This window comes from Paenibacillus tyrphae, from assembly GCF_024158745.1.
GTDB lineage: Bacteria > Bacillota > Bacilli > Paenibacillales > NBRC-103111 > Paenibacillus_G > Paenibacillus_G tyrfis_A.
In genome coordinates, this window is sequence record NZ_JAMZAW010000013.1 from 1 (window position 1) to 57,671 (window position 57,671).

The 57,671-nt window shown below is 49.6% G+C and carries 46 protein-coding genes and 2 CRISPR repeat arrays (1 of these 48 running past the window's edge); of the genes, 19 read left to right on the forward strand and 27 right to left on the reverse strand.

The annotated features are described in order from the left end of the window. Positions 1–183 precede the first annotated feature (183 nt). A complete protein-coding gene (locus tag NI000_RS19800) occupies positions 184–1,203 on the forward strand; it encodes a hypothetical protein (protein ID WP_253413175.1) in 1,020 nt (339 codons plus the stop codon). 421 nt (positions 1,204–1,624) lie between these two features. Continuing rightward, a CRISPR array of direct repeats spans positions 1,625–1,921; the repeat unit is 30 nt; unit sequence GTTTCAATTCCTCATAGGTACGTTCAAAAC. 277 nt (positions 1,922–2,198) lie between these two features. On the opposite strand, the gene csm4 is transcribed toward NI000_RS19800, so the two are convergent. From csm4 to cas6, 6 genes are all read right to left on the reverse strand, one after another. Then, on the reverse strand, positions 2,199–3,143 hold the full coding sequence (csm4, locus tag NI000_RS19805) for a type III-A CRISPR-associated RAMP protein Csm4 (protein WP_253413176.1): 945 nt from the start codon (positions 3,141–3,143) through the stop codon (positions 2,199–2,201). Beyond that, positions 3,140–3,805: a type III-A CRISPR-associated RAMP protein Csm3 gene (gene csm3 / locus NI000_RS19810; protein ID WP_253413177.1), complete on the reverse strand. Its 666-nt coding sequence runs from the start codon at positions 3,803–3,805 to the stop codon at positions 3,140–3,142. Before csm3 ends, csm4 begins: the two co-directional genes overlap by 4 nt. Before the next feature lie 28 nt (positions 3,806–3,833). After that, the gene (gene csm2 / locus NI000_RS19815) at positions 3,834–4,322 is read right to left on the reverse strand and encodes a type III-A CRISPR-associated protein Csm2 (protein WP_253413178.1); all 489 of its coding nucleotides are present in this window, start codon (positions 4,320–4,322) and stop codon (positions 3,834–3,836) included. Further along, positions 4,323–6,605 (reverse strand): type III-A CRISPR-associated protein Cas10/Csm1, encoded by a 2,283-nt coding sequence (gene cas10 / locus NI000_RS19820; protein ID WP_253413179.1) that lies wholly within the window; start codon positions 6,603–6,605, stop codon positions 4,323–4,325. Beyond that, complete coding sequence (locus NI000_RS19825; protein ID WP_253413180.1) at positions 6,602–8,125, reverse strand: hypothetical protein; 1,524 nt, start codon at positions 8,123–8,125, stop codon at positions 6,602–6,604. The genes cas10 and NI000_RS19825 overlap by 4 nt, the downstream gene beginning before the upstream one ends. A 174-nt stretch (positions 8,126–8,299) precedes the next feature. After that, a complete protein-coding gene (gene cas6 / locus NI000_RS19830) occupies positions 8,300–8,968 on the reverse strand; it encodes a CRISPR-associated endoribonuclease Cas6 (protein ID WP_301292600.1) in 669 nt (222 codons plus the stop codon). A gap of 301 nt (positions 8,969–9,269) precedes the next feature. Next, a CRISPR array of direct repeats spans positions 9,270–9,569; the repeat unit is 28 nt; unit sequence TTTCAATTCCTCATAGGTACGTTCAAAA. Between the two features lie 560 nt (positions 9,570–10,129). Here cas6 and NI000_RS19835 point away from each other — a divergent pair. The 4 genes from NI000_RS19835 (at position 10,130) to NI000_RS19850 (ending at position 13,739) form a co-directional block, all read left to right on the forward strand. Next, positions 10,130–10,657 carry a TetR/AcrR family transcriptional regulator gene (locus NI000_RS19835; RefSeq protein ID WP_253413181.1) on the forward strand — a complete coding sequence of 176 codons (528 nt, stop codon included), beginning with the start codon at positions 10,130–10,132 and terminating at the stop codon, positions 10,655–10,657. Between the two features lie 68 nt (positions 10,658–10,725). Continuing rightward, positions 10,726–11,598 (forward strand): NAD(P)-dependent oxidoreductase, encoded by an 873-nt coding sequence (locus NI000_RS19840; protein WP_253413182.1) that lies wholly within the window; start codon positions 10,726–10,728, stop codon positions 11,596–11,598. A gap of 66 nt (positions 11,599–11,664) precedes the next feature. Then, positions 11,665–12,717: an LLM class flavin-dependent oxidoreductase gene (locus tag NI000_RS19845; RefSeq protein ID WP_253413183.1), complete on the forward strand. Its 1,053-nt coding sequence runs from the start codon at positions 11,665–11,667 to the stop codon at positions 12,715–12,717. 83 nt (positions 12,718–12,800) lie between these two features. Continuing rightward, positions 12,801–13,739, forward strand: a complete 939-nt coding sequence (locus tag NI000_RS19850; RefSeq protein WP_253413184.1) for an alpha/beta hydrolase — start codon at positions 12,801–12,803, stop codon at positions 13,737–13,739. Between the two features lie 2,936 nt (positions 13,740–16,675). On the opposite strand, the gene NI000_RS19855 is transcribed toward NI000_RS19850, so the two are convergent. Then, positions 16,676–18,412 (reverse strand): ABC transporter ATP-binding protein, encoded by a 1,737-nt coding sequence (locus NI000_RS19855; RefSeq protein ID WP_253413185.1) that lies wholly within the window; start codon positions 18,410–18,412, stop codon positions 16,676–16,678. Between the two features lie 158 nt (positions 18,413–18,570). Between NI000_RS19855 and NI000_RS19860 the strand changes: the two genes are divergently transcribed. The 4 genes from NI000_RS19860 to NI000_RS19875 all read left to right on the forward strand — a co-directional run bounded on the left by NI000_RS19860 (position 18,571) and on the right by NI000_RS19875 (position 24,056). Then, positions 18,571–20,013, forward strand: coding sequence for an ABC transporter permease subunit (locus NI000_RS19860; RefSeq protein ID WP_375540985.1), 1,443 nt, complete (start codon positions 18,571–18,573; stop codon positions 20,011–20,013). A 12-nt stretch (positions 20,014–20,025) separates the two neighbouring features. Beyond that, complete coding sequence (locus NI000_RS19865; protein ID WP_253413186.1) at positions 20,026–21,534, forward strand: ABC transporter permease; 1,509 nt, start codon at positions 20,026–20,028, stop codon at positions 21,532–21,534. Positions 21,535–21,729: 195 nt separating this feature from the next. Further along, complete coding sequence (locus NI000_RS19870) at positions 21,730–23,508, forward strand: ABC transporter substrate-binding protein (RefSeq protein ID WP_375540989.1); 1,779 nt, start codon at positions 21,730–21,732, stop codon at positions 23,506–23,508. A gap of 92 nt (positions 23,509–23,600) precedes the next feature. After that, on the forward strand, positions 23,601–24,056 hold the full coding sequence (locus tag NI000_RS19875; protein WP_253413188.1) for a hypothetical protein: 456 nt from the start codon (positions 23,601–23,603) through the stop codon (positions 24,054–24,056). Between the two features lie 88 nt (positions 24,057–24,144). Here the strand turns inward: NI000_RS19875 and NI000_RS19880 are convergent, their stop codons facing one another. From NI000_RS19880 to NI000_RS19900, 5 genes are all read right to left on the reverse strand, one after another. After that, positions 24,145–25,158, reverse strand: a complete 1,014-nt coding sequence (locus tag NI000_RS19880) for a fibronectin type III domain-containing protein (protein ID WP_253413189.1) — start codon at positions 25,156–25,158, stop codon at positions 24,145–24,147. A 186-nt stretch (positions 25,159–25,344) separates the two neighbouring features. Continuing rightward, on the reverse strand, positions 25,345–27,084 hold the full coding sequence (locus NI000_RS19885; protein ID WP_253413190.1) for a hypothetical protein: 1,740 nt from the start codon (positions 27,082–27,084) through the stop codon (positions 25,345–25,347). Continuing rightward, the gene (locus NI000_RS19890; protein ID WP_253413191.1) at positions 27,081–30,188 is read right to left on the reverse strand and encodes an efflux RND transporter permease subunit; all 3,108 of its coding nucleotides are present in this window, start codon (positions 30,186–30,188) and stop codon (positions 27,081–27,083) included. The genes NI000_RS19885 and NI000_RS19890 overlap by 4 nt, the downstream gene beginning before the upstream one ends. 43 nt (positions 30,189–30,231) lie before the next feature. Continuing rightward, on the reverse strand, positions 30,232–31,509 hold the full coding sequence (locus NI000_RS19895) for an efflux RND transporter periplasmic adaptor subunit (protein ID WP_253413192.1): 1,278 nt from the start codon (positions 31,507–31,509) through the stop codon (positions 30,232–30,234). A gap of 220 nt (positions 31,510–31,729) precedes the next feature. After that, a complete protein-coding gene (locus NI000_RS19900) occupies positions 31,730–32,287 on the reverse strand; it encodes a TetR/AcrR family transcriptional regulator (protein ID WP_253413193.1) in 558 nt (185 codons plus the stop codon). A gap of 354 nt (positions 32,288–32,641) precedes the next feature. On the opposite strand from NI000_RS19900, the gene NI000_RS19905 reads away from it, so the two are divergent. Further along, positions 32,642–33,298: a hypothetical protein gene (locus tag NI000_RS19905; RefSeq protein ID WP_253413194.1), complete on the forward strand. Its 657-nt coding sequence runs from the start codon at positions 32,642–32,644 to the stop codon at positions 33,296–33,298. Between the two features lie 67 nt (positions 33,299–33,365). Here NI000_RS19905 and NI000_RS19910 read toward each other — a convergent pair whose 3' ends face one another. Next, entirely contained in the window at positions 33,366–34,007 is a 642-nt protein-coding gene (locus NI000_RS19910; protein WP_253413195.1) for an NAD(P)H-dependent oxidoreductase, read from the reverse strand. Positions 34,008–34,367: 360 nt separating this feature from the next. Between NI000_RS19910 and NI000_RS19915 the strand changes: the two genes are divergently transcribed. Beyond that, complete coding sequence (locus tag NI000_RS19915) at positions 34,368–35,237, forward strand: sigma-70 family RNA polymerase sigma factor (protein WP_253413196.1); 870 nt, start codon at positions 34,368–34,370, stop codon at positions 35,235–35,237. A gap of 70 nt (positions 35,238–35,307) precedes the next feature. Here the strand turns inward: NI000_RS19915 and NI000_RS19920 are convergent, their stop codons facing one another. Beyond that, the gene (locus NI000_RS19920) at positions 35,308–35,856 is read right to left on the reverse strand and encodes a MarR family transcriptional regulator (protein WP_253413197.1); all 549 of its coding nucleotides are present in this window, start codon (positions 35,854–35,856) and stop codon (positions 35,308–35,310) included. 557 nt (positions 35,857–36,413) lie between these two features. Between NI000_RS19920 and NI000_RS19925 the strand changes: the two genes are divergently transcribed. The 4 genes from NI000_RS19925 (at position 36,414) to NI000_RS19940 (ending at position 39,976) form a co-directional block, all read left to right on the forward strand. Next, positions 36,414–37,442 carry a pyridoxamine 5'-phosphate oxidase family protein gene (locus tag NI000_RS19925; protein WP_253413198.1) on the forward strand — a complete coding sequence of 343 codons (1,029 nt, stop codon included), beginning with the start codon at positions 36,414–36,416 and terminating at the stop codon, positions 37,440–37,442. Positions 37,443–37,557: 115 nt separating this feature from the next. Beyond that, positions 37,558–38,301, forward strand: coding sequence for an NRDE family protein (locus NI000_RS19930; RefSeq protein WP_309247918.1), 744 nt, complete (start codon positions 37,558–37,560; stop codon positions 38,299–38,301). A gap of 647 nt (positions 38,302–38,948) precedes the next feature. Continuing rightward, the gene (locus NI000_RS19935; protein WP_253413199.1) at positions 38,949–39,554 is read left to right on the forward strand and encodes a TetR/AcrR family transcriptional regulator; all 606 of its coding nucleotides are present in this window, start codon (positions 38,949–38,951) and stop codon (positions 39,552–39,554) included. After that, complete coding sequence (locus tag NI000_RS19940; RefSeq protein ID WP_253413200.1) at positions 39,551–39,976, forward strand: DUF3995 domain-containing protein; 426 nt, start codon at positions 39,551–39,553, stop codon at positions 39,974–39,976. The genes NI000_RS19935 and NI000_RS19940 overlap by 4 nt, the downstream gene beginning before the upstream one ends. 56 nt (positions 39,977–40,032) lie before the next feature. On the opposite strand, the gene NI000_RS19945 is transcribed toward NI000_RS19940, so the two are convergent. From NI000_RS19945 to NI000_RS19970, 6 genes are all read right to left on the reverse strand, one after another. Beyond that, positions 40,033–40,629: an AAA family ATPase gene (locus tag NI000_RS19945; RefSeq protein ID WP_253413201.1), complete on the reverse strand. Its 597-nt coding sequence runs from the start codon at positions 40,627–40,629 to the stop codon at positions 40,033–40,035. Between the two features lie 24 nt (positions 40,630–40,653). Further along, positions 40,654–41,079, reverse strand: a complete 426-nt coding sequence (locus NI000_RS19950; protein ID WP_253413202.1) for a GNAT family N-acetyltransferase — start codon at positions 41,077–41,079, stop codon at positions 40,654–40,656. 102 nt (positions 41,080–41,181) lie between these two features. Continuing rightward, positions 41,182–42,567, reverse strand: coding sequence for an amino acid permease (locus NI000_RS19955; protein WP_253413203.1), 1,386 nt, complete (start codon positions 42,565–42,567; stop codon positions 41,182–41,184). A 128-nt stretch (positions 42,568–42,695) separates the two neighbouring features. Next, on the reverse strand, positions 42,696–44,126 hold the full coding sequence (locus NI000_RS19960) for a tryptophanase (RefSeq protein ID WP_253413204.1): 1,431 nt from the start codon (positions 44,124–44,126) through the stop codon (positions 42,696–42,698). 277 nt (positions 44,127–44,403) lie between these two features. Further along, positions 44,404–45,792, reverse strand: coding sequence for a sigma-54 interaction domain-containing protein (locus tag NI000_RS19965; RefSeq protein ID WP_253413205.1), 1,389 nt, complete (start codon positions 45,790–45,792; stop codon positions 44,404–44,406). Between the two features lie 549 nt (positions 45,793–46,341). Beyond that, positions 46,342–46,566, reverse strand: a complete 225-nt coding sequence (locus NI000_RS19970) for a hypothetical protein (protein ID WP_253413206.1) — start codon at positions 46,564–46,566, stop codon at positions 46,342–46,344. Positions 46,567–46,856: 290 nt separating this feature from the next. Between NI000_RS19970 and NI000_RS19975 the strand changes: the two genes are divergently transcribed. Then, complete coding sequence (locus tag NI000_RS19975) at positions 46,857–47,084, forward strand: helix-turn-helix domain-containing protein (RefSeq protein WP_253413207.1); 228 nt, start codon at positions 46,857–46,859, stop codon at positions 47,082–47,084. Between the two features lie 329 nt (positions 47,085–47,413). Here the strand turns inward: NI000_RS19975 and NI000_RS19980 are convergent, their stop codons facing one another. From NI000_RS19980 to NI000_RS19990, 3 genes are all read right to left on the reverse strand, one after another. Beyond that, entirely contained in the window at positions 47,414–48,529 is a 1,116-nt protein-coding gene (locus NI000_RS19980; protein ID WP_253413208.1) for an amidase domain-containing protein, read from the reverse strand. 217 nt (positions 48,530–48,746) lie between these two features. Next, complete coding sequence (locus NI000_RS19985; RefSeq protein WP_253413209.1) at positions 48,747–49,679, reverse strand: manganese-dependent inorganic pyrophosphatase; 933 nt, start codon at positions 49,677–49,679, stop codon at positions 48,747–48,749. Between the two features lie 462 nt (positions 49,680–50,141). After that, positions 50,142–50,501 (reverse strand): YmaF family protein, encoded by a 360-nt coding sequence (locus NI000_RS19990; protein ID WP_253413210.1) that lies wholly within the window; start codon positions 50,499–50,501, stop codon positions 50,142–50,144. Between the two features lie 185 nt (positions 50,502–50,686). Here NI000_RS19990 and NI000_RS19995 point away from each other — a divergent pair, with 185 nt between their 5' ends. From NI000_RS19995 to NI000_RS20005, 3 genes are read left to right on the forward strand one after another with little or no spacing between them, the layout of a single operon-like run. Continuing rightward, a complete protein-coding gene (locus NI000_RS19995) occupies positions 50,687–51,763 on the forward strand; it encodes an endospore germination permease (protein WP_301292594.1) in 1,077 nt (358 codons plus the stop codon). Next, a complete protein-coding gene (locus tag NI000_RS20000; protein WP_253413212.1) occupies positions 51,760–53,229 on the forward strand; it encodes a spore germination protein in 1,470 nt (489 codons plus the stop codon). The genes NI000_RS19995 and NI000_RS20000 overlap by 4 nt, the downstream gene beginning before the upstream one ends. Positions 53,230–53,232: 3 nt before the next feature. Then, positions 53,233–54,402: a Ger(x)C family spore germination protein gene (locus NI000_RS20005; RefSeq protein WP_253413213.1), complete on the forward strand. Its 1,170-nt coding sequence runs from the start codon at positions 53,233–53,235 to the stop codon at positions 54,400–54,402. A gap of 10 nt (positions 54,403–54,412) precedes the next feature. Here the strand turns inward: NI000_RS20005 and NI000_RS20010 are convergent, their stop codons facing one another. From NI000_RS20010 to NI000_RS20025, 4 genes are all read right to left on the reverse strand, one after another. After that, the gene (locus tag NI000_RS20010) at positions 54,413–55,315 is read right to left on the reverse strand and encodes an ADP-ribosylglycohydrolase family protein (RefSeq protein ID WP_253413214.1); all 903 of its coding nucleotides are present in this window, start codon (positions 55,313–55,315) and stop codon (positions 54,413–54,415) included. Positions 55,316–55,330: 15 nt separating this feature from the next. Further along, the gene (locus tag NI000_RS20015; RefSeq protein WP_253413215.1) at positions 55,331–56,359 is read right to left on the reverse strand and encodes an AAA family ATPase; all 1,029 of its coding nucleotides are present in this window, start codon (positions 56,357–56,359) and stop codon (positions 55,331–55,333) included. Continuing rightward, positions 56,356–57,012, reverse strand: a complete 657-nt coding sequence (pnuC, locus tag NI000_RS20020) for a nicotinamide riboside transporter PnuC (RefSeq protein ID WP_253413216.1) — start codon at positions 57,010–57,012, stop codon at positions 56,356–56,358. Before pnuC ends, NI000_RS20015 begins: the two co-directional genes overlap by 4 nt. Positions 57,013–57,088: 76 nt before the next feature. Beyond that, on the reverse strand, positions 57,089–57,671 hold the 3' portion of the coding sequence (locus NI000_RS20025; RefSeq protein ID WP_025848336.1) for an NUDIX domain-containing protein. 188 nt of this gene lie beyond the right edge of the window; the window shows 583 of its 771 coding nt (coding positions 189–771); its start codon lies off the right edge, out of view — the gene reads right to left on this strand; its stop codon occupies positions 57,089–57,091.

Consider the following 57,671-nt stretch of genomic DNA (forward strand, 5'->3'; position numbering starts at 1 on the left):
CTTTCCATATTACCAGTGGGAAGAAATAAGATGGGAATATGTACAAAGCTTACTCATAAACAAATCGGTAAATAACCTTAAATTTGAAAATAAAACAAAAATTTGTTTTTATGTTGTGTTATCACATTTTCTAATATAATATATATCTTGTTATCATTCAACCAAATTAAGGAGGTTATTGAAATGAAAGGTAAATTATTTAGTTTTATCTTATCATCTGCTTTACTAACAAGTTCATTAATTGTGCCGACAACAGGAAATGCAGCGGATTTTGTTGAATTTTCCGGTAGGAAGACATTGGTGGGAAACAACACGTTCAACATCGGGGCTGTTTACAGAGGTGATATCCTTCTGGGATCTAATCCCGGGGGAAATTATGGAACTTATACACATGCCATGATTGCTTACAACGACACCTTCTACACATGTACCAAACCAAGTGAATGGCAGTATAGAGATCACGGCTGCGCCTCGTATGGTTTACTTATCGAATCGGGACAAAATGGAAGCGATCCTTCTATCGGCATTGTTGATGTCTGGAAAATCAAAGAGAACTACGATGAAGCAACTCAACTGGGAATTAAGAACTGGGATCATAGTCAAATGAGTTCACTTGCCGGAAAAGCAGATTATTACCGAGCCAATTATAATGGTCCTTATACAGTTGACTCATATTCATATCCGCTGACAAATCAAACCAGATGGTGGTGCTCTAAACTTATATGGCGAGTTGCTTATGACCTGGGGGTAGATTTGCGAACAGGGTTCGATCGCTATACCAACACGCTACTCTTTACCCCCCAGATGATTTACAATAGTGCTGATACGGTTATTATTCAAACAACTGCAAACAACGGTCAGGTTGGTTTAACAGGTGCTACAGATGCTACAACAATAAAAGAAACCAATGACGACATACGTCTAGGCAAAATTGAAATTATAAAGATTGGATTGTTGGAAGGCTTAAAGCAGGAATTTAAAGACAAGTTGAAAGAAAATGCCAAGCTCCAAAATGATGATCAAAAAGCAAATCTCAAAGCACTGGAAGACGATATCAAAAATCGTGTTAAACAATATAAAGAACAAATCATTCGAGTTTCCAACGATCCGGAAAGTAGAGCAAAAAACCTCAAGCTCTGGGGAGAGAAATACAATCATGATCAACTCTTGAAAGACGTTGAAGGCTTCAGTATTAGCTTATAAATATCCAAATGTCCTCATGAGGTTAATTGATATCGATACGCCAAACCATGCAACTATACAAAAAAACTAATTTACCGCCTCCCCACGAATCACACTGATCACTAAACGTCATTCTGTACCCTTACGTTTCAATTATGTAATTGCAAAAAGCGCCTGAGCGTAATGCTATCGGCGCTTTTTTAATATTTCAATTCTTATAGACGTGAATTAATACGTAGAGGGAAAAAGTTAATACTCTGGTATGCTTATTCGTTTTATTGGACGAGTATTTTTTTGTTTTCATGCGTTGTTTTACCCATTGAAGATTGATACCGCAATTGTTATAAAGTTGAGAGATCTGCTGCTACCCTACGCGCAGGTCGTCCCGGTCGACGTTGGTCATGGTCAGAAATGTACATCAACCAGCAAATCGCATTATGTAAATTTCAATCCTCATAGGTACGTTCAAAACTCTCACAAGTCATCAGCGAACACCAATACGACCGCATGTTTCAATTCCTCATAGGTACGGTCAAAACGCTGCAGTGGAATGGAATCCAAAGGAAGGTAAAGAGAAGTTTCAATTCCTCATAGGTACGTTCAAAACTGAAAAAGGCGAAAGTGGGGACTGGAGACTTATTCAGGTTTCAATTCCTCATAGGTACGTTCAAAACGTTGGCTCCAGGTTCAACTGTTCAGCCGATTTCAAGTTTCAATTCCTCATAGGTACGTTCAAAACCCATAAAAATCCCGCCACTACGCCATTTCCACATATCCCATAATTTCATCTCTCCCACAACTAACGCTACAAATCCTTCTGCCGCGCAGCTATCGTTGTCGTCGACCCCCGGGCTTTTTTGCAGCATTGAGGGTCGACGACAACATGCACAGTTAAATTATAAGGCTTTGTCCACTTTTTCCAACCCCATGACTCCTGATCCGAGTACTTCTGGGTCCGCCAGGTATAGAAAATAACCGAATCCTCATCGTTTTCGATTATTTTATTCAGCTCCACTTTAAGCTTCTTTAGGTTGGTCTCCGTCTAACTTCGGAAGCCTCACAGGAACGGTCAGACCAAAACAAAGCTGCACGATCTTTGGATTTTCTGGTGAAACATTTCTCACCACCGTACCGAAGTAAGGGGGCAAGTTTGGCGAGTAAAAACAAGATCCCGGTTGGACCATGATTAACGGACGTTTAAACGGATGCCGACCACCGGGGACGTTTTCCCCGACCTTCCCGTATTTCGTAGCAACCATGTAAAACCCTCTCGCCGAATCATACCGGGAAGGCACGCAGCAGGATAAAACCGCATAACCGTTGCTATCCTCACAGGTATCCAGATAAGCAAGGTTCTCGTCAACTCGCTCCAGCCTAAAAACTCCTTTGCCGCTGCTCTTCTTCGCACCGAAGCCGATTTGCCCGACTCCCGTCAGAAGCTCTTCGAATCGTTTCTGATACGACAAATCCAAAAATCGTACGTACAAAGAATACACTTGAGCGTATTCCACCTCGATGTCGAAGAGCCCGTTTCGCTCCAGACTCGTTCCCGTAAACCGATCAATAATAACATGCGGCTCCATACGGGAGATGGTTGGACTCCCCGCCTCCTCCCAAATAACAGAGCGACCGTTTCTCATCGCGTCAAATTCATTTATTGTCAGCCATTTGCGGTCCTTTCGCTGTTTGTTTAACTTCACTTCGCGAATCATGTCTTGTTTGCTATTCGTCCCAAATGTAGCAACAGGCGAAGGCAAAATTAATTTCGGCAGCAGATCTCCGGGAAAGCCGTTGGAAATAACAAAAGGCGGCTGCTCTTCACACTGTTGTATCCACCGGTTCAGTTCGCCCTCCCCGTAATGCTGCAGTATTGCCCACGCTAATGTTCCCATCAGCGTATCGCTGTGCAGCGGAGTTACTAATCCCGAACGAAAGTGCAGGCGGTAACGTATCAGTTTCATTTGTCGTTCCCGCCAGCATCGTGCCTAAAGGAATCCACAAGTTGACCGTCTATTGTGACATTCCGGAATTCAATTTGCCCATACCCCCGCCCCCCCGAGCTTCCGAGGTAATCCTGCTGCAGCAATTTCATTCCCTCAAGCACGAAATCAACCAACGCTTGCTCGTCATCAAAATCGAATTTACGCAGACTAATCTCGAAATTAAATTCAGTTCCGGCTGGGACTCGCTCAATCGGGCGCGGTGATCTGGCCCTTCCTGTATTTCGTTCGATTGCATTCTCCATCTTAATTTCTGCAAAGTGAATACCCGATTCGAATAATGCTTCTTGAAGAATCTCCTGCGAATTCTTCGTCAGAGCGGCATCCCGTACTAGCACTCTTGTCGGAGCTTTAGTTAATCCAAACGAACCGAAATATTCACATACGTTACAAGATCCACAATCACAAGGATCTTTCGTGTTAGGAGAATGTTTGTACTCAAGTAATGACCTCATCTTTCCTTTCAAGGAAGATCCAGGAATGTAAGGTTGCTTAGTTAATGGATGCCGGATTATATTATTCTCTACTCCTCCAATCTCCAACTGTTCCTTAGCTCCTCCGATTCGTAAGCCACTAAGGCAATGAATCACTCCGCGAATGATTATATGCTTTTCCAACCTCATTTTGTTTTACCTCCTCGTAGATTGGTTTTTATGAAGAAGTATTTTTAGAATGCATCGACTTGTTGCCATAATGCTTTTGCGAACCATGGTTTCTGGCTCCTGAATTTCCACTTTCCCTTGAATTTCCACCCTCCATATTGGGAGAAAAAGCAACAACGCTCTGAAAATGCTGAAAAAATCCCAACAAGCCTTTTTCTGATTTATTAGCAAGCTCAACATTTTTCTGAATAAACAGCTCAAACTCCATAGGTGCAGGGTTATTTTTTCTTTTTACTGCCTGAGCTGCAAACATTTCTAACTCGTCAATTTGCGGACGCACCCTGTCAAATTCTCCTGACATTCGAAATTTATGGACTATTCCTAGCAACTTGTTATAAAACCTGCGCATTGAAGCACTCGTTAGTTTTCTCTTTGCAAGCATGTCTGCCACTTGCTTTGCATGTTCGACGATGATTTCCCTTCGCAGCTGTCCCTTCTCGTCATAATACCCGTCTACCAGATAACGTTCCGGCCACATTTACATCTCTTCCTTTCCGATGACGTCATTTAAACGATACAACCTGCTCATCTGAATTAAAGGTCTTAACGTTAATAAAGGATGATCTTCCTGTATTGTAAGAAAACGCTGGGCCCAAATTCTAACCTCTCTGTCCTTCTCTTGGGACAAATTGCGCGCAATATCATAAGCGAGCTTCGGGTAAAACCGCAGTCCCTGAGTGTCCCCGGCGGCATAAGAACGATACATCTCCGCATAATCCAATAAGCGGAAGAGAAACGCCGAGGTAATCTGTTTTTGCTCCCACATTGCAGCCAGCTGCTTCGCCTCTTCGCAAAACTCAGCAAACTGTTCCCAGTTCATGGCCTGCTGTAAGACAGACACTTGATCGCGGCCCTCCGGTCGGGTTCGGCTTGGACTTTCCTTGGCCCGATCCAATTCCTCCTCCGCAACTGTCGCCTGTCTGGCCACAGGCTGATGCGACTTGCAGAACGTAATGCCTGCGGATAACGTCAAATTCGGGTTATTTCCGACAAACTCGCGGAATTGCAGATGAATCTCCTGGGCCAAACGAACGATCTCATCCCAAGCCCCGATTAGAAGCAGATCGTCTCCGCCTGAGAATACCGTGTACACCCGGCGGTATTTTTCGGAGATGATTCTGTGCACCCAACCTGAAAAAAATAAATCCAGCATTTTGCTAAGCACCGCGATTTGTTGAAGCTGGACTGCCTGACCATCCCTATTTAAGCCGAACACGAAAACACTGCCTAAATAATCGACGTCCGCCTTCAGATAACCAAGCTGCTTGGCCCCGATTGCGGATTCTGCAATGCACTCAAACTGCAAAGGAGCGCCCGGTCTGACCGGGTCTTGAGCATCGCCTTTAGCAAGACAGTGCGGGCAACCGTTCTCGTCTGCTACAGGAATATAGTTTGCAACGTATTTCGTTACCATCGGTAGACGATCATCCGTATCCACGGCCAGACTATTCAACCGGTATACCAAATAAATACTGTCCTCGTAGGCCGGAGGAGCCTCCACAGCCTCCACGCTATATCCGTCCACAACGGGAAGCCCGCGCTGCGAAGGATAGCGATACACAAAATAACGCGCACGAACCAACCTCTGCCCCATTTCCTCATCGAACCGGCAGTGATTGCATAGCTCCCCTTCATTTACCGCGAATTTCTTGCAAACCGAACATCGACGGCCCGTCTCCTGCTGCCGAATGAGCCAGTTGTTCGTATCCCAATGTTCCCCCGCAGTCAGCCCGTGGAGAAGCGGATTCATTTTGCGTTGGCGCAGCGTAAGGTTCAATCGTTCCATAATCTTGTCCATATGGGTCAAGTCATCCGCAACAATGACCTCGCCAGCCAGATTACAAGCGATTTCTCCGTGGTATTGTTCCAAAAACCAGCAGTCCAACTCTTCCTGGACACATGTTAACTCCCTGAGCGTGGATGTCCCACCCGGAAGTAAGATATAAAACTTGCCTCCCGAAGACATCACAATATTCGAAAGCGGCAAACCGAAACGATGAACGATCCGATGGGAAATGATGTCCGATAGCGCACTGAGAAAGAACGAACGGGCCCGCAAACGTTTCGCTACACTTCCTGCCCCTGTCTGGGCAATATCGAAAATATATTTTTGTATACCGGACAGATCACCGACAACTAACGTCATCCGTCCCGAATCTTCCATTCTTTCGCTGGTTAACGCCGCGGCCAAAGCGCCAAGCATGCTGCATTGTTCCGAGACGGGTACGTATTGATGAGACGTTGTAGATCCGGATGCGATGCACCAGGCATAATGCTCTACCGTATTCTTCAATTTGGCGAAAAACGCTTCAAACGATAAGTCCTCCCGGTTCCACAGCCGGTTCAAGGAACTCACAAACCTCCGAACGTACGCGTGAGGATCGGCCGAAAGCTCCGCTTTCTCCTCCTTCGGAAAAATAGCGCGCTCGCTCAATTCCGCAAAATCATAGACAGCTTGCCTCTCGTAACGCTGCTCCAGTTCGATATAGCAAAATACGGAAGATAATCTTCTCAGCGAGTCAGCATCGTTTTCGGGCACGATGTCCAGGATGGCAAGAGCTTTACGAATGGATGATAGGCTTGTCTGATCCGCGCAACCCTCTTGTAATTGTTCGATGACCTGAAGCACTTTTTCTCCTTGGACTGCCTTTTGCTGTTGACGGATGTACTCCATATGAGCTTCGAAATCGGAAGCGGGCAGAGAATGTCTTAAAGTATGATAAAGCAGATAATAATACGAAGCGACGATGGTCTCTTTCATTGCTCTTTTTCACCTTCTTGTTCCCTATACATTCCATAAGACATTACGCGATGGTGAAGCCGGTGCCGGAGCCAATGAAGGAACCCGTCATGAATTTCAGTGAGCGGATTCTCTTTTAGCTGACAATGGAACTCCTTGTGCAGCAATCCCTTAAGCTCGGTTTGCCAGTTGGCCGGGCTGAATGTGTCCGTTATCGTTTCTTTGGTCAAGCCCCCGAAACGGTGAACCAGCTCATTACGCTCTTTATAAATGCGATTCAGCTTGCGTGCGAGCGGACTATTCTCGCCAAGCAAGCTGTCAGGCTCCAGAGCAGAAACCATTTTCTGATACGTGCTGCGGGTTGGAAAATCATGTTCGCCCTTCACAAATTTATCCGAAAGAACAGATTCAAAACCATGAATGGTCGCCCACGAACGAATGGCTTCCCTTAACTGGCCGGAATGATGTTCATTCGGCGCTGTTCCAACCCCATCCATTGCTTTGAGACGAAGCATATTCTCATATAAACTCATGAAAATTGTAACCCAGTCGTTATATTGCTCAAGAGCATAATAGTTCTCGAGCTTCCAGTATTGCTCTTCGAGCAGCCTCTTAATCTCCGGCTTGCGAAGCTTTTCCTGCACCTGCCGCCCGTTGAGCTTGATTCCGTTCATCAAATTCTGCGTATCAACAAAGCATTTCTTGAAAAATGCTTCTTCTTTAAAATTATGGTTCGTTATACGGTTCAACTTTTGTACAGCCTCATCGTACTGCAAATTTTTACGCAGGAGCAGCGCATCAAGAAAATGGACCTCGGTCGCATCCTTTTCTTGAAGCAGCTTGAAGCTTTCCAACAGCCTTTTGATTTGACCGTAGTGATGCCCTTCGAATAGTTCCCGGAAGTTATACAGAAGCTCGTCGACCGATAAATAAGCGTCTACCTCAATCTCCACCGCAGGCGGCTGCGGATCTCCTTTCCTCGCCGGGCGCGGGGAGTAGATAAATTGCTTGTTGCGGGGCAGCTCTCTCGTGGCATTCACGGCATGAAGCAGCCCGAAATTACACGCCGGCGTTCCTCCCGCCACCGAAACATAAAATGATTGGTTTAAATTTACATTATGCTCAGTCAATTGGCGCATAATTTGCTCCATCGCCTGCCGGTAATGAAAAAACATCCGATCATAGGAATAAGGCGCTTTGTGAATCGGATACCCCAAAAGCATCGGATTATGGCTTTCGAACAACTTCTGTTGGGCGATCGATAAGCGAATAATTTCAAAATCCATGCGGGTATCCGAGCTGCGGAAATCTAAGCCCTCCTGCTCTGTATAAAACAGAATAAGGCATTCCAGTTTTTCATTTTTGGACCTAAGAAATTTGTCGATTGACCACAAAATTGGAAATTTGGGCTGAAAGACGTTCGTTTGCTCCAGTAAATCTTCATGCATAAGGTTGATTGTATTAAGGCGTTCCTCTTCCGGTATTCGAGAACCGTCTTGTTGTATATCCGAAGTTCCGATATTGGCCAGAACGATCGCCATAGTTCCACCGCCCTATAAAAAAAGTGAAAATGAACCAATACTACTACATTTGACATGGATTCCCTTATTCCTTCCATTCCCCACAGAAAAACTGTCATGTTTTTCAAAGAAACGACAAAATCGCCCATCCTCATGGATGAACGATCGTTTTGTACTTGTCGTTATATTCGCTTTTCATTCGCTCAAATGACGGACCACTGAAAATAAACCCATCCCGTTCGAGCATTTAGCTCCGATTCCTGCCTGATGAACGATACGAAGCAGTTCCGGATGACCCGTTAATCGAAAATCGCCCATCCACCCTTTGATAATCGTGCCTTTGAATAAAACCGTTTTGGGCCTCAGGCTCCGAGAATCCAACGGCGTTAGCTCTATGTTCGTTTCCGGAGCCGGATTACCATGAATGGCCTCGTACTTTTTGCAGGCGTTATTGGCTATCAGTTCGGAAAATTTTTCTTCTGTCGGTGAGTAATAATATGTTTTTTTACGATTATTTTCGATCAAGGTGCTGTACATCGTTACAGGCGTTATCATTCGGATATGCATGGCGGAGCTTATTTTCTCGTCAACCACTTCGATGCCCGCCATAGTTACGCGATTCTGGCCGATATACAGTTCCTTTTTGGCAAGCAACGTGGTCGCCAACTCGCTAACCAATCGATCGTGAAAGCTCGAAAAAATAAACGATACCGGCGACGTAAAGACGATCCTGCCGTTTTCGAATTGATGGGCTCCCATTAATTTGGAGAAGCAGAACATGCGAAACTGCCTTTTTTCATATGGAAATCCGATGTTATGGAGCCGATCCCGAAATTCGTCATCCCCGATACAATGATAAATCATACCGTGCAGCAGCTCCTGATGATGAACCGGAACATTTAATTTTTCTTTGCATTGGAATTTGATTCGTATACGCACTAAGCTGCTTGCCTCCTTAAGCTTATAACAAGCTTCTTATTCCTCGTAGGTACGATAAACGTCATTCTCTCCAGATGGAAAATACATTGCAGTTGGTCAGTTTCAATTCCTGATAGGTAAGAAAAAAAATTATTCCCTCTGACATATATAATTGAAAATTTCAATTCCTTATAGGTATGGTTAATCGCCTGTAAAAAAGAAAGAGATTGTCAAGGAAGCTTGCGAGTGACAATTCCTTATAGGTACGTTAAAAATACTGACCAAGTCCTGAAGTCTGATGCACCAGTAAACGAGTTTCAATTCCTCATAGGTACGTTCAAAACGAGCTTGTCGTGATCCGTCCTCGAATGAGGACGTACATGTTTCAATTCCTCATAGGTACGTTTAAAACGATATTCATGTGAAGCCGAAGGAACGGCATGCCATGAAATTTCAATTCCTCATAGGTACGTTCAAAACGCTGCCGAGATGGCACACATAACCGTACGGAAGCAACTGTTTCAATTCCTCATAGGTACGTTCAAAAACCCGTAAAAACACCGCCGTTACGCCATTCTCACATATTTAAAAATTAATTCTCACTCATACAGCTACCAAAGCCTCAGTTACCGCGCGGCCCTCGTTGTCGTCGATCCCCCGGCTTTTTTGCAGCATTGGAGGTCGACGACACAAATATGCAGTTACATTATAACGCTTTACCCGCTTTTTTCCAATAGAATTCAACTCTGCTTTGGTTTGTTCCTATATCACTAATGCTAATTCTACCTCTTTAGTGTCCTCGACTTCCATTTTTTTCTATCGGTCCAACAAAAAGAACGGAACCGACTCCTAATTTGTAACTCCCTGCCCATTCCGGGATCGCGACCAGCAGCGACTTCATGTAGGCATGCTGCGGGTTCTCGTACAGCTCCTCGCTTTCAGCCAGCCCGCAAATTTGTAGTTCAGAGAGAATTGTTACGAAAAAATAATTCTTCTTTTCATCCTTTCTGGACTGATCGGTTCAGATATGTTATATTTCAATTACGGGAGGTGTTACTCATCGCTAGGACAAAAGAGTTTAACGAAGATCAAGCGCTACACCAAGCGATGCTGTTGTTTTGGAAAAAGGGTTATGAGGCAACAAGCATTCCGGACTTGCTGCAAGTTATGGGCATTAGCCGATCCAGTCTTTACGATACTTTTTCCGACAAGCAAGCATTGTACATTGCTGCACTGGAACATTACAAGAAGGTTAGCTTCAATAAACGGGTCATTCTTGAACGGGCATCAAGCGTTAGAGCAGGACTTCGACAATATTTTGAGCATCATATTGCGACAGCGTACGATACCAGCCTACCTGGCGGATGTTTTGTAACGAACGCAGCTACAACACTGGAGTCGCCGGATGAAAAATTAAATGAATTGATAAAGACCAGTTTTTTGAATTTAGAACAGGCTTTTTACAAACTTTTGGAAAAAGGCCAACAATCAGGCGAAATCGATAAAACTACAGATATCAAAGCTTTATCTTACTTATTGTTACATTTACATCAAAGCATAAATGTCATGGCAAAAGTAGATCCAGATCAACAACGCGCAAAGGAAATGATAAAAATTGTAATTGAAGGAATATAATTTTTTTTGACCATATTGGAACGATCGTTCCGTTATCGTTATTCATACTAAATATGGAGATGAGACTTATGAAAGTATCGTTTATTGGGCTTGGAAATATGGGCTTTCCAATGGCACAAAATTTGTTGAAAGCCGGTTATGAATTAATCATCTTTAATCGTACCCCTGAAAAAGCGGAACCCTTAATGCATCAGGGAGCACGATATGCCGAAACACCGTTGGAGGCAGCCAAAGAGAGCGATCTTGTAATAACCATGCTTTCTGATGATGCCGCTTTGGAGGAGGTCGTTATGGGGCCGAATGGAATTCTGAACGGATTGCCGGAAAAAGGGATTCACATATCTGCAAGTACGATAAGTGTAGATCTGGCTCGGAAATTATCTACCGCGCATGCAGAGAGAGAGCAATACTTTGTATCCGCCACGGTGCTGGGGCGTCCGGATGCCGCTAAAGCAGCTAAATTGCGCATCATTTTGGCAGGTCCGGAACAAGCCAGACAACGAGTAATTCCTGTTTTAGCAGCATTGGGTCAAGAAATATTCGAGATTGGGGATCATGGCGAAGAAGGGAATGTTGTAAAAATAGGCGTAAACTTTTTAATTGCTTCGATGCTGGAAGCTTTATCGGAAGCGCAGCTGATGGTGGAAAAGTACGGCGTAGAGCCGGCCCGCTTTATGGATGTCGTGAATGCTCTTTTTCAATCTCCGGTATATCAGAACTATGGAGCGATCATGACAGAACAGCGCTTTGAACCGGCCGGTTTTAAAATGAAGCTTGGGCTGAAGGATGTTGAACTGGCTATAAGGGCAGCGCAGTCCGTCCATGCTCCTCTGCCTCTGGGCCAACTTATTCATAATCATTTTTCGGTAGGAATGGCCCGAGGTTATGGTGAAATGGATTGGACGGCTTTAATCCGTTGTCTAGAGCATTCTTCTCAATAAATTAGGGTTGCCCTGAATCTCTGTTGGGCGTAGTGAAGAAGAAAATCAAAAGAGGAGCGATGAACCATGGAAATCGGTGTTACTTCGTTCGTAGAAACAAAGCCTGATATTGAGACTGGTATAGTGATAAGTCACGCGCAGCGAATACGTGAAGTCGTCGAAGAAATCGTTCTCGCAGATCGGGTGGGACTTGATGTTTTCGGCATAGGCGAGCATCATCGGGAAGATTACGCTGCCTCTTCACCGGCAGTTGTGTTATCTGCTGCTGCGCCTCTAACTAAACGGATTCGGCTGACTAGCGCTGTAACGGTCCTTTCATCAGCCGATCCTGTACGTGTGTTTCAGGATTTTGCTACGCTTGATGGCATCTCCGATGGACGTGCCGAGATCATAGCGGGCAGAGGTTCCTTTATTGAGTCTTTTCCGTTATTTGGTTATGACTTACATGATTATGAGGAGTTATTTAATGAAAATATCGAACTGCTTCTGAAATTACGGGAATCCGAGAAAGTAACATGGAGGGGAGGCCATCGGCCGGCGATTCATAATCTTGGTGTGTACCCGCGCCCCGTTCAGGACTCTTTACCCATATGGATTGGCAGCGGAGGTACCCAAGAGTCCGCCGTACGTGCAGGTCTTCTGGGCCTGCCATTGATACTGGCGATCATTGGTGGAAGTCCGACGCATTTTGCACCGCTTGTACAGCTTTACAAGAAGGCGGCAGCCCATGCTGGACATGATGTATCGCAGCTTCGGGTGGGGTCTCACTCAATCGGATTCGTTGCAGAGGATACAGAGTTGGCGGCAGATACCTTTTTCCCGTCTACCCAGGCCGGTATGAATAAACTCGGCAAAGAGCGTGGGTGGGCGTATTATGACCGGTCCAGTTTTGATGCTGCCCGACGTTTTGAAGGCGCATTGTATGTTGGCGATCCGGAAACGGTTGCCCAGAAGATCATCCACCTGCGCAAGCATGTAGGCATTACACGCTTTATGATGTATGTACCCTTAAGCACGATGCCGCATGAGCTGGTCATGCGGGCCATCGAGCTGCTCGGAACCGAGGTTGCTCCACGGGTAAGAGAGGAAATTGCCAAGTGGGAAGCTGAGACGGAATAAGGAGTATCCATTCAATCGTCATTCAGAACACGAGAATAAACGAAGATCCAGTTTCGTTTCATTATATTACCGGAGGGATTTACATGAATATGGATAAACGTATACTGCCGGAATTAAGACAGGCCTATGCACAATTTCCAGGGTTTCAATTGGAAGAGAATTTGGAGCGGAGCAGAAGTCTGGTGTCGCCTCCGCCTGTGAAGAAGTCAGAGCATGTACATACAACCAGCCGAACGATTCCGGGTGCTGCAGGTGAGATGCTGGCTAAAATTTACGAACCTGCCGGACGAAAGGGTGACAAGCTTCCAGCCATGCTGTGGATTCACGGAGGCGGATATGTGATGGGACATCCTGATATGGACGACGAGTTGTGCGAACGTTTCGTTCAGACGGCTGGATGCGTTGTCGTGTCGGTAGATTACAGACTTGCTCCCGAGAACCCTTACCCAGCGGCTATCGAAGATTGTTATGCTGGCCTGGTCTGGATGACAGAGAAGGCGGAATCGCTGGGAATTGATGTGAACCGGGTTGCGATTGCCGGCGCAAGCGGCGGCGGCGGGCTGACAGCAGCGCTCGCGCTGATGGCACGCGATAAAGGCGGACCATCCATTATCTTTCAAATGCCGTTGTACCCGATGCTCGACAACCGTAACATCACACCATCAAGCCATGAGATTACGGAAGATCGCGCAATCTGGAACCGAACGAACAACTTGGCGGCTTGGAACATGTACCTAGGCGAGGAGAACGATGCCAGCGGGATATCTTCCTATGCGGTACCGTCGAGAGCGGAGAACTTGGCAGGGCTGCCACCAACCTATACATGTGTAGGTCAGCTTGATCTGTTCCGAGATGAGACGATCGAATATGTAACGCGGCTTGCACAAGCAGGTGTAGATGTCGAATTTCACCTGTATCCCGGATGCTTTCACCTTTTCGAAAGTTTCGTTCCGGAAGCGGAAGTGAGTCAGCGCGCCGTTCAAAGCTATATGGATGCGATGGCCCGGGCCCTTCATACTTAATCTATTCAGATTGTGAGAATCGATACGGATATATGCAAAGGCCGTAAAACAGCTTCCATTGCGGTCATAATGAAACCATTGGTGTCAAGGAGCATCTTCTCCTCCAAGGGAGAGGATGCTCTTGTTGCAGCCTCTCCAACGACGGTGTACGGTATATGCAGCGCAGCAAGCGACTGACGGATTTATCACCAAGAATGCTGCTCCGGATGCAGGTGTCGACCCGTAAAGACTTTTCTTCCTTCAAACCCAGATCCTCTTTTTCGAAGCTCTAGATGTTGGGAGAACAACTTCGACTATGACGTCCGCAGTCGTCGAAGGATGTTTCAATTTCCCGTAGATACGTTCTAAACAAACTTTACTCATTACCGTTCTTTTGAAAGAATCCTGTTTCAATTCCTCATAGGTACGTTCAAAACACTAACGACGCCCGCGAAAAACATAAATCCTGCGAAGTTTCAATTCCTTTTAGGTACGTTCAAAACGACGAACATTTCTGACGCTCAGGGTGCGGCTGTTGACGGGTTTCAATTCCTCATAGGTACGTTCAAAACTACGAAAAGGGCATATACAATCATGCGGATGTAGCAAGTTTCAATTCCTCATAGGTACGTTCAAAACTTTAATTTTTGGTCCAACACTTCTCAGAATCAACCTCGTTTCAATTCCTCATAAATTGAAATGTACCTATATTGAATCCGAGTATATCTTTATAACCCTTGATAATCAAGGGTTTTTCCTGTTCGTATCCGTTCGTAATCCGTGTGAATTGTTGAGCTTCCAAGTGAATTGTGTCCCCATTTCGTCCCCAAACGACGTTAAGTCTTCTAATCTTATTATTGCCACCCCATTCCAATAGATGTATCATAATAAAGACAAAATAATACAGCAAGTACTCCAGCCGATGGAGATAAAAAAGGTGCAACGGCAAGATGAAAAAAATTCTAACTATTACTTTTTTCTTTTTTAGTAGGTTGCCAAATTGGAGCATCTCCTGTAAAAGAAGATTTTAAAACCTATGTTAATGAAATTAAAAGTGTCGGCACTGATGAAAAAGAAATATTAGATGCCTACTCTAAAGTCGTTGGCACAAATTATAAAAATGATGAGGAAACTTATCAGGTTCTAACTCAAACTGTCATACCAAAATATAATACCTTAATTGCAAAAATAGAGAAGATCAGGCCGTCCACTCCTGAAGTTAAAGCCATTCATGAAACATATGTTTCCGCTTCAAACAAGCAATTTAATGGGCTCACTCAAATTCAAGGGGCACTGGAAAACAACGATACTAAATTAGCGGCAGAAGCAAATGCTAAACTTGCGGAGGCAAGAAAGGAAATGCGGGATTACCAAGATAAAGTCAAGGAAATGGCCAACAAGTTTTCGGTCAAATTAAACTAATAATCGCTAAAAGAAAGCCCCGGCTACACAGACTGGGGCTTTTCCTCTGCTCTTCTCCATATGATAGGGAAAATAGTAGATTGCTGGGATTAATTGATGTATAATATTTCCTATGCAATAGAATGGCTTATATGGGCGGTCGGCACGTTATTTGTTTAATTCCGACCTTGACGGTATAGGCTCCGCTACCTTATTCAAAAACGAGAACGGATCCCATTATGTAACGTATTTCAGCACACGTACTGCTCCTTTTGTCATTAAGCTAACGGGAACTATAGCTTAATAAATAACTAAAATGCGGCTGCCGGCATGGATCGGCAGCCGCGTTGCGCTAACGGGCAGAATAGTTATAATATGTGGTAATGTGTTAACAAGACTTTCTTTTTGAAACTTACTCTTTTGCCAGGTAATCGCTTAAAATGGATGTTAAGTATATAAAATAATTGAAATGGAGGCGCTTTATATAAATGGAGTCTATAGAAACAGGACTAAAACTATTTGTGTTTATTATAGTTATTTCACTATTCTTTACTTTGGTAAGGTTCCTAGTCAAAAAATATCTAAGTGACTTCTTTCAAAGTTTTTCTAAAATAATAATGAAAATGTTTAGTTCGTTTAAAGAAATATTTCGAAAAACGAGCTGACTACATACAATGGCGATATATAGTAGCTAAACTAACGGGAACGTTAGTTGAAAAAACAGTAGCAAGTCTAGGACTTTATTTTCTCGTCCAAGACTGCTGCTGTTTTATTTTTCAAGATCAGTCTAATTCTATTTTTACGAAGCCTGACGGTGTAACAATATGAAAACCGCGCAGGTTCAGTATATACGATCTAATACTTTATTTTCTCAAGACAACATTTGCAGCCGATGTGTCTGTTTGTTTTACCCGATGGGAACGGCTGTATTCGACATCGCGACAGCTGCCTACTGGGTGCATAAAGCGCAATCACTGCGAATTGGGCTGGATTTAGCGGAGCATTTAGCAATTATGTACAAAGGATTCTCGTGTTAATATGATCCTCATAGTTCTGTTTCAATTCCTCATAGGTACGTTCAAAACGCTTGGTGGGACTTATAGAATTGCCGCTCAATTTCGTGTTTCAATTCCTCATAGGTACGTTCAAAACTCGATCCCAAGTCATTTATTGGACGCAGCAATTGGAGTTTCAATTCCTCATAGGTACGTTCAAAACCCACAAAAACGCCGTCGTTACGCTATTACCACATATCTAACAAACAAATCTCACTCACGCCAGTTACCAAAATCCCTGTTCCCACGCGGCCCTCGTTGTCGTCGATCCCCCGGCTTTTTTGCAGCATTGGAGGTCGACGACACAAATGCGTAGTTACATTATAAAGTTTTACCCGTTTTTTTCCAACGGAATTCAACTCTGCTTTGGTTTCCTATATCGCTTAAGCTAATTCTACCTCTTTAGTATCCTTACCTTCAATTTTTTCTAGCAGCCGAACACAAAGAACGGAAATAACCCGTAATTTGTAACTCCCCCGTCCGCTCCCCCAAACCCTCACCTTACCCCTCAGCAACAGACACCCAATGCCCCTTCTTCACTTCAACGAAGCTTGAGCGCTCCAAGCCGTACGGGTCCGCCTTCGAGGACTCCTCCTCGGCGGTGAACGTCTTCCGCGATTCCACCTTCGGGTCGGGAACCGGGATCGCGGCCAACAGCGACTTTGTGTACGCATGCTGCGGGTTCTCGTACAGCTCCTCGCTTTCAGCCAGCTCCACGATCTTGCCTTTATACATCACCGCCACGCGGTCGCTGATATGCTTGACCATCGACAGATCATGCGCAATAAACAGATAGGTAAGACCCAATCGCTGCTGCAGCTCCTCCAGAAGCTTCACGATCTGCGACTGGATCGAGACGTCCAGAGCCGACAACGGCTCATCGCACACGATAAATTCCGGCTCAATGGCAAGGGTGCGGGCGATGCCGATCCGCTGGCGTTGACCTCCCGAGAATTCATGGGGATACCGCATGGCATGCGCAGGGCTAAGCCCGACCATATCGAGCAGCTCTTCGACCCGCTTCTGCCGCTCCTTTTTCCCTCCTGCGATCTGGTGCACGTCCAGTGCTTCGCCAATAATATCAACAATGCGGAGGCGCGGATTCAACGAGGCATACGGATCTTGGAAAATCATCTGCATGTAGCGCCGCATCGTCTTCATTTCGCCACGATTGAGCCGGTTCAGCGCAATCCCCTTGAACAGCACCTCGCCCCCGGTAGGTTCGTTCAGACGAAGAATCGCTCGCCCCGTCGTCGACTTGCCGCTCCCGGATTCGCCTACGACGCCAAGCGTCTCGCCGGCCCGAATATCGAAGCTGATATCGTTGACCGCCTTGACGATCTGCCCCTTCCCGAGATCAAAATACTGCTTCAATGATCGCACCTCCAGCAGCGGACGATCCCCGGCCGATCTCGTGATGAGCGGTGCGGGCTTCGGCTTCTTCTTCTCGTCCAACCGGGGCAGCGCGTTCAGCAGCCGAATCGTATAAGGATGCTTCGGCGAGTAGAAAATCTCTTCCGTCGTGCCGGTCTCGACGATCTCGCCTTCCTTCATGACGACGACGCGGTCGCACATGCCGGCAACGACGCCCAAGTCGTGCGTAATGAGGATGATCGAGGTGCCGAGCTTTAGTTGAAGCTCCTTCATCTGGTGCAAAATCTGCGCCTGTATCGTTACATCCAGCGCAGTTGTCGGTTCGTCGGCGATCAGCAGCGACGGACGGCAAGCGAGCGCAATGGCAATCATCACCCGCTGACGCATACCGCCGGAAAATTCATGAGGATATTGCATGTAGCGCGCCTCGCTATACGGGATGCCGACCATCCGCAGCATCTCGATCGCTTCCCTGCGTGCCTCTGTTTTGGAGAGCTTTCGGTGCTTGATCAGGCTCTCCTCGATTTGCTTGCCGATCCGCATGGTCGGGTTGAGCGAGGACATAGGGTCCTGAAAAATCATTCCGATCTCCCGCCCCCGGATCTGCTCCATTTCCTGTTCGGTTTTATAGGCCAGATTCTGGCCTTGGAATAAAATCTCTCCGCCCTTCACCATCGAGGGCGGCGAAGGCAGCAGACGCATGATCGTGCGCGCCGTGACGCTCTTGCCACTGCCGGATTCTCCGACGATCCCGAGCGTCTCGCCCTTGCGTACCTCGAAGCTCACATTCCGGACGGCTTCGACTTCTTTATCGCGAGAATAAAATGAAACGGATAATTGGTTCACCTGCAATAACGTATCCATGGAGTCACCTGCGTCAAATCGTAAATTTTGAAAAAAACTTGGTATCGTCGTCGTTAGTAATTGTTGACATTTTTCGACCCTTATCTTAAAATCTACTATAACAATCGGAATAATGCAAATATTAATATGCTAATTTACTTGAAAGGGAGCGCACAAGCTTGACAGGGCAAACGGTCGTGACAGGTTCCCATCTCGTTGACCGAATCGGGAACATCTACTCCAAAATGTTGCTGCACCCGGCTTATCGTTTCCTGCTGCTGCTCGCAGGGGCGCCCGTAAACGTAATCGTCGGCATCGTCTACTTATATGGACGCAAGCGGAAGGCACATCAGGAACTGCGTCGAAGTCTGGAACGCAAGCTGCTGGAGTCCGGCTACCGGGACCGGATTTTATCGGAAACGAAGGAGCAGTTGACCCGGAAGCATCATTTTTTCAACCAACAGGTCGATCAGAAGCAGTTGGAGCATGAAGCGGAGCGCATCACCGCCGAAAAGTTCAAGGAAGCGCTGCAGCGGCAGGTCGAGGCTCATCTGGAGCAGCACCACGAGACACAGGTCACGTTTGCGGAGACGTTCCGGATGTTGATCCTGAACCCGGCGTTTTTGGCTGCGACCTTCCTGCCGGGCATCCTGATGTATGCGCTGATCGGGATTTACGGCAACGCTTATCTGAAGTACATCGTGGAACGGCTGGTTATGACGGTGCTGGTCATTTTCGGCGTCGCCCTCCTGGTCTTCACCATCCTGTACATATCACCGATGGAACCGGCCGCTAATATTCTCGGGGAAACCGCGACCGCCGAACAGATTGCCGCATTCAAAAAGCTGTATGGATTGGATCAGCCTTATCTGGTTCAGCTCTGGGATACGCTAAAAGGCATCCTGACTTTCGATCTCGGCAAGTCGTTTGCGGGTAACGAGGAAGTTACGACGGCCATCGCCAATAAATTCCCAGTGACGCTGACACTCACGGTGATATCCACGATCGTCGCGGTGCTTATCGCCCTGCCGATCGGCATTATATCGGCGACGCGGCCGAATTCGTTTTTCGATTATACGTTTATGTTCATCGCGCTGCTCGGCTTGTCGATCCCGAACTTCTGGCAAGGCTTGATCTTTATCCTGAACTTTTCGATCAAGCTGCAATGGCTTCCCGCCACCTATAACCCGGAGAACGGGCTTTCGATGATCATGCCGGTTATCGTTCTGGGCACAGGCCTAACGGCGGCGGTTGCGCGGATGACCCGCTCTTCCACGCTTGAGGTTATCCACGAGGATTACATTACGACCGCCAAAGCCAAGGGACTGTCCCGCAGGCGCGTCCTGTGGAGGCACGCGGTAGGCAACGCGCTGATCCCGATCATTACGGTCATCGGACTTCAGTTCGGCGGAATGCTCGGCGGATCGGCCGTGACCGAGAAGGTGTTCAACATTAACGGCATCGGGAGCTATATCGTGGACAAGCAGTTCATCCCGGACATTCCCGCGATTATGGGCGGCGTCGTCTATACCGCGATCGCAATCTCTATCGTCAATGTCGTGATCGATATTTTGTACGCCTTTTTCGATCCAAGAATCCGTTCAAAAATGAAACAATACTAGCAGGTGGCAGCCGTGAAAACCATTCAACCAAACAAACATGAAGTCCACTTCCGGCTGGCCTCATGCCCGGAATACAGTCAAGCCGGCTTCTCCGGCATCGTTTCGCTCGGAATCGCCCTGTTGCTGCTGCTGAACAGCTACGACGGGTCCGGCGCGGTCTGGAGGCCCGCCGTCTTGGCTGCATGCGCCGCCTATCTCGTTTTTGGGCTGCTGCAGTTAGCAGTCAGGTTCCTGATCAAAAGAGACCTGCTTCGCAGCGGCGAGCTGCGGCGGGCCACGCGTCGATTAGGCTACGTGCTGCTGCTCAGCTTGCTGACAGCCAATATTTTCGTCGGGACCGCGGCTTTCCAGCTCATCAAACGCAAGAAAAGCGCCGCCTATACGTTGGCCTTTTATACGCTGCTAACGACCTTGTTCGTCTTTGCCGTCTCGGCCTTGAACGTATTCAAGCCTTACGTCGCCAATACGTTCCTGCAAGGCATGGCATTGCTCATCGTGGCAGCCGTGCTCCAACTGGTCGCCTTGCTGCTGGTGGCGCGCTATGCAGAGGACAAGATTTTGCCCAAGTGGATGTGGATTGTCGCCATCGCGCTGTTGGCGACCGCCGTAACAGGCAATCTGTTTGCCCTGTTCCTCGGCCTCCTGCTGATCGCCAAGCTGCGCGACAAGGAACAGCTGTCGGACTCGAAGCTTCACCATGCCGTCGAGCGCCTGTCCAGAAGCTCCACCTCGATGCTCGGCCTGTTTTTTATTTGCTTCCTGCTTACCATCGCCGTGTGCAGCTACCTGACGTTCGATTACGGAATGGCGATTGAGAACAACTACGGGGCGATTTTGCAAGCTCCGAGCTTGGCTTACCCGCTCGGCACCGACAATTTCGGACGCGACCTGTTCTCCCGAATCGTATTCGGCGCGCGGATCTCGCTGTTCGTCGGCTTCTTGTCCACGCTGATCCCCGTCGTCGTCGGGGGGATATTGGGCGCGATCTCCGGCTATTTCGGCCGGCAGACAGATAACGTGATCATGCGGGCGCTCGACATCCTGTACGCCATTCCGGGCATCCTGCTCGCAATTGCGATCATCGCGGCATTCGGCGCCAACACCATGAATCTCATTCTCGCGCTGAGCGTCGGAGCGATTCCCGCTTACGCCCGGACGATGAGGGCGAACGTCATGCTCGTCTCGACGCTCGAATACGTGCAGGCGGCGCGGGCTTTCGGCTCCGGCGATCTATTGATTCTGTTCAAGCATATCATTCCCAACTCGATCTCTCCGATGATCGTCAAATCGACGCTGACCATCGGCAGCGCCGTCATCTCGACCAGCAGCTTGAGCTTTCTCGGGCTCGGCGTCGAGCCGCATATCCCGGAGTGGGGCAACATTCTCAAGGTCGGCAGCGCTTATCTGGAGTCGCATTCGTTTACAGCAATTTACCCGGGTCTGGCGATCATCGCGCTGGTCCTCTCCTTTAACTTCTTGGGAGATGGGCTCCGCGATGCGCTCGATCCGAAGCTGGAGTAAGGCTGCCGGTCATGGCAAGCAACGTATTCGGAATCCTCATCCATACTCTATCTCCTGTTCAGATGTTTGAATCTTGCAGGGGCGATAAATGAATGTGTGTGAGTTCATAATTTCAAAACTTATTTTCACCAGGAGGGACTTCCATTGAAGAAAAAGGGGAAATTGCTCATTCCGGCGATTCTTGGCGTATCGCTTATGCTGAGCGGGTGTACTTTAACAACCAAGGACGAACAGGCGCAATCCAAACCATCGTCAGAGCAGCCGGCGGGCGACAGCAGCCGAGTCGATATCGAACTGCTCGCTATGAGCTCCGGAGAGGCGGACGTCAACATCATCCGCGATCAACTGACCAAGAACGGTTTCAACGTAAAACTGAACCTTCAACCGGACTATGGCTCGTTCAAGGCACAGCAGGACGCAGGCAATTACGACATCTCCCTGTCGGGCTGGACCACGGTAACCGGCAATCCGGATTACGCCGTGCGCTCGCTGTTCAAAACGGGCGGCGACTACAGCATTGTGGCCGACAAGGAAATCGACGATTTGATCGAGAAAGCTTCGACACAGACGCAAGGAGAGTACAAAGATACGTACAAACAGCTTGAGCAAAAGCTGGTGTTCGACAAGGCGTATATCGCGCCGCTGTACATCTCCGTCAAATCGCAGGCTTTTAATCAGGAGGTTCTGAAAAAGGATTCCGTACGGCTGTCGAAATCCCGATCCCTCCCATGGGAAGAGCTGGATTTCAAAGATGAGGGGAAACGCGCGAAAGACCCGATTATCCTGCAATCGACGCTGCCGACCTTGACGTCGCTCGACCCGATCAAAGGAAACGACGGTTCGATCAACATCATCAATACCAACATGTACGTGCGTTTACTCAACCTGACGGATGACGACAAGCTGACCGCCGAAGGCTCCCTGTCGTATAACTTCGCCATCGCTGAAGGCAATACCGACTATTACTTCATCCTGCGGGACGACATCAATTTCGCTCAAATCAAGGATAAGCTGGCCGTCGATACGGGCGAGCGCGTAGGCGCAGACGATGTCATTTTCTCCCTGCTGCGCGCGAAGGACAAAAATTCGGTGCCGAACCATCGAACGTACACGCTGCATGAGCACATCAAGAACGCCGAGCTCGTGACCGACCCGGCTATTCTGGAATCGATCAAGCAATCCGGCAGCTCCGAAACAGTGAAAAGCGGTCTGGAAAAGGGCCTGGGCGCCAAAATCTCCGCGCTGGTCTCGGACAAGAAACAAGCCAACAGCAAAGAAGGCAAATATCAGGTCGTGAAGCTGACGACGACCAATCCGTTCCCGCAAGTGCTGAACTACTTGGCTCACCAATCGGCGGGCATCGTGTCCAAGAAGCAAGTCGAGAGCATCAACACGTATGATGTAACCAAATTCGACGTCAACAAAGACATCCCGTACGGCGATCAAAACACGGTAACCGAAGGCGCAAAATACAACAACACCCTGTTCACGAGCGGTCCGTACATCCTGTCTTACAAGAACGATTACGAAGCGATCTTCCTCAAAAACCCGGCTTACATGGCGGGCACGAAGCACGAACCGAAGGTAAACAACATCAAGATCCGCTTTATCAAAGAAGCCGATAGTTCGCTATCCGCGCTGCGCAGCGGCGAGATTCACCTGTTCTATAGCGTGCCGGAGACGAAGTTCGACATTGTCAAAAGCGACAGCAAGCTCTCATTGCAGACACTCCCGAGCAACGCCGTCTCGTACCTGCTGTTCAACACGAAAAACCGTGAAGTGGCGAAAAGCGCCGATTTGAGAAAAGCGGTGCTCTACTCCATCAATCAAGACGAGTTCCTTGCTTACTACAAAAACAATAAATTCAAAGCCATATCGACGGTCAGCCCGATCGTCCAAACCGGCCTTGAGCTCAAAGCCGATGCCGGCAAAGCCAAAGAGTTCTTGAACGCCTACAAAGCTGGCAAAAAATAAGGATTTCAACGATAATGAAAAGAGACTGCCTCAACCGGGCGGTCTCTTTCTTCACAAACTTTCGAACGCCTATAACTAAGGAGCGATCATCCATGTCTTCTTCCGATAAAAGTAAAGCCAAGCTGTCGCAATGGGACGCCCTCATGCTGGAATCGTTAAATGCACACGCTTGGTCCAAGGAGGAGCGGCTTCGCCGTATCCATGCAGGCGAGCTGCCTCAGGACGAGAGCAAATTCAAGTTCGACTACAAGCTGCTGACCGCGTCGGCCGCGAGCGATCCGACCGTCTTCGAAGAGGCCGTCTACAACGGCTACCAGATCAAGTTCAGCACGCTGCGGGGCATCTCCAGCTGGATTCTGCTCGCCTTGGGCGTGGAAGCCGAGCTCAGCTTGGAGCCCGGACAAGAGTCGGTCTCCGCCAAGCTGAATTTGGAGGAGCGCGACCGTCTGGCTTCGACGCTGTCGTTCGGCTGGGTCATTCACGGCGAGCATACAGGAGCAGCCGACGAGAAGTCGGCCTACCGCATCGAGCCGCTGAACCGGTTGTAACGAAATATGCACGACGATGTGCTAAAGCAGCGAGGCCGCCGATATCGTTTTCTCGGCAGCCTCGTTTTCGTGGATTTTGACCATTATCCTATTTCGAAGCAGGTGTATACTCACTCACTTCATAAGTGAGAATCTTATCGAAGATGACATAATCTTTCCTGCTTTTGAATGGTCCCTTGTTGTTGTCATGTTTATCAATCGCATAGGATGCCGAACCCGTTCCCGCGGCTTTTCCTTCATACCAACTGATGAATGCTTGTACTTCCGACATGGACAGGTCGAACTCTTTTTCAAGGCCGGTATCCAAGGTAACAACCAGAAGGGCCCGCTGACTTACTTGGGCTTGCGGGGTTACGGAAGCTTCATTCGAGTTGCCGCTTTCGCCTGCCGCATGTAAAGCTGTCACAACATAATAGTAGGTTGTGCCGTTGGTTACGGCTGTGTCCGTGTAGGATGTGCCATATACATTGCCGGCAACGGTCGTATAAGGACCGCCCGGTGTTGTGCTTCTTTTCACATTATAGCCTTTGGCATTCGGTACAGCGCCCCATGTTAATGTTACTTTTGCATGTTCCGGCTTTGCCTGCAACTGCTTCGGCTCCAAAATCATGCCCAGCAATTGCCCGGAGGCGTCGATATCTACCGCATCCAGCGTCAAATATCCTGTTGTCGGCGCAACTCTCGATATTTTAACCGTGTGCACTCCGCTGGACAAACCGGTCTTCTCGAAGACCAAGGCTTGGTAAATGAGATTGTTGGAGCTTTCCGTATAAGTATAAGAAACGCCGTCGATCGTAATTTTATCCAAAGGGTCCCGTCCAGCATACATTTGAGTGATAATTCTTATTTTCGAACCGGTAAATCTGAATTCAATCTCCGCTTTGGGATCAACGGAGTAGGATGCGGTACCGTTGTAGTTTCCGGCTTGACTGGCTCTCGGGTTGGTGTAATTGGAATAAACAATCTGCGGAGCCGTATCGTCGAATCGCTGCCACCCCTCTTCGGGTTTGGTGAGAGGTGAACCGAGCGTCGCTGCAAAAGCCGAAGAAGCCGCAAACATGGTCAAAATGAAAAACAAGAATAAACCCGCCAGCTTTTTCAAAGAAATCTCTCCCTTTTTTTCTATTTCAATCAGACAATACCATTTATTTCATTTCATCACCAAACATTAATTTACTTATTTTTCTAATTATGTAATGTTCATAGTAAATTCACTTTCTATGAAAAACACCAGTCCCCCAACCGATACAGCAATTGGGGGACCAACGTCAAATGAACCTTATGAGTATCACTTCAAAGCCGTAACCAACCGTTTCACTTCACCCGAAGGGGTCTCGATCACCTCGTATATTTTCATCGTCAGATTGGTCTCCATCTGATCCGCTCCCGGGAGCCCGTCGACCGTCAGCTTTTGCCGGCCGGAAACCAAGCGGTTCGGCCCGACGAACGAATAGTACTGATACCCGATCGTTCTCCCCAGTCCGTCTTCAAGCTCGACTTTCATTTTGGAGAAGCTGGGGTCCGCGATCATTTGCGCGTCCTTCGTTACGTCCAGATTGAGGACAAGCTTGTACGTATACGCCATCGCGTTCGTAGGCGTCTGCGTTACGTACGGGAACAACGTCCAGTCTTTGAGATGAACCGTATACGGGTAAAAAGACAGCTTGGACGAATCCGATTGGTTCGATGACTTGACGACCACGGACGCAATCGACGTTTGGTAAGGGGCGGCAGATTTGTCGTCCAGCAGCCTCAAGTTAAAAATTTCCGCCGTTTCAGACGTCGGGAACACGAAAACATAACTGACGGCGGAACCGGTTCCCGGCATCAGCTCTTTGAGCGTATAATTTTGTCTGCTGCCGGAGTATCTGCTGCCTTCTTTGCCGGACAGTTCCGCTCCGAAAGCCGGAATCGGAATGGGGCGCTCCCCTTTATTCGTTAATTTAAACTTGGCAATGGCCGTTTTATACCCGTCCCCACTGTTCTCGCCCACATACAGATCCGTGACGGACACCTCCAGATTCGGATCGATGTAGTTGTTCCACTTGTCAAAAGCAATCGGCGTATTCATCCGGTATTCGTTCGGTGTCGATTCCACTTCTCCCGCTCCCCGATTCGGGAACCGGATCGCTAATTTGCCTACGGAAAAATGAACGGCTCCGGCTGCCCCCTGCTCGCCCGGTGCAACGAATTGCTCGGAGGCTAACACGTTGAGGCTGTTGATCTCCCCGTTAAAATCCATATCCGTCGGAATCGCATAATAAATGAATCGCTTCTTGCCAGGCTCCAGAGCAATTGCTTCCTTCTCCACCCGGTTGCCGTGGTAAATCTGCTGCGCGGTTTTGGCATCCAACGACAAGGCAGGGATCGTTTCCCGCTGCTCCGAAGGATTCTCAACCAGCAGCTTAACCAACATTTCGATTCCTTGCGGTGTATGACTCTTGGTATAGCCTATGGGAGTATACAGCAATTGGGAATCGAGCGTAGGAATCCGGAACGGTTCCCCCCAGTCCTTGACCGCCGCCGGATTCATCTCGGAGTAGCTTCCGTTCCAGAGCATCGAAGCGACGGGAATCGAAGCAAGCACCTTTTCTTTCTTGGGATATACGTTCAGATCCACATCGACCAGCAGCAGCTCTGTCGGTTGAACGGCAGTTTTGCGCTCAACCACTTTCATATAGCTGAGCTCTTCTTTGGATTTGGGCTCGATGCTGCGCGGATTCGAACGGCTGGATTGCAGAATGTATTCAAGGCCGCCGGCGCTTTTCAACCGCAGCTCATGATCCGGAACGCGGACAATCGTATCGCTATCGTTATAGAGCCGGATGACCGCGCCCAATTGAACGCCGCTTGACGTTTTCTCGTTTAATACGCTTTTCACCTCGACCCGCAGCGATTTGGCGATAGCATAAGACTCTACCTGGGCCGGTACCTGCTGTACTTCAAGAGCCGAGACAAAGCCGGGCTGATAGACGAGTGCGGCCGAGACGGTGAATGCCACCAAGAGTTTTTTCCAGTTCCTAGTCATTGGCTTCCTCCCAATTCATATGTCGATACGAGTTCGGCGCGCCGCTTCTGACGACGATCCCGCCACTCGGCAAGCTTTAAGTACATCGTCGGAACAACGATTAACGTCAGCAGCGTAGAGAAGATAAGACCGGATATGATACATACGGCCATCGACCGCCACATGCTGCCTCCCATAAGGGCCATAGGCAGCATTCCCCCGATCGCCGCAGCGGACGTGAGCAGAATCGGCCGCAGCCTTGCCCGGCCTGACTCGGCGATGGCATCGTACAAGGTTGCGCCTTCCTTGCGGGCGTCTTCGATAAATTCAATCAGCACGATGCCGTTACGAACGACGATGCCGGATAAGCTGATCAGTCCCATCAGCGCCATAAATCCGATCGGTGCGCCGGTTACGAACAAACCGATCAAAGCGCCGCCGAGGGCTAAATAGACCGTCGACAAAATCAAAACCGGCGTGGACAGCGAATAGAACTGCATGGCAATGACGGTATAGATCAGAAGCATAACGATAATGGATAGTTTGCCAATCGAGATAAAAGCCGCATTGCGCTCTTGATCTTCGCCCCCGTATTCGATCTTATAGCCGTCCGGCAAGTGAATATCCTTGATCGCTTTGGTCAGATCATTCTGAATGTCCGAAGCCAGACGCCCGTCGGCATAGGATTTGACCGTGATTGTTTTGGTCAAATTGCGGTGCTGAATGGCATTGACCATCTGATTGCGTTCAAAGTTCACAAACTCCTTCACAGGGTACAGCATCCCGGTTTGCGAAGGCACAAAAACATTCTCAAGCGCTTCATAATGGGAGACGTTCTCGTCTTCGCTGTACAAGGTAACATCGATCAGCTTATTGCCGATCTGGATATCCGTCGCTTTCACGCCTTCGGTAGCTAGACGCATCGAAGCGGACAAATCTTTTTCGGTCACGCCGTAAAACTGCGCCTTGTCTTTATCCAACTGCAGATCGGCCGTTGGCATCGGCGCGCCTACATCATCCTTCACATTGACAGCGCCCGGAATGCTTCTCAGCTTATCCTGAACTTGTTGAGATAAGGAAGTCAGCTCCAACAAATCCGATCCGCTGATTCGGACGGCGATCGGAGCTCCGACCGGAACCCCTTGCTCCAATTCTCTGATCATGATCCCGGCATTGGGGAACATATGGCTGAGCTGTTTGCGCCATTGGGGAACGAGCTCCTTCGTATGGGCTTTGGATTCGTCCAGACTGACGAACAATTGTCCGAGTCTTGTGCCGTACGATACGTTTTCCGAATAATAGAACCGGGGTGCCGTACGCCCCGTATAGGCAGAGACGGCGCGAACCCCTTCCTGCTGCTCGGCCCAGGCCGACAAGTTTTTCATCGTATCGACCGTTTGCTCGTAATAGCTGTCTACGGGCATTTCCACATCGACCAAAAACTCCGTCCGCTCGGCGCTCGGAAAGTATTCTACCCCAAGAAACGGCAGCAGCCCGTAGCTGGATGTGCCGATGATCAAGGCCGTCATCCCCGTAAGCACCGGCTTCTTCAGCAAGCGGCGAATTTGCTTTTCATAAAAAACGCTTAAGCGCTCAAGAGCTCCTCCCATAAGCCCGGGCGGCTTTCCGTAATCCGCAGACTTCTTCCGGCGCAGCTGGCGTTCGGTGGACCACTGGCGGTAAATCGGGACAATGGTCAGAGACATGAGCATGGATGCCGCCAGCGTAAGGCTGATCACCACCGGAATCGGCCGTATGAAATCACCGATGTTGCCTTCCAGGAAGAACAGTGGAAAAAATGCCGCCGCCGTGGCCAAGGTAGCGGTGAGAATGGAAATGCCCACTTCCCGGCTGCCTTTCAGCGCCGCATCGTAGGGCCGGTCGCCTAACTGCAGCCTGCGTTCGATGTTGTCATTGACCACGATGGCGTCGTCAACCAGAATCCCGAGCACGATCACAAGCGCTGCGATGGTGATTTGGTTCAAGTCAATCGAGGTCATCATCACGGGCAGAAACCCGATGGCAATCGAAATCGGGATCGCCAAAGAGACTACGACGGCTGTGTTCAATCTCAGCCCCAGGGAACAAACCAGAACGACTACGACCATCCCGATGATCAGTTCTTTGCTCAATTGCTTAAACAGCTTATCGACGCTTTCCTTTTGCGTGAACAAGGATACCATGGCGACGTCGGACGGAAGCTGCGCTTTGAGGCCGGCCGTTTCCTCATCGATCCTCTGCTGCAGAGACGGAACGTCGACTCCCTTCTCGGCATTGATCACGATATCTACCGAAGGCTTGCCGTTGTAGAATACTTGTTCATTGACCTTCTTCGTACCCATTTTCACTTCGGCCACATCTTTAAGCTTCACCGAAGGCCCTTGCTCGGGGGACCGGAAGATGACCGTATCCGCAAGATCGCTTGCCGATTTCCACTCTCCCGTCAACTGAACGTAAATGCGCTGGTTGTCCTTTTTGACATCTCCAATAGGAATCCGGTCGTGCGTATTGGTCAGCGACTGCAGCACAACACCCCATGGAAGTCCAAAGCCCTCAAGCTTCTTCTTATCGAGGACCACTTTCATTTCCTTCTCGGGCAAGCCGACAATCTGCACGTCGCTGACGCCGGAGATCGTGCGAAGCTGTTCTTTCCAGATATCCGCGACCGGACGCAGCTTCTCCATGTCTTCCGGACGATCGATGACCAGATGTACGATTTGAGCTGCCGTCTTGACCAGATCGTCATCCACTTCCGATTGGTAGGCTTCCGCCGACAATTTGCTTCTCGCGGCTTGCACCTTTTGCCGTAAGGTGTCCCACGCTTTCTTGTAATCGACGTCAGGTACTAGCTCTACGGTAATGAGCGAGACATTGACCTCGGAGGTCGATTCGATCTTTTCGATATGCTGCATTTCTTTGATCGCTTCTTCTAGCGGCTTCGTCACAAGCTGCTCCACTTTTTCCGGGGATGCCCCGGGATAGATCGTTTTGACCAGCGCGACGGAGGTCGTGATTTCGGGATTTTCCCGCTTTTTCAAGGTCGCAAGGCTAAAAAAGCCCACGAACACAAGCATGATGAAAAACAACAGCGTAATTTTCTTGTATTTCAGCGCTTTGGCAATCAAGCCATGTCATCCCCCTTCAACAGCCCGGCTATGTAACGTATGGCTATTCGACCACTTTGACTTTATCGTTATGCTTTAACTGATGCTGTCCGGTAATGACCAGCGCCTCGTCCACATGCAGTCCGTTCAAAATTTCCTGCTGATCCTTTTTGGTGCGGCCTGCCTTTACTTTACGTTTCTCCACCTGATCTCCGTTCGCGACAAAAACATACGCTTCCCCTTCTTCTCGAACGATGCTGCTGACAGGAACGGCAATCGTTTCCTGCTGCCCGTCTTCGGCGAGAACCAGCTGTACGCGCATGCCGGATTTCAGGCGTCCGTCCTCATTCGGAACTTCCAGCTCCAGCGTGTAGGTTTTCGTCTGGGTATTCGCCACGTTGGCCAAGTAGCTGATTTTTCCCGTAAATTTATCGGGCGTATCCGGGATGTAGAAGGGCAGCTCTGTTTTTCCCTGCACGTGGGTCAGGCTCGTGTCGGTCAATTCGGCCCGAATCTTGATCGGGCTCTGCTGCTGAACGATGCCGATTTTCGTTCCGCGGGCCAAGACCATGCCTTCCAGAATAGGCATCTCGACAAGGACGCCGTTGGCTGGAGCTTTCACGTCGTAGTAGGTGATGCTGCGTTCGACGTCTTGCAAGTTAATTTCATTGGCCTGGATCTGTAACTGAAGCGCAGCGAAGGAATTGCTATTTTCCAGCGTTTCGAGTTTTTTCTGCATGATCTCCAAGCCCCGCCGCATTTTGTTCACCACGGTCTCCATCTGCTCCATTTGCTTCTTGTCGGCGAGTCCGCGATCGTAATTGTTGCGGATCGTGTTGTATTCTTTCTCGGTGTCGGTTAATTCTTGCTTCGCCGTCTCGATATTGTAGACAAGCTCCGTCCTGCCGTCTTCGAAATCTTTTTTGGCTTTGGACAGCTGTTCTTGCAAGCTGCTTTGTTCATAAAGCAATTTTTGTTTTTGCCTTAAAATATCTTTCTTGTCCAGCTCCACAATCACATCATCTTTATTGACCTGCGCCCCCCGCTTCTTCACAACGTTCAAAACGTCACCGTCCGTCTTCAGCACGACATCCAACTGCTGCGAAGGAATGACCTCCGCGACCATTTCCTTGGTTCCTTCCCAGCGTTGTTTGGCCACTTTCATGGTTTTGACGGTTTTTAAGGCCGCCGGCTCAGCCGCTTGTATTACTGCGTCCGAAGGCGAAGAGCCCTGCGAGCAGCCCGCAAGCATCACGGTAACCATCAGGAAGACGACGCCCAGCTTTTTAGTAAAGGTATTGCCCGGATTTTTGGGCCGAAAAAATTTCTCGATGAATCGCATATTGTCACTCTCGCTTCCCCATCTCTGTACTATGAGTACTATAATATTTTTTTGGGTACTCACGCTCTTTATTATACCGACATTTTCCATCCTGTAAAGCTTAAAATTACGGGCGGCCGACCTGCGCATAAAACAAAAAAAGCCGAATCGCCTCCCGACAACCCGCAAGGTTGCCGTTCTGCCGCTCAGCTTTCATGAATGGAAACGCTATATTTTTGCCTTAATTCTCTTTTGAAATTCCATGCAGGATGATGTCCACCATCGTCGAAAGAGATTCCTGCAGCGTAACCTGATTGGTAGCCAAATACGGCTGCTCGAAAATCGCTTCGAACGATGCCTGGAGAATTTGGATCAACGTCGGAACGTGCGTCGGTCGAAAGACTCCGCTGCTGATGCCGTCTTCCACCAGCTTAGTGATGATCTCCCACTCTTCGTCGATGGCTTGATCCAGTTTGCTCCACTGTTCGGGATGGTAGCGCTGCAGTTCGGCAAACAAGCGTACGTAGCTGTGTTGAAAATCCTCAGGAACAATCAAGAGAATGCCTTTCAGCTTTTCGGATATGGTCAAACTCGAGTCTTGGGTAATTTCCCAAAAACGTCTTTCAGTTTCTTCGTTTGTTTGATGAACCACGTAACCTACAAGCTCGTCCTTGGACGGAAAATGCTCGTACAGCGTGCTTTTGCTTACCCCTAAATAACTGGCCAAGTCGCTCATCGTAAACTTGATCCCTTTTTCATGAAACAGCGCGATAGCAGCTTTGGCAATCCGTTCTTTCATCCCATGTTCACCTCATGCCAAAATAGTCAGAGCCGTATCTCTTGGATACGTTTACGGTACTCCGGGTACAAAGCCTAGTTTAGCGCGTTAGGTCGCGGAGGTCAAATGGGGTTGGTCTGCCGGTGCCGGTTGTACATGATGCCCTCTACTTGAAGCTTTAAATGGTAGATATATTACTTTTATTGGTAGTTATATGACTACTTCCACTAAAAGTATTGTTAGTAATTCATCGTACATGATAGATTGAACTTGTTGCCAGATGTAAAAATTTGGAGGTGGCTCTCGTGAATACAAGTTAGCCGAATTATTGTGACGGGGTTTGAAAAATAAAAATAAAAGCGAGGGACGATATCTATGAAAAAAGTATATCTATCTGTTCTTTCTGCAATCATAGCGTTGTTTTTTACGACCACCGCATCGGCGGCAACGGGTGAAGGCGGTGTCAAATTACTCACCGACACGAATTACTACGGAATTCAAGGCTATTTCACGGTTCCGAGCGATGTTTTTGTATCCAACGACGCAAGCTATATCGCTTTTTATTTTGGCCTTGGCGATGTGTGCGAAGGAGGAATCTCTTATACTCAGAGTGAAAAATGGAAAAAATTCTTGAATTGCGGGAAGAAAAATCCTGCATCCAACAAGTCGATGCCTCTTGCCAACCAGCCAACAGCCGGAGAGCAGATCCATATTAAGCTCGTCAATAATTTGAACGACACCGCTTCCCTCTACATTAATGGAGTTGAAGCTTACACCCTGCCTGTACAAAACGCCGGTTCTTTGAAAGCCACGACGAAGGTAAAAATGGTTCATACGACCCAAGATAACCAAGACAAGAACAGATATAAAAACGCTGCATTTAATAACGTGCAAGTCCAAACCTCCAAAGGCGGACCCTACACCACGTTTCCTACGAACATAACACCTACCTTCCCGTTCCCTTCCGGCAAAGGGGACTATGAAGTTGTTAGAAGTAACCCTCTGGCAACGACGTTGAAGGCGGGGAAATAATTTCAATGATTATGAAAATGGGCCATGCCTCGAAGGTATGACCCATTTTCATGGTTTATACCAAACGTTAGAATCTTAGGGCAACCTCGCGCGCTTGTTGAATGGCCTTTTCTTTTATCGCAGGTTCTTGCTCGGGATTCGCAGCCATCCCTTCAACAAATATCCCCTCAAAGCTAGGAACTCCAACAAATTCCATAATGACCTTCAGGTGTCGGTGACCCATTTCCAAGTCTGCATTATCCGAGCCTGGTGACAAGAAGCTTCCGCTTGCTTGAATATGCACGGCTTTTTTATCACTCAGCAAGCCAACCCGGCCGATATCCGGTAAATATTTGAAGGTCTTGCCTGCTATGCAAATGGAGTCGATGTATGACTTCATAACCGGTGGATACGATAAGTTCCAAATCGGAGTAACAAATACGTATTTGTCTGCGGCAACAAATTGGTCAACCAACTCACCGATACGGCCTACTTTCATTTTCTCCGGTTCGGTCAATTTTTCAAAGGCAACCCCCTCCTTCAGCTTTCCCCAACCGCTAAAAACATCTTGATCAAGCTGCGGTATATCCATGTTGTACAGATCAAGATGGATCACTTCATCATGCGGATTTGCGGATCGATACGCATGTACGAACTCTTTACCTACTAGCATGCTGTAAGATTTTTCATCATCATGCGGATTTGCCGTAATATATAACACGGTTGCCATAAGGGAAGTACCCACTTTCATTTATTTTTTTAGTTGCGATTATTTGCCCGAAGAAACTGCAGTCACATCGAAGTGTCGGGCCGCTTCAGTAAAGATCTTATCCGCTTGTAAAGCTTGGGATGCATCGGGTACGATCATAACAGGACTGTCCATTCTTCATTTCATGTGCAGCACTCCTCTAATTTTGGTTAGAACCGTTTTTTGGCTCGTTACTATGCTGACGGATCGACCCTTGGGAAGTGTGACAACCTTTTTTCGAGAAAAGAAAAAATCAACAAATGATCGGCGTCTTGTCGCATTGTTCCGGTTTCATTCGTCAGTACTTATAGAGGCTTTTATTTTGGGCGAGGAGATTGAACGATGAACGAACAAGTTGGGTTGGCAAATACGTTCGAAGCACACCGGAATCACCTTCAAGCCGTGGCTTATCGATTGCTGGGATCGTTGAGTGAAGCGGAGGACGCCGTACAGGAGGCTTGGTTGCGTCTTAGTCGCGCGGATGGAAGAGGCATCGAGAACATGGGAGGATGGTTGACCACCGTTGTTTCACGTATTTGTCTGGATATGTTAAGATCGCGAAAATCTAGACGCGAAGAATCGATAGAAACTCACTTGCCCGATACTTTCACGAGCCAAGAAAATATCATCGACCCCGAACAAGAAGCCATATTGGCTGATTCTGTTGGTATTGCCCTGCTGGTCGTACTCGGTAATTTGAATCCTGCGGAACGCATCACGTTCGTGCTGCACGATGTCTTCTCCATGCCCTTCACTGAGATTGCTCCTATTGTAGGAAAATCGGAGAGCGCGACAAGACAACTTGCGAGCCGGGCACGCCGCCGGATTCGCGGGGAGAAAGCCATGCCGGACGCCGACTTGGATCGCCAGCGCGACGTTGTTCAAGCTTTTCTCGCGGCGGCTCACTCAGGCGATTTCGATACTCTTGTAGCTGCGCTTGATCCGGACGTTATCCTTCACGACGATCGTCAAACCGGATCTTCAAGAGTAACGCGAGGAGCGGTCGCACTAGCGAAACAAGTTTCGGGACGTGCACAGAAAGCAGCACAACTAGCCCTCGTGAACGGACAAGTAGGAATTATAGCGGCTCCACGAGGCCGATTGCTCTATGTACTCAAATTTACAGTAAATCATGGAAAAATAACCGAAGTCGACCTGATCTCCGATCCCGAACGCGTAAGCCAGCTTGATCTGGCCGTGTTGGGCGATTGAGGTCTCGAATAGCAGGGCTTTATGACACAAAAAAGCAGCTCTTATTTTTCATAAGAAGCTGCTTTATTTCTTAATCTATAGAAAATCCATTGCCAAGGTCAATCGTTTGAGTTGGATTTTGGGCCTGGTCTCCCTTCAGCCCTTGGTTTAGATGATCGATCATCTTCTGGGAAAACTTCAGCACCGCCTGCAGCTCCGTTTCCGAAAAGGAGTCCAAAATGCTTAAAAATCGGCGATCGATCTTTGCGTGCATCGCTTCGTGAGCTTCGAAAACGTGTCTGCCCTTGGACGTAAGACTGAAGTACACTTCTTTTTTGTTGTCGTTCAGTCGGCTTCGCTTGATGTATCCTTCCGCATGCAGCTTGGTGCTGATTTTCGTAATACTCGCTTTCGACAAATTCATCTTTTCGGCAATGGACGTGTTGTTAATCGGCTCGTGTTTGCCGATGCACTCGATGACGTGAATGCTGGTCAAATTGTTCGGAAACGCGGCAAGTCCCAGCAACCGCGCCTGATCGGCGAACTCGTCCAACTCGGTTTCGACCGTTTGCTCGATCAAATGAGAAAAATGGAGAAACTGACCGTAAATCAATTGCTTAAGTCCCCCGGAAGAATCCATTACGCATCCCTTTCCTTCGAAGTTTTCCATTTTGATAGGTTTACTCAAATAATATTTCACAACCGGTCATCATCTATTGCAGTAAACAGTCGAGAACGGCCACAACTCTTCTTTCTTGTCCAGCACACCGAGCCTTCGGCAATATTCACGGTCAAACATCCATTCGTAGAATGAAACGTTTCTCCCCCTCGCGAAATGATTCTTGCGCTCCGTCATCGGTCTATCAAGACCACCCTAAAATTGTTAACTCATAAACAAAAATAACACAGTCGACAGTAACAATCAATAGCGGTATGTCAGTCTGTTCATCGTGTCCCATGCGCGGACGGCCGCACTCCCGCCCGGTCCTGAGAAACTACTTTTTACTGCAAGTGCTCTCATCTCTGCTTCCCCGTCTCCAACGAGGTTGATTATTACATTAAATGAAAAAATTGACATAACGCACCTTATTCATTTATTATTTACTTGTAAACAATCCTATATACATAACAGCATTCATGTCGTCAATTGTATGGATAAGCATCGTTTGAATACATGATGATCAAGGAGTGGTGGTAATGGAATTATTCAATCCAAAAACCGCGATTGACACGGTCGAAGCACTTGAGGCGGTCGTAGGCGAGATTCCGCTTCTGATGACGTTAAAGGCAATCGACCATCTTGACGAAGGCGCAATACGTTGGATTGCCGCATCGCCATTTTTATTCGTCGGGTTCGGCGATGGCGAAAAGATCGGAATCACCTTAGGCGGTGGCGATTCCGGCTTTGCAACCGCCGATACGCACGAGCTTCGGGTGCCGGCCGCGATGCTCGACGACCCTACGCTAGCTAGACCCGGCACGGGTTTCGGTTCACTGTTCCTGCTTCCCGACACCGGGGAGACGATGCGCGTCAATGGTCGGGTCGTAGATGTCATCGACGGTGAGATTCGCATTCGCGTTGAGGAGTGCTTTGGTCATTGCGCAAAGGCGCTGATCCGCTCCGCTTTCTGGACGGCCACACCCGACGAAAGCTCGCCGCAGGACGCCGTTAATTTCGTTAGCGCCAGCCACTTTATGGCACTGGCGACAATCGATGCAAACAGCCGCGCCGACCTGAGTCCGAAGGGCGATCCATCCGACAAAATGGCGCGTGTTGAGAAAGGCTGCGTTTGGTTCGCCGATCGGCCTGGAAATCACCGCACTGACAGCTTCCATAACATCATCGCGCAGCCGCATGTCTCGGCATTGTTTTTAATCCCAGGATCGGCCTATATTGCCCGCGTCTCGGGAACCGCCCGGATTACGACTGACGAGGCAATACGTGCAAGCTTCGTCGTTCAGGGCAAGACACCGGCGCTGGCTATCGCCATCGAAAGCAACAATATCGAGTTGAGCCGGAGTCCCGCTCTCTTGCGTGCCAAGCTCTGGCCGGTGCCAGAGCCTACTCACGGTATCCAGCCCACAAAGATATTCCTCGAGCATATGAAGATGAACAAGAACAAGAGTTTAGAAGCGAAACTCGCGAGCGAAGCCCTGTCGAAGCCCGGGTTTCAGGATCAGCTGGAGAAGGATCTGAAGAAGGAATACAAGGACAACCTCTACTAATCCGGCGGAAAGCGGTTATGGCCTTTCATTTGGGATTATTTTCTCTTGCGCTTCCATGATGTTATAATGCATACGACAACGATGCGGAAAGGCCGTGATTGGCTTGTGTTTAATCTTGTTCGCTTACCGGATGCATCCCGTTTATCAACTCGTCCTGGCCGCAAACCGCGATGAGTTTTACGCACGTCCGACGGCGCCGATTCATCATTGGACGGATCACCCTCATGTGCTGGCCGGACGGGATTTGCTCCGGAACGGGACGTGGATGGGCGTGACGAACAGCGGACGATTCGCCGCTTTGACGAATTATCGCGATCCTGCGGAGCAAACCGAGGGTAAGCGATCCCGCGGACAGTTGGTCTCCAGCTATTTAGTCGGGAACGAATCGCCCCAGGCTTACGCGGAAAGCGCCGCCCGCGAACGGACAGAATATCCGGGCTATAACTTGTTGGTTGGCGATCCCAACGAGCTGTATTATTATTCGAACATAGGTCATGAGATTCAAAAGCTCCAGCCCGGTGTTTACGGCGTAAGCAACCATCTGCTGGATACCGATTGGCCGAAGGTAACGAAAGGGAAGAAAGAGTTGGAAGCGCAGCTCAAGGACTTTCGTGAGGACCGTGTCGGTGCATTGTTTGAACTGCTTGAGGACGCGGAGTCGGCACCGGACGATGCGCTGCCTGCCACCGGCGTGCCGCTGCAGTGGGAGCGTCTCCTCTCTTCGATCTACATTCGAAGCGATCATTATGGAACGAGAAGCTCTACGATTTTGTTGATGACTGACAATAAGCTTCACTATATCGAACGAACACGTTCCGGCGAACGCATCCAAGACCGCAGACATTCGATTACGTTCTAATCGCCACAAAGCCTCTCGAGACGATCTCGAGAGGCTTCCTTTGCTTGCACTGTTCGGCCGTGCCACGGCGCATTATTGAGCGGAATGACTTCCGCTTGAGCCCAGGTGACGGGGGAGAAAAGATTGCATCGTCGCTTTCCCTCAATCGTTCAAGGAAATGCTGGCCGATTAAAACGGCGGAGTTTCAATTCCTCATAGGTATGTTCAAAACACTCGTCGTATATCGCAAGAGGAGACTCATGCTGAGTTTCAATTCCTCATAGGTATGTTCAAAACCCATTAAAATCCCGCCAATAAGTCATTTCTACATATTCAAGAATTACGTATCGAGTCCAGCAAACACCTTAATCCCTTTTGCCACGCAGCTATCCTTGTCGTCGATCCCTCGGCTTTTTTGCATGATTGGGGGTCGACGACAAACAGCGTAGTTAAATTATAAGCCTTTGTCCACCTTTTTCCAACCCATAGTCACCTAAATTTAATGTACAATCGTTACAAACGTGCCACGCACTTCTACCTTACCACAAACTTCAAATACTTCGTATCTTTTTTAATACTTGAACAATACCAAAAATAGGAGTAAAATCATGACCAAAGTCATTTTATGACTGCAGTCATTTTTTTTCAAAAGGCGGTGACCCTCCCCCATGCTTAGAGCATCCCGAAAGCAAGAACTGAAAGAACGCATTTTCACACAGTCCATAAAGCTGTTTAAAGAGAAGGGCTTCGACAACGTAACGGTCGAGGAAATTACGCAAGCCTGCGGGATTGCAAAAGGAACGTTCTATAATTACTTTCCGAAGAAAGAAGCCGTGCTGCTCCATCTTGCCGTATCCCAGCTCGAATCCGTCCATGAAACCATCCAAAACAACAAAAACATGCCGGATCTGAGGCAACAACTGCTGCACCTCTTCAGCAATTTGTTTCATCAATACGCCGAACAACCGGACATGGTCAGACTGGTCGTATCGGAAATGATGCGCGCCGACATGTTCATCAATGCCGAGATGAGAATCATTGAAAGGTTCAGGCAAGCACTCGCCGCACTCATTGAAGATGCAAAAGGCAAAGGGCAGCTCACGACGCAAGCGGCCAGCGAAGATATCGCGGCGGTGTTGACCGGCGTTTATTTCAACTCGCTAATGATCTGGCTTTCGGCAGGTACCGATGTGATACAAATCGAGACGCTATTCCAGCGACATTTCGATATCGTGTGGGAAGGCATCTGTTCGGGAGGAGTTGTAGAACAATGATAGCCATCATCGTCATCTCTGCCCTGCTGCTTATCGGCATTAGCGGTCTCCACGTTTATTGGGCCTTCGGCGGTACCTGGGGTTCGAGCGGCGTGATACCGGAAACCAAAGCACAGCAGCCCGCTTTCGTCCCGGGTAAGGCCGGAACACTTGCCGTCGCTTTTCTGTTGATTGCGGCATCCGTGCTGCTATTGATGGAAGCAGGAATCATTAAAGCATTTTCCGGCTTTTTTGTCGTTACTTGGGGCTGCTGGGTATGCGCGATCGTATTCGGACTGCGAGCCATCGGCGACTTCCGATACGTGGGCTTAACAAAACGGTTACGAGGAACGCGCTTCGCCACCTTGGATAGTTATTTGTTTACGCCTCTATGTTTGTGGCTTTGTTTTGCTTTTATATTGGCGACCCGAATAGGAGGGTAAATTCCAGGGGATTGAGGAGGGTTTTTGGGCGTTCGGGATTCAGGCTGGCACCGGAATCACGATTGCGCAGAAGGTGCTCGGTCTATTGGAATTTGCCCAACATGGCCGAGAACAAACGCCGCTCTCTGGTCAACCGATAATTTGGGTACGACTATTAATTCATAATCCAACTGCTTGTACGTTTCAAACAGAATGTGATACGTGGCCAGCGCCTCTTCAAAATCCTGTACTCTTTCGCTGTCCGTTTGGTAGATTTCTTTCCAAGGCGGCAAAATAAACACTTGCTTGTTGTATCTGTACTTCCGAACTGCCGATTCAAGCCTCTCTGAAAAAGGTGCATGGATTAAACTAGAGTATGTCAACGTATCAGGGATGCCTCTGTCAAAAAACAACAAGTACCCCATTCGATTGGACAATGCTGTATGGTAGCTTTCGATCGATCTATCCAGCATGAGGTCGCGATACTTGATTGCATTTTTCCAAGGCAAGGCATCCCCGTCGGAAGATACCTCCGCTTGAATGATTTCTCTGGCGACTTCCGAAACATACGGATATCCGCTTCTCTGTAGTTCATTCAGCAGGGTGGTTTTACCTGCACCAGGCCCGCCGGTGATTACAATAAAATCATTCCTGAACAATGCATGGTCCGTCATTTTTTAGTTCTCCCATCAAGTGAACTATAGTTTTTTTTGAAGAAAGATCTCATCATCTTTAACATAACCGCAGCGTTCATAGGTTCTGATAGCCGGGTCGTTATCGCTGCCCGTTAAAATTTTGATATTCTTCACCCCGCGCTCTGCCAGCTTGTCTTCCAGCAAGGCAATTATGGAAGCGGCAAGTCCCTTTCTCCGGGCTGCCTGCTCGATATACATTTCGGTGACTTCTCCTTGCCCTTCCCGATAGCAAAACGACTTGTAGCTTTGAGCGCAAGCAAAGCCCACGACTTTTCCGTCCATGGTTGCCACAACAATCAATTCACTGCTTCGATTCATACTCTCGATGATTTCCGACGCAGGCAACAGCTCCCCGCCGTTAAAAGCTTGGTTCAATCTTGCAAGGTCTGCCGCATCATCGGCTGTAGCCATTCTTACTTCCGTCGTCATCCGCTCAGCTCCTTCTATATTTCCCATTTCTTCAGGGGCTTCCTCCGTAAAAGTTAATTTTTTTAAATGATAACATGCGGTTGTAAGTCTACGGAACGATTCTCACGCTTCCTTAATTTCTTCCTTCGCTGCCCCTTTGCGAATCGCGTAGGCGCTGTAAAGCAGCAGCATCCAAACGGGACCAATGATCAGAGATACTCTCATGTCCGGCATGAAAGCCATCAATACGATGATCATGGCCATGAAAGCGAGGCAGATGTAGGATGAGACCGGATGCAGCGGCAGCTTGAACTTAAGCTTTGCAATTTCTTCGCGGCTTCTGGCTTTTCTGAACTTGAGCTGGGTAATCAAAATCATGGTCCAGTTCAGGATGCCGGCAAAGGTGGCAATCGAAATAAGGTATACGAACACCTTTCCGGGAACCAGGTAGTTCATCGCTACGGTAACGAGCGTCAGCGCGGAAGACACGAGAATGCCCGCTGTGGGAGTGCCCGATTTGCCGACCTTGGCGAAAATCTTGGGTGCATTCCCTTGCAGCGCAAGTCCGTGCAGCATCCGCCCGTTGCTGTAAAGACTGCTGTTATAGGCGGAAAGCGCGGCCGTTAATACCACCACATTCAGAATGCCCGCCGCTGCCGGTATGCCCATCTTCGAGAATATTTCCACGAAAGGACTTCCCGTTTGCTCCAGTTGATTCCATGGAAACAGCGTCAGCATGACGGCCAACGCTCCAATGTAGAAGATCAAAATCCTCCAAACCACCTGATTGATAGCCTTGGGGATCGTTTTGGACGGATTTGCCGCTTCTCCCGCGGTGATCCCGATCAGCTCAACCCCTCCGAAGGAGAACATGACAATAACCAGAGAGAGTAAAAGTCCGGTAATGCCATTCGGAAAGAAGCCCCCATGAACCCAGAGATTGCTGAAGCCTGTAGCTTGACCATGATTGCCGATGCCAAAGAAAATGATCAGTATGCCCAATACAATCATGGATATGATTGCAGCCACCTTGATAATGGCAAACCAGAATTCAAATTCGCCGTAGAGCTTTACGTTAATCAAATTGATCGCCGTGATGACAACAAGAAAAATCAAGGACGATACCCAGGTTGGCACCCCCGGGAACCAGAAATTCACGTAGATTCCCACAACCGACAGTTCGGCCATACTGACAACGATATAGTTGAACCAGTAATTCCATCCCGAGAGAAAGCCAGGGAATTCTCCCCAGTTCTGATAGGCGTATTGGCTGAACGAGCCGGAAACAGGATGATCCGCGGACATTTCGCCGAGTGCCCTCATGATGAAAAATATGACAAGGCCGCCGATCAGGTACGATAACGTAATGGCGGGCCCTACAAGCTTAATGGTGGTTGCCGAACCATAAAACAACCCCGTACCGATAGCTCCACCCAAAGCGATCATCTGAATATGACGATTATTCAAGCCGCGACGAAGCTCTTGCTGTTCATTTGTGTTCGTGACCATTCGGAAATACCTCCCACGAGAAATGAATGTTTTCGTTGTGAGGGCTTTCAATTTTGAGTGTTCCATAGCCGGCATTATCATCCCGGATGAGGCAGGCTGTGCCTCACCCGGGTATTTTGTCCCTCTTATTATTTCCAGGTGGGCACTAATCTTGCGGTAAAGTGCCGTAAAATTTGCGGCTCATAGGTAAATTCATAGCCTTGGAGGGTATGGGCCCTTTCCTTGATAGCAATCAAGGCATCGGCAACAACATCCATATGGTTGTTTGTGTAGGTCCTTCTTGGAATGGTAAGCCGCAACAGCTCCATCGGAGATTCGCACTGAACGCCTGTTTCAGGATCTCTTCCGAGCAGGAAGGAACCGATTTCCACCGCGCGAACGCCGGCTTCCAGGTAAAGCTCGTTGGCCAGCGACTGTGCCGGGAACTGGCCTGCCGAAATGTGCGGAAGCATTTTCTTCGCATCCACGAATACCGCATGTCCGCCGGTCGGTGTCTGGATGGGCACACCGCCCTCCGTCAGCCTTTTGCCGAGGTATTCCACCTGTCCGATTCTGTAAGCGAGATAATCTTCATCCGTGCCTTCGCGCAGTCCTCTTGCCAAAGCCTCCATGTCTCTTCCGGCAAGCCCTCCGTAAGTCGGGAAGCCTTCCATCGGCACGGCCATCGATCTTGCTTTTGTATAGAGTTCTTCATCGTCCTTTAAAGCGAGAATGCCGCCGATGTTTACCAGAGCATCCTTTTTGGCGCTCATCGTAAAGCCTTCTCCATAGGAGAACTGTTCCTTGATGATTTCAGCAATGCTTTTGTTCTCATAGCCCTTTTCGCGCTGTTTGATAAAGTAGGCATTCTCCGCAAATCTCGCGGCATCGATAAATACGCGGATGCCATATTTTTTGCCGATGGCGCTGACTTCCCTCATATTTTCCATGGATACCGGCTGTCCGCCGGAGCTATTGCAGGTAATGGTGATGAGAATAAAACCGATGCTCTCGACGCCTTTTTCCTTGATGAAGCTCTCCATTTTCTCGCAATCAAAGTTGCCTTTGAAATCAAAGGGAACGGTCGTTTGGAAAGCCCTTTCAGTAACAAAGTTTACCGCACGACCCCCGGACAACTCAATATGCGCCTTTGTGGTATCAAAGTGCATATTTCCCAGAATGTATTGCCCTTTTTGGATCAGAAGCGGAAACAGTACCTGCTCCGCGCCTCTTCCCTGATGGGTAGGAATGGTGTAGTTATAGCCGATAATGTCCTTGACGGACTGGACCAGGTTGTAGTAGTTTTTGCTTCCGGCGTAGGATTCATCCCCCAGCATCAAACCCGCCCACTGGTTATCGCTCATTGCGCCTGTTCCGCTGTCGGTCAAAAGGTCGATATATACGTCTTCCGCTTTAAGCAAGAAAGGGTTGTAGCCCGCCTCAATCAACGCCCTTTCCCGTTCCTCTCGCGGAATCATTTTAATGGGCTCAACCATTTTAATGCGAAACGGCTCTGCCATTCTCATATCCAATTCCTCCTGCTGAAAATAATTTTTACTTACATCTAATTTATTCAGCAAGATTCATGCCAACTTTGCGGCGGGCTTCAGGTGACAAAAAGGCAATTTTAGCCTAAAAGGGGACGATAAAAACCGCAATTCCGCCGGATGCTGCCGTGTTGGCGGTCCGTCTTCAAAGTACCCATGTGTCATTATGATACAGACAGGAAAATAGCCTGTCCGGTTCCATAAAGCTAAGCCGCCAAAACTTTGGGGCATAAAAAAGCCGTCAGCAATGTGCCATTATGAGACAGTATTGACGCCTTTATTATAGGAGGTGTGCCATTCTGACATACATTCAATCGATTTGCTTTGTTTCCTCGGGTCCATCTTCATATTCGGCGGCCAAACCGTATTCCCTGCATTTACGATACAGCGTGGATCGGGACATGTTCAATTGCTTCGCCGCCACAGCTTTGGATTTATAAGTTTCCAACGCTTTTTTCAGCACCAGAGCCTCCACTTCGCTCATGGTTGGAAATGCATGGAAGGTAAAGCTGAGCTCCGGCGGCTCCTTTTTGATGGAATCGACAGGGTCCGGCAAATCGTTGCCATCGATGACTCCGTCTTCATCGCTGACGATGCAAACCTCGACAATATTTTCCAGCTCCCTGATATTTCCGGGATAAGAGTACTCCGTAAGCATTTTAACCGCCCTGGGAGTCACCCGGACTTCCTTCCCCAGCCGCTTTCCTATTTTTTGAACCGCATGCCGGATATAAAGGTGAATGTCTTCTTTCCGCTCTCGGAGCGGAGGTATTTTGATCCGGATTACGGAAAGCCTGTAATACAGATCCTCGCGGAAGGTCTTTTCTTCTACCATTTTCATGAGATTTTTGTTGGTAGCCGCGATGACCCTTACATCAATCTGCTTTAAGCGGATTCCTCCCACCCGCATAATTTCCCGGCTTTGCAGCACTCGGAGCAGCTTAGCCTGAAGATGAACGTTCATGTCCCCGATTTCATCCAAAAAAATCGTTCCGGTATCCGCCAGCTCAAAGATCCCCGGCCTTCCGCCTTTTTTGGCCCCCGTAAACGCACCCTCTTCATAGCCGAAAAGCTCGCTCTCCAGCAGGCTTTCAGGGATCGCGGCGCAGTTCACGGTTATAAAGGGTTTTTCGGCTCTTGCGCTACGCTTATGAATAAACCGGGCGACAACTTCCTTCCCGGTGCCGCTTTCCCCCTGCAAAAGCACGGTAGAGCTTACTTGGGAAGCTTTTTGCGCGGTTTTCAACGTCTGGATCATGGCAGGGTTGTTGCCTACCACGTTGCTGTCGACATCCGCAAGAAACTGCAGCTCCTGATACAGATGCTGAATGGTCGAATTGGCATTTTCCAGCTTCTCATGAAGTCTTCTGATCTCCGAAACGTCCCTGAATATGGATATGGCACCTTCGACCCCGCGATTGTGAATAAAAGGCACGATATTGGATATAACCTCTTTGCCGTTCACCTTTGTCTTGATGCCAATAAGCTTTCCGCCGGTGCTAAGGACCTGGGGAATATGGGAATCCGGGACGGTTTCGGTCACTTTTTTGCCCAGAAGCTCACTGGCCTGAACCCCCGTAATGCGGTAATTGGCTTCATTGACATAGATGATTTTCCCCTCGCTGTCCACTACCGCGATTCCATCGTGAATGGATTCCAGGATTCCCTCGCTTGCCTTGATGATATCATGGATATACATCGAACGTTCCCTCCGCCGCGCTTAATCTGCAAAAGCGTGCCGCTCTCTTCGGCAGCTCATCATCCATAACAAGACCGGTGGCTCAAATTAGCGATATTCACCATCATATCATGTTTTCGTATAACCATGGAATATATTGTTAGTTTTGGTTTGCGCGTTTTTGACAAAAATGCAACGGAAAGGGCCCCAATGATTCCCATTGTACCCGCAAGTATGAAGGCGCTGGAGTACATGCTCGTATATTGAATTACGAAACCGGTTACAATTGGGCCTACACATTCGCAAGCCCGATTCCTCTGCCCGTCCTTGCTCGTATAAGATCTTCTCGAAACGGTCGTTCAGCTTGCCCGCCGTTTCCTTGCTCATGCCGACGCCGTCATCGGCTAGCACGAAAAAGATGTCCGTCTCGAGTTGGTATGACGATACCGTAATTTCGCCGGTGCCGCCATGCTTTTCATGCCTGTAGGGATTTGAAACATTCTTAAACGCTGTAGCGGCTTATGTAAAGACAAGAGACCCAAGGCTGTCGCTCATGAGTCAATATGGATATTAAGTTGAGTATTTTCGGATAATCGAGTCTAGAGCAACTGCGGCATGTTTAAAGCCGTCGCTTACTCCAGTGGCATACATTTTTTCGGAATCATCTTGTCTCTTTTTAGCCTCAGCATCCCAAATAGTTTGAATATAACTTAGGTTTATGATGAGTTTTTTTAATTCTTGAAACATATCTCCTCCACGTTTTAGGTCTCCAAATATTGACCATTTGATGTTCAAAGTTTTTTAAGCAACAACCTACCTTATTTTCGTAAATCAAGGTTCATAATAAGCATAATAGAGATCAAAGGCTTAAAAATACAATTAAAAAATGAATAAAAAAGCCAGCCCATTTTTCTCTGCGGCCTTGGCGAACTACAAATTATATCACCACCCTTGACCTTTGACACTTTTAACGTATCATTAAGTCTATTGTATTCCGACCCGTTAAAAGTGCCAAGCATGTTCTATTTCTTTGATTGACATCTGTACGCAGGTAATCCTACAATTTGAACAGAGGTGAGTTTGCATTGATTCATTCAAAACTCAAACTAGTTCTTGACAAGAGAGGAATCTCTATTCGCCAGTTAGCGAAAGATATTGATTATCGTTTCGATAGTGTACGCGCTCTGTATAACGATCAAACGGAACGTTATCCGCGAGAGCTTCTAGACAAGCTCTGTTCTTATTTAGGCGTTAATGTTGGCGATCTATTAGAATACAGAAATGATGATTCCGAGAACCCGCCAGGTGACTGATTTTCTTATCACGCTCGTGTTTAGGCTCAGTACTTTTCGTATATTTTGAAATGGCTCAGTAACGCTATTTTTACAGGTTTTGAACCTACCTATGAGGAATTGAAACTCCAAAGTGTGGCAACTGTCTTCCCCCTCCCCTACTACCCCACAAAACATGTATCGATAAAACAAAAAAGCACCGCGAATACCAAGGGAGCTGCCCCTTCGTTTCGCAGTGCTTCGTATCGTTTCTTTCGATGATAGATTGTTACTCTACCAACAACTTTACAAAAATCCTCGCTCCATCCTGCTTATACCGAAGCTTTAATAGCTCCTGCAGACATCAACCACTAATTCAAGTAAGCCGAATTAATATAGAAGAATTCAAACTTGCTGTCGCTGAAATTGGCGAACGAAGCTTTCAATTTGTCGTTCGTATGGGCGCTGTACTGCATCGTCACGGTATCGTTCGCCACGACAAACATCACATGAGAGTAGTCCAAAGCGCTGATAAAACCGCCGGCTGGCGTGGTAACTTTCGTTGTTTTATAGAAATATTTCTTGGTGCGCACCATGTAATCTTCCAAGCCGTTGCTGACATTGCGGCCTGTGTTCACCCAGGCAATCGATTCGGGCTTCCATGTGCCGTCCGTCGGAATGCCGCCGGCATACATCGCCTGGGAAACATAGTTCGCGCAATCGACTCCGCCGTTCTCCGTATGAAACTTGTAGTTTTTATTCCATTTGCTTGTATCATAGTAAGGCGATTTCGTCACCGTAGACGTGTACCTGTTCGCATAGTCTCTTGCCGCAATCCGGTTGTATGTAAAAGCGGCTTGGGGCTGGACTGCGCTTCGCACCGTATAAGCTCGATTGGTCGTAACCGCTTCCAATAAATCCTTTTGCCCATGCTTCATCATCGTTTCCTCGGTTTCAGGAATGAAGTGGGCCGCCGGAATCCAATCCATATAATTCAAAAATTCAAGCTTCGCGCTTTGGTTATCGATGACGCCGTTGACGACTTTGGCCGTAAGCCGGAACGAGTCGTTCTGCTCCGTTGCCGTGCCGATATATTCGCTGAGGTCTTTAAGCCGGTCACTGATGACTTGCTCGGATTCCATGGCGCTGATCGCGTTGGTTTGCTTTAATGCGGCGGACTGACTCTTCATTCCTTTGACGTAGGGAATCTCGTCGACCGACTTGGCTTTTAACGTTTTGCTCAAAGAAATATCGACTCTTGCCGTCAGTACGTTGTCCTTCACCGAGTACTCGGAGATGTCGCTGTCGATGGTATTCAGCGTGTAGTAAGGCTTGTAAGCTTGCCCGACAAAATCGACAACGAATTTTTGGGCCTCTTCCCGGACTTTCGCATCGCCCGCCTTCAGGTTCGTGTCATCGGCGAAAGCGACGGCCGAAGTTAAAGCAAACAACATGATTGCGCTTACAGCTATTTTTTTACCAAACATCATCAATTCCTCCTCGATTTGGAATGACATTGGTGTGCAATCTGATCCCGCGCACAATGCAACTATATAACAAATAGTCCGGCCCGCAGAGGATTATGATTATCTTGCAGAAAAATGGCATTATGACGCGTGGAAAATGTCGAAAACCGGCGCCTGACCCCATCAATACAAAAAGGCGGCCAAGCGCGAGCGCTGGCAGCCTTGTTTCATCCCTATATTACAGCTTGTTGAATACGTCGGTGAGCACCGGTACGATTTGCGATTTGCGGGAGACGATGCCTTTGAGCACCGCTTTGTTGTCATCCAGCTTCACGTTGTACGCCTGCTCCACGGCATGCGCGGCGCGGCCGAGGGCCAAACCGATCGAATCGTTGTTCAAGATGTCCGTCACGACGAAGAGGAACAGGTCCAGGTTTTTCTCCGCGATGATGCCGGAGAGAGCCGCTTCCAACTCCACTTGGCGGGACAGCACGTCATTCGTGTCGACGGCGTTCACTTGGGCGATTTCCACTTTGTAGCTGCCCATTTGGAATTCTTTGGCGTCGAGCGAGATCAGTTGGGCGATCGTTTTGTCGCTCAGATCGGCGCCGGCTTTGAGCATGTCCAGACCGTAAACTTCGGCGTTCACGCCGGCGATTTCGGCCAGTTCGCGAGCAGCGGCTACGTCTTCATCCGTGCAGGTAGGCGACTTGAACAGGAGCGAGTCGGAAATGATCGCGGACAGCATGAGACCGGCGATTTCTTTCGGAATGGCGACCCCGTTTTCTTTGTACAGCTTTTTCAGAATCGTCGCCGTGCAGCCGACCGGCTCGGCACGGTAATAGAGCGGACCGCTTGTCTCGAAATTGGCGATGCGGTGGTGGTCGATGACCTCCAGCACGCGAACATGATCGATGTCGGACGCGCTTTGCTGGCGCTCGTTGTGGTCGACCAGAATGACGTTTTTCGCTTCGTTCGCCACCGTCTCGACAAGGCGCGGCGCTTCCGCTTTGAAGTAGTCAAGCGCGTATTGGGTTTCCCCGTTTACGCTGCCTAAGCGGACAGGCTCGACATTTTGGCCTAGCTGAGTTTTCAAATGCGCATACGCAATGGCGGAACAGATCGTATCGGTGTCTGGGTTCTTATGTCCGAAAATAAGTACTTTGTCCATCCTTATTCTCCTTACTTGTTTTGTTTTGGCGAGAAAAGTATACCGTACATCCACATTCACAATCAAGATTCCCCTACAGATTATATCGTAAAACTATCATTATTCCTATCCCTTTAATAGAATTACTTAAGTTACTTGCGTGAAACAAATACAAAAAACAGCTCTTGTTCGCACAAGAGCCGAGCTTGTTGAGAAAGTGGTCGAACGGGATAATAGAGGTTACGAGAGGGTAGGGTATCCACTTCCGACCGCTCTTGTCCTCGGGAAATTTGATTGGAAGCCGCTTATTAGCGGACATTTCCCGAAGACAAAGGCGGCCGCTATCGCTTCTCCAGTGGATACCCCACCTACGTTTGTATCTCTATTTTTGTAAGACCAACTTTCTCAACACTCTGAGCTCTTGTTCGCACAAGAGCCGGTCTTTATTTTACGGGTACGCTGCTGCCCCCTTGAAAAGAAGAATCATACAAGCGGTTGCTGAATCAAAGTAGCAAAGTTGAACTGATGCCTATGACCGTCATTTAATGTGGTCATGCCCGTAACAAAGTGTACGTGCTTGCCATTTCCAACCGAAATTGCCGGTCCGGTTCTAATTTTTTTCAGATTATGAAAATGGTTCAGGAAATCGGTGTGTGTAAGATCGATTTCATGTACATGGCTTTTCCCGGACGGGATGACTTGCCCGGTAACTCCGGCAAAACGATGATTGTGACGGTCTGCGCCTTGTTCCGCTAATTTCGTGCTGCCCTCAAATTCATGTACATGTGTCTGCGATAGTCTGATTTTCAATTTGCCTTTCGGTTTTAGCTTTCGATTCACCATGCAAACCGTCCCTTCTTTCAAGAGGCTAACTCTAGATACCATTATAAATAACGTGTTATTTGTCCAGTAAGGGATGAATGCCTAGCTATAGGAAGAAATCCGGACGCGAAAACGTTTGGATAAAACTTTACCCAACGGAAGACAATATTGGTAAATTGGGTAACGAATCCAAACGGTGAGAACACATGCCAACCATTTCACTCCTGCAAGCATCCATGATTCTGATGTTGTCGACGGGATTGATGAATCATGTCATCATTATTCCGGTTATGCTGGAGGTAGCGGGCAGGGACGCTTGGATCTCCGTCTTCTTTGCGACAGTCTTATATATGGTATGGCTGGTCTTGATCTATTGCATCGTCCGGCGAACCGGGGACCAGCACATTGTGGAATGGATCAGCGCCCGGTTCGGCAAGTTTTGGGCCGTCCTGTTCGCAGCCGTCTTTGCCGCTTATTTGTTGTACATCGGCGCCGTCACGACCGTGGATACGGTCAAGTGGTCCCGCATTTACTTGCCGCTGATGCCCGGACTTTCCCTTACGGTCCTGCTCGTGGCGATCTGCTTTTACAATGCCTATAAAGGGCTCCGGAGCATCGCCATGACGGCCGCGCTGCTGCTTCCCATTGTCGTCATTCTCGGTTTCTTTGTCATGTCGTCCAATATTCCGCACAAAAATTACGGTTTATTGCGGCCGTTTTTCGAGAATGGCTACGGCCCCGCACTGCGGGGAATTCCGTATATCGGGGCCGGCTTAAGCGAATTGTTCGTCCTTGTCTTGATGCGGCACCGCATTCACAAAACGTTAAAGTACATCCATCTTCTGACGCTAGGCATCCTACTGGTAGGGCTGACCATGGGACCGCTGATCGGAGCCATTGTCGAGTTCGGGCCGGTCCGGGCCGGCTTGCTCCGGTACCCGGCATTTGAAGAATGGAGATTGGTGAACCTCGGTAAATATATCGAGCATCTCGACTTTTTGTCCGTATACCAATGGCTGTCCGGTGCCTACATTCGAATTTCCTTGGCGATGTATTTGATCGCAGACATGGCAAGCCTTCTATGGAAACAAAAATCGGTTCCATGGCTGCTCGTAAGCTCGGGGCTGTTCATTGCCGCGCCCTATTTGCCTGTAACGGGCTTGCGGTTTCTCGGCACGCTGCAGACGACGCTGCCCTATATATCAGCGGCGGTGCTGGCGCTGTCCTTAACGCTGGCAGGAATGACCTTGCTGCCCCGCCACCGGAAAGGGAATGGACCATGAACACTCCTCACGAGCTGCCGCCTGTGAAAAATGAGCCGTATTTGCGCTCGGTATACGAGGACAGCCAGGACATTTTGTTCTTCCCCATCGAATATCCGGTCTCTTCAGGCGGAAGCACGCGACTGCTGCTCTATTATTGTCAAGGCCTGACCGATACCGACAAACTCAATCAAACCGTCCTGCCGAGACTGATTGAGGCCGTCCCGGACTTCGCGAGCGGCGATCCGCATGCCCTTTCCGGCATCACCGGGCTGAATCTGCAGCCGGTCGAGGGAAAGGACTGGTTTCGGCGGGCCAACGACCTGCTGTTCCAAGGAAGCCTGCTGATTCTGACGGAATCAGACCGCTTATACAGCTGCAATCTGGCCGCTCCGCTGAGCCGAACCCCGGAAGAGCCCAAGACGGAAACCTCCCTGTTGGGCCCCCGGGACGGCTTCATCGAACAGCTCGATACGAATGTCGCGCTGATCCGGAAACGGCTGCTATCCCATCATCTGAGCTATAAAGAATTCCGTGTCGGCCTCAACTCCCGCACCCGGGTCGGTTTGATGTATATGGACGGAACGGCGGACCCGCGGACCGTGCAGGTGGTTGCGGACCGCATCTCGAAACTGGAGATGGATGGCATCGTGAGCATTTCGGAGCTGATCGAGCGGATCGTCGATTCCAAACTCGCGTTGTTTCCCGCCGCTTATCATTCGGGGCGCCCGGATTTCGCCGTCCGGGCCCTGCTGAAAGGCAGGCTGGTCATTCTCTTCGACGGATCGCCCACGGTTGCGATCGCGCCGATTACCATAACGTTCGCCTTCAAATCCGCCGAGGACGCGCATACCCATTACTACTTCGTCGCCTTCGGCCGTCTGCTGCGTATGTTCGGTTTGTTTCTGGCCGTTTTTTTGCCCGGGTTCTGGATCGCGCTGCTGACATTTCATCAAGACCAGTTTCCGGTGAGCATGCTGGCTACGATTGTCATTTCGCGGCAAGGCGTCCCTTTTCCGAGCCAGCTTGAGCTTTTCGCCATGCTGATCCTGTTCGAGTTGTTCCGCGAAGCGGGGATGCGCCTGCCGCCTAACATCGGGCAGACGCTGTCGGTGGTGGGAGGCCTCATCATCGGTCAAGCCGCGATCAGCGCGGGTCTGGCCTCGCCCAGCATGGTGGTCGTGATGGCCACCAGCATGGTCGCTTCCTTCGTGACGACGACCCAGACGCTGTTCGGTACGATCTCGATTTTGCGCATTTTCGTGCTGATTTTGTCGGCGAGCTTCGGCTTGTACGGCTTCCTGCTCTCGGCCTTTGCAATCATCACCTACGTGGTGAACCTGACCTCCTTCGGCGTTCCGCTCATGTCGCCGCTGTCTCCTACGTCGATGAAGGAAATCGTTCCGGAGCTTTTTCGTACCCCGTTCAACCGATTGACGAAAAGACTCCGCTTTTTGAAGAAGACATCGCCCGAACGGGAGGAATGACCGATGCGCAGGCATCCTTTGCTCCAATTGATGCTTATCTTACCGCCGCTCCTGCTGCTCTCCGCCTGCGGCATGCGGTCCGTCGAGCAAGTCATTTACCCGAATGCGGTCGGTATCGATTATGTGAAAGGCCAATATAAGGTGTACGTCCAAGTGATTGATTTCACGAACATCGCCAAAGTCGAGAGCGGGGGCCGGCGGGCCAATCCGAGCAATTTTATCGGAGAAGGCACGGCCTCTACCTTCGATGAAGCCATCTTTCAAGTGTATCGCACTTCGCATCAATCCGTTTCCTGGAGCCATATCTCCTCTATCGTCTTCAGCAAAGCTCTGCTGGAGCATGGGATCACGGACGTCATGGATTTGTGGGGCCGGTTCAACGAATTCCGGCAGACGCCGTGGGTGTTCGGGACCGAACGTCCGATGCGGGAGATTTTGTCGGCTAACCCGATTCTGAACATTTCGATGCTGTATTCGCAGCTTAGCAGTCCGATGGATATATACCGGCAAAGCTCTTTTATCGAGCCGCTGCGGCTGTACCACTTTATGTCTGCCCTGTACGAGCCCGGAATGACCTCTCTCCTGCCTTCCATCGCCATCAACGAGAAGGCTTGGACCAAAAACACAGCGCCGCACAAAAACCTGATGATTGACGGCGTGTACGGCATGAAGAAGGACAAGCTGGTCGCGGCGCTGCCGAATAAAGATTTGCTCGGCTTCCGCTGGATGAACCGCTCTACCGTCCGGGGCGTGCTTGCGCTGGGCGATCCGAAGCGGCCGACGGCGGTGGTGGTCATGCAGAAGCCGAAAGCCGTGATTACTCCCGTGGTGCAGCAAAACCGGGTAAGCTTCAACATCGAGGTATCCACTTCCGGCGGCGTATTTCAATATAACCGTCCAATGGACGAAAAGGAAATTCAGCGGCAAGCGGAGCACCAAATAAAAGAAGAAATCGAGCACACGTACCGTAAAGGACTGGAGCGTAAAATGGATGTGCTGCAGCTATCCGACGCGCTATACCGACAGGACCCGAATAAATGGCGAAAACTCGCCCAAAAGGACGAGTTTTTCCTCAATAAAGACTCTCTGCAAAGCGTAAAGGTGAAAGTCCGAATGGACAATTCGCAAAAGCTAAAGCTTAAACGGCCTTCCATGTTAAAAGAAAAGAGCTGAGCCACTTCTACTACGAACCGTCGGAGGCAGCCTGCCGCAGCGCCGTCAGCCGCTCCGCCACGGCGTCCAGCCGGTCCTGGATCAAGATGGCGTCCGCATACGCAGCCGGGATGCCGGCAAAGCCGTAATACACGCCCGCCAGCCCGCCGGCGATGGCACCGATTGTGTCGCTGTCGCCGCCGAGATTGGCGGCCCGCTGCACGACATCAGCGAAGCCGTCGCCCTGCTGCAGGCAGTACAGCGACCAGCGCAGCGTATCGACGACGAAGCCGGTCGGCTCGCAGTCCGGCGCTTCGGCCAGTGCGGAAGCGTACGGGGTGCCCTGCGTTTCCGCCGCCATCGCCGGGCGCAATTCTTCGCCGTTCAGCAGCCGCAGCGCGATCCGGTTGTACAGGCCGCACGCTTCATTGCACCGCTCGTCGTAATGCGTCATCTTCGACTGCATCCGCGATATGCGGTCGACCAGGCCCAGGTCGGCATAGGCGAGCGCCACCGGCAGGCAGCGCATCAGCGAGCCGTTGCCCGCGCTGCGGCCCAGGTCTTGATCGGCCAGAAAGGCGGCTTCGAACCAATGGCCGTCATAGCGCGCGAACGCCCGGCGGATAATATTGCCGATATCCTTCGGATCGGAACGGTACCACGCCAGGAAGCGTTCCCCGATGCTCGCCATCGGATCGTCCGGGCCGTCGAGAATGCCCTCCGCCACACAAAGCGTCATCATCGTGTCGTCCGTAACCTCCCCCGGTTCGAGGTCCCACACCCCGCCACCGATGATGTCGGTCAAATAGCCGTACTTGCGGTGAATCTCCCTGGTGCTCATGAATTCGGTCGTCCCGCCGAGCGCATCGCCGACGGCGACGCCGTACAGCCCGCCCTTGATGCGGTCCGCAATACTTGTTCTTCCGTCGTTCATCCCGCTTTCCCCCTCCTATAGTTCAGCCCACGGTGTGCCTATGCTCGCATACTTGCGATAGCGGCTCAGCACCCGCTTCACCTGTGCGATCCGTTCCTCCAGGCTGCCGTGCAGCAGGATGTAAGGCACCCGCCGCGCCGCCAGATCGGCCGCAATCTGCTTCTGGAACACGCGGCGCTGCACGTCGCCCGAACGGTCCCACGTATCGTCGTACGGAATGTCGTCGCCGCACATGAAGACGAGATCGTAACGCGAAGCGGCCTGCGCCGCCAAGTCCCGAAGCCGCAGCAGCGCCATCCCGTGATAATAGTGCGCGAACATGAACGTCGTGATCGCATTCGTATCGACGAACAGGTAGCCGTTCGCCTCAGGCAGCAGCTTTTCCTCCCTGGCCAGATGCCCTTCGGCAATCTCTACCAGCTGGTCCGGCGTCAGCCGGCGGTCCGTCTGATGCTGCGCCCAATACTCGCGCCCGTACTCCGGCATCCAGACCGTCCCGAACTCGCGGGCCAGCGCTTCGCACACGGTCGTTTTGCCGGTCGAAGGCGCGCCGAGGAAGACGACGGTCGTCACCAGATCCCGGTACACCAGCGGATGGACGAACGCGCGGTTCGCCAACGGGTCGCGCCGCACCGCCGTTCCCGATACCGGAAACGCCTCCCGACTCGGGTCGACCTGCCGGTTCACGACGTTCAGCGCTTCGCTCATATGCTCGCCGTACGGCTCGCTGGAATAAAAATGCGTCACTCTTCGGCCGCCAAGCAGGCCGATCATATAATCCTCCTGCGCCTTCTTGATCTCCGGCGTATACCCCGTTTCCGTCGGCCCGTCCCAAGCCTCGATCACTTCGACCTCGAGATACAGGGCGCGAATCCAGTCCGCCCGCACCGTCAGCGGAATGTCCGTCGTTTCGGGACAATCGTAGATGACGGCGATCACGTGATCGGTCTCCGCGAGGGCCGTTTCGATCATATATTGGTGCCCCCGGTGCAGGGGCGCGAATTTGCCGAGCGTCAGCCCGACCGTTAATCGCTTGTCGCTCATAAGCCCACCCCCATGCGTCCCGACCGCTGCGCCGCCCGGTATTCGCTGCGCCACTGGATCAGCCCGCTTGTCGCGATCCCGAGGAAAATAACGTACAGCGCGGCCAAAACATACAGCTCTTTATACGCATACATCCCGATCGACAGCACGTCGACCGCAATCCAGAAATGCCAGTTTTCCAGCACCTTGTTCGACAGCAGCAGTTGCGCGAGAATGCTCAGCGTCGCAATGAACGCGTCCACATAAGGGATCGACGCGTCCGTGTACCGGGCGAGCACATAGCCCCAGCCTGCCGTCACGACAACGAGCAGCAGCGCCAGCAACAAGCCGAGCTGCGGCGTCATCCGCCGCGTCGGCCGCACTTTCGCCTGACCGCGTTTGGTCAGCCAGACGATCCAGCCTTGAATGCTCAAGACGAAAAACACGACCTGCAGCGTCATATCCGCGTACAGCTTCGCATCGTAGAACATGACGAAAAAGCACGCTACATTCACCAGCCCGACGGGAAAGCACCATATGTTTTGCCGCGCCGTCAACCATACGCTGAGCAGTCCGCTCGTGGTCGCCGCAATCTCCAGCGGCGTCGACGACGTGAAATAAGCGACCAGCAGCATGCAGGCGAGTAGCCCGGCCATCGTATACCATCTGTCCATGAATCTCATCCTCCCAATGTAGTTCTACGTTGACAATTCAATACTTTCAAAACGACTATATTAGAATCTAAAAAAATTAGCTGTACAACGACAGCTTCGGCAGATTGCCGGTAAAACGGTACAACTGTGCGGCGCGCTGCGAGTAGCGATTCGATTTCTTCGGTTCCCCGTTCGCGTCGCGAATCTCCTCCAATACTCCGCTGCGGCTCTGGGTCGACTTCATTTTGCGGATAAAATTCGCTTCCTCGAAGTCCGGCACCACCGTCCGGATGACCTGATACAGCTCGCCAAGCGTGAATTCGTCCGGCAGAAATTCTCCGGCAATCGGGGTGACCAGCATGCTCTGCCTGACCCGCTCCAGCGCATCCGAGAGAATCCGCTTGTGGTCGAAGGCCAGCTCCAGCCGGGTCAGCGCCTCGGACACCGGGAACAGCGCCACCTCCGCCGCATCGTCGGCAGCGGCCCGCGCGGCCAAATATTTCTCATGAACCAGCGCGAAAAAAGCATGGGAGATAATCCATCCCCTTGGGTCCCGGCCCGGATCGCTGTAGACGTTGAAATATTCCATGTGAACGCCGTCCACGCCGGTCTCCTCCTGCAGCTCGCGCCTCGCGGTCTCGTACATCGACTCCGTCTCCCGGGAGAAGCCTCCGGGCAGC

Bases quoted from the DNA above. Each gene is read 5' to 3' on its own strand.
- NI000_RS19995 (WP_301292594.1), top strand. From the start codon at position 50,687: ATGCCAACCATTTCACTCCTGCAAGCATCCATGATTCTGATGTTGTCG.
- cas6 (WP_301292600.1), bottom strand. From the start codon at position 8,968: ATGATTTATCATTGTATCGGGGATGACGAATTTCGGGATCGGCTCCAT.
- NI000_RS19875 (WP_253413188.1), top strand. From the start codon at position 23,601: ATGTCTTCTTCCGATAAAAGTAAAGCCAAGCTGTCGCAATGGGACGCC.
- NI000_RS19855 (WP_253413185.1), bottom strand. From the start codon at position 18,412: ATGGATACGTTATTGCAGGTGAACCAATTATCCGTTTCATTTTATTCT.
- cas10 (WP_253413179.1), bottom strand. From the start codon at position 6,605: ATGAAAGAGACCATCGTCGCTTCGTATTATTATCTGCTTTATCATACT.
- NI000_RS20005 (WP_253413213.1), top strand. From the start codon at position 53,233: ATGCGCAGGCATCCTTTGCTCCAATTGATGCTTATCTTACCGCCGCTC.
- csm4 (WP_253413176.1), bottom strand. From the start codon at position 3,143: ATGAAACTGATACGTTACCGCCTGCACTTTCGTTCGGGATTAGTAACT.
- pnuC (WP_253413216.1), bottom strand. From the start codon at position 57,012: ATGGACAGATGGTATACGATGGCCGGGCTACTCGCCTGCATGCTGCTG.
- NI000_RS19925 (WP_253413198.1), top strand. From the start codon at position 36,414: ATGGAATTATTCAATCCAAAAACCGCGATTGACACGGTCGAAGCACTT.
- NI000_RS19935 (WP_253413199.1), top strand. From the start codon at position 38,949: ATGCTTAGAGCATCCCGAAAGCAAGAACTGAAAGAACGCATTTTCACA.
- NI000_RS19870 (WP_375540989.1), top strand. From the start codon at position 21,730: ATGCTGAGCGGGTGTACTTTAACAACCAAGGACGAACAGGCGCAATCC.
- NI000_RS19845 (WP_253413183.1), top strand. From the start codon at position 11,665: ATGGAAATCGGTGTTACTTCGTTCGTAGAAACAAAGCCTGATATTGAG.
- NI000_RS19950 (WP_253413202.1), bottom strand. From the start codon at position 41,079: ATGACGACGGAAGTAAGAATGGCTACAGCCGATGATGCGGCAGACCTT.
- NI000_RS19955 (WP_253413203.1), bottom strand. From the start codon at position 42,567: ATGGTCACGAACACAAATGAACAGCAAGAGCTTCGTCGCGGCTTGAAT.
- NI000_RS19920 (WP_253413197.1), bottom strand. From the start codon at position 35,856: ATGGATTCTTCCGGGGGACTTAAGCAATTGATTTACGGTCAGTTTCTC.
- csm2 (WP_253413178.1), bottom strand. From the start codon at position 4,322: ATGTGGCCGGAACGTTATCTGGTAGACGGGTATTATGACGAGAAGGGA.
- NI000_RS19945 (WP_253413201.1), bottom strand. From the start codon at position 40,629: ATGACGGACCATGCATTGTTCAGGAATGATTTTATTGTAATCACCGGC.
- NI000_RS19985 (WP_253413209.1), bottom strand. From the start codon at position 49,679: ATGGACAAAGTACTTATTTTCGGACATAAGAACCCAGACACCGATACG.
- NI000_RS20000 (WP_253413212.1), top strand. From the start codon at position 51,760: ATGAACACTCCTCACGAGCTGCCGCCTGTGAAAAATGAGCCGTATTTG.
- NI000_RS19905 (WP_253413194.1), top strand. From the start codon at position 32,642: ATGAAAAAAGTATATCTATCTGTTCTTTCTGCAATCATAGCGTTGTTT.
- NI000_RS19990 (WP_253413210.1), bottom strand. From the start codon at position 50,501: ATGGTGAATCGAAAGCTAAAACCGAAAGGCAAATTGAAAATCAGACTA.
- NI000_RS19910 (WP_253413195.1), bottom strand. From the start codon at position 34,007: ATGGCAACCGTGTTATATATTACGGCAAATCCGCATGATGATGAAAAA.
- NI000_RS19885 (WP_253413190.1), bottom strand. From the start codon at position 27,084: ATGACTAGGAACTGGAAAAAACTCTTGGTGGCATTCACCGTCTCGGCC.
- NI000_RS19900 (WP_253413193.1), bottom strand. From the start codon at position 32,287: ATGAAAGAACGGATTGCCAAAGCTGCTATCGCGCTGTTTCATGAAAAA.
- NI000_RS19835 (WP_253413181.1), top strand. From the start codon at position 10,130: ATGCTGTTGTTTTGGAAAAAGGGTTATGAGGCAACAAGCATTCCGGAC.
- csm3 (WP_253413177.1), bottom strand. From the start codon at position 3,805: ATGAGGTTGGAAAAGCATATAATCATTCGCGGAGTGATTCATTGCCTT.
- NI000_RS19800 (WP_253413175.1), top strand. From the start codon at position 184: ATGAAAGGTAAATTATTTAGTTTTATCTTATCATCTGCTTTACTAACA.
- NI000_RS19915 (WP_253413196.1), top strand. From the start codon at position 34,368: ATGAACGAACAAGTTGGGTTGGCAAATACGTTCGAAGCACACCGGAAT.
- NI000_RS19850 (WP_253413184.1), top strand. From the start codon at position 12,801: ATGAATATGGATAAACGTATACTGCCGGAATTAAGACAGGCCTATGCA.
- NI000_RS19940 (WP_253413200.1), top strand. From the start codon at position 39,551: ATGATAGCCATCATCGTCATCTCTGCCCTGCTGCTTATCGGCATTAGC.
- NI000_RS19895 (WP_253413192.1), bottom strand. From the start codon at position 31,509: ATGCGATTCATCGAGAAATTTTTTCGGCCCAAAAATCCGGGCAATACC.
- NI000_RS19965 (WP_253413205.1), bottom strand. From the start codon at position 45,792: ATGTATATCCATGATATCATCAAGGCAAGCGAGGGAATCCTGGAATCC.
- NI000_RS19825 (WP_253413180.1), bottom strand. From the start codon at position 8,125: ATGGCGATCGTTCTGGCCAATATCGGAACTTCGGATATACAACAAGAC.
- NI000_RS20015 (WP_253413215.1), bottom strand. From the start codon at position 56,359: ATGAGCGACAAGCGATTAACGGTCGGGCTGACGCTCGGCAAATTCGCG.
- NI000_RS19980 (WP_253413208.1), bottom strand. From the start codon at position 48,529: ATGTTTGGTAAAAAAATAGCTGTAAGCGCAATCATGTTGTTTGCTTTA.
- NI000_RS20010 (WP_253413214.1), bottom strand. From the start codon at position 55,315: ATGAACGACGGAAGAACAAGTATTGCGGACCGCATCAAGGGCGGGCTG.
- NI000_RS19840 (WP_253413182.1), top strand. From the start codon at position 10,726: ATGAAAGTATCGTTTATTGGGCTTGGAAATATGGGCTTTCCAATGGCA.